The sequence below is a fragment of the Pseudomonas sp. S32 genome (genome assembly GCF_016648095.1).
Taxonomy (GTDB): domain Bacteria; phylum Pseudomonadota; class Gammaproteobacteria; order Pseudomonadales; family Pseudomonadaceae; genus Aquipseudomonas; species Aquipseudomonas parafulva.
In genome coordinates, this window is record NZ_JACVVF010000014.1 from 1 (window position 1) to 56,187 (window position 56,187).

55 protein-coding genes, 1 pseudogene and 1 riboswitch are annotated in these 56,187 nt (G+C 63.9%); of the genes and pseudogenes, 37 read left to right on the forward strand and 19 right to left on the reverse strand.

All coding sequences use genetic code 11. From position 1 onward, the window contains the following. Positions 1-274 precede the first annotated feature (274 nt). Positions 275-667, forward strand: a complete 393-nt coding sequence (locus tag IAE38_RS10000) for a DUF1090 domain-containing protein (protein WP_028631902.1) — start codon at positions 275-277, stop codon at positions 665-667. A gap of 56 nt (positions 668-723) precedes the next feature. Here IAE38_RS10000 and IAE38_RS10005 read toward each other — a convergent pair whose 3' ends face one another. Next, positions 724-1,173 carry a c-type cytochrome gene (locus IAE38_RS10005; RefSeq protein ID WP_201212048.1) on the reverse strand — a complete coding sequence of 150 codons (450 nt, stop codon included), beginning with the start codon at positions 1,171-1,173 and terminating at the stop codon, positions 724-726. 118 nt (positions 1,174-1,291) lie between these two features. Here IAE38_RS10005 and mltA point away from each other — a divergent pair, with 118 nt between their 5' ends. Beyond that, positions 1,292-2,443 carry a murein transglycosylase A gene (mltA, locus tag IAE38_RS10010; protein WP_201217427.1) on the forward strand — a complete coding sequence of 384 codons (1,152 nt, stop codon included), beginning with the start codon at positions 1,292-1,294 and terminating at the stop codon, positions 2,441-2,443. An 18-nt stretch (positions 2,444-2,461) separates the two neighbouring features. On the opposite strand, the gene IAE38_RS10015 is transcribed toward mltA, so the two are convergent. Then, entirely contained in the window at positions 2,462-2,848 is a 387-nt protein-coding gene (locus IAE38_RS10015) for an MAPEG family protein (protein WP_028631905.1), read from the reverse strand. A 281-nt stretch (positions 2,849-3,129) separates the two neighbouring features. On the opposite strand from IAE38_RS10015, the gene IAE38_RS10020 reads away from it, so the two are divergent. Further along, complete coding sequence (locus IAE38_RS10020) at positions 3,130-4,365, forward strand: cation:proton antiporter (RefSeq protein ID WP_060480728.1); 1,236 nt, start codon at positions 3,130-3,132, stop codon at positions 4,363-4,365. Positions 4,366-4,446: 81 nt separating this feature from the next. Here the strand turns inward: IAE38_RS10020 and IAE38_RS10025 are convergent, their stop codons facing one another. Next, the gene (locus IAE38_RS10025) at positions 4,447-4,848 is read right to left on the reverse strand and encodes an acyl-CoA thioesterase (RefSeq protein WP_028631907.1); all 402 of its coding nucleotides are present in this window, start codon (positions 4,846-4,848) and stop codon (positions 4,447-4,449) included. A gap of 178 nt (positions 4,849-5,026) precedes the next feature. After that, positions 5,027-5,123, forward strand: a riboswitch (S-adenosyl-L-homocysteine riboswitch). 21 nt (positions 5,124-5,144) lie between these two features. Between IAE38_RS10025 and ahcY the strand changes: the two genes are divergently transcribed. Next, positions 5,145-6,554, forward strand: a complete 1,410-nt coding sequence (ahcY, locus tag IAE38_RS10030; protein ID WP_201217428.1) for an adenosylhomocysteinase — start codon at positions 5,145-5,147, stop codon at positions 6,552-6,554. Here ahcY and IAE38_RS10035 read toward each other — a convergent pair. Further along, entirely contained in the window at positions 6,529-6,771 is a 243-nt protein-coding gene (locus IAE38_RS10035) for a hypothetical protein (RefSeq protein ID WP_201217429.1), read from the reverse strand. The two genes, ahcY and IAE38_RS10035, sit on opposite strands and share 26 nt — an antisense overlap. Between IAE38_RS10035 and metF the strand changes: the two genes are divergently transcribed. The 4 genes from metF to IAE38_RS10055 all read left to right on the forward strand — a co-directional run bounded on the left by metF (position 6,765) and on the right by IAE38_RS10055 (position 11,718). Then, positions 6,765-7,610, forward strand: coding sequence for a methylenetetrahydrofolate reductase [NAD(P)H] (gene metF / locus IAE38_RS10040; RefSeq protein WP_201217430.1), 846 nt, complete (start codon positions 6,765-6,767; stop codon positions 7,608-7,610). The genes IAE38_RS10035 and metF overlap by 7 nt on opposite strands. 92 nt (positions 7,611-7,702) lie before the next feature. Then, on the forward strand, positions 7,703-8,773 hold the full coding sequence (locus tag IAE38_RS10045) for a hypothetical protein (protein ID WP_201217431.1): 1,071 nt from the start codon (positions 7,703-7,705) through the stop codon (positions 8,771-8,773). Positions 8,774-8,836: 63 nt separating this feature from the next. Next, entirely contained in the window at positions 8,837-9,625 is a 789-nt protein-coding gene (locus IAE38_RS10050) for a substrate-binding periplasmic protein (RefSeq protein WP_201217432.1), read from the forward strand. Positions 9,626-9,843: 218 nt separating this feature from the next. Continuing rightward, positions 9,844-11,718 carry a DEAD/DEAH box helicase gene (locus IAE38_RS10055; protein ID WP_201164229.1) on the forward strand — a complete coding sequence of 625 codons (1,875 nt, stop codon included), beginning with the start codon at positions 9,844-9,846 and terminating at the stop codon, positions 11,716-11,718. A 48-nt stretch (positions 11,719-11,766) separates the two neighbouring features. On the opposite strand, the gene IAE38_RS10060 is transcribed toward IAE38_RS10055, so the two are convergent. The 3 genes from IAE38_RS10060 to IAE38_RS10070 form a co-directional block, all read right to left on the reverse strand. Next, a complete protein-coding gene (locus tag IAE38_RS10060; protein ID WP_201217434.1) occupies positions 11,767-12,345 on the reverse strand; it encodes a YceI family protein in 579 nt (192 codons plus the stop codon). 33 nt (positions 12,346-12,378) lie between these two features. Then, entirely contained in the window at positions 12,379-12,930 is a 552-nt protein-coding gene (locus tag IAE38_RS10065) for a cytochrome b (RefSeq protein ID WP_028631914.1), read from the reverse strand. A 208-nt stretch (positions 12,931-13,138) separates the two neighbouring features. Continuing rightward, the gene (locus IAE38_RS10070; protein ID WP_201217435.1) at positions 13,139-15,025 is read right to left on the reverse strand and encodes a flavin monoamine oxidase family protein; all 1,887 of its coding nucleotides are present in this window, start codon (positions 15,023-15,025) and stop codon (positions 13,139-13,141) included. Positions 15,026-15,233: 208 nt separating this feature from the next. Between IAE38_RS10070 and IAE38_RS10075 the strand changes: the two genes are divergently transcribed. Further along, entirely contained in the window at positions 15,234-16,640 is a 1,407-nt protein-coding gene (locus IAE38_RS10075; protein ID WP_028631916.1) for an adenosylmethionine--8-amino-7-oxononanoate transaminase, read from the forward strand. Positions 16,641-16,705: 65 nt separating this feature from the next. After that, complete coding sequence (locus IAE38_RS10080; protein WP_201164232.1) at positions 16,706-17,425, forward strand: 16S rRNA (uracil(1498)-N(3))-methyltransferase; 720 nt, start codon at positions 16,706-16,708, stop codon at positions 17,423-17,425. Here IAE38_RS10080 and trhA read toward each other — a convergent pair. From trhA to IAE38_RS10115, 7 genes are read right to left on the reverse strand one after another with little or no spacing between them, the layout of a single operon-like run. Further along, entirely contained in the window at positions 17,422-18,039 is a 618-nt protein-coding gene (gene trhA, locus IAE38_RS10085; protein ID WP_028631918.1) for a PAQR family membrane homeostasis protein TrhA, read from the reverse strand. The genes IAE38_RS10080 and trhA overlap by 4 nt on opposite strands. A gap of 52 nt (positions 18,040-18,091) precedes the next feature. Further along, complete coding sequence (locus IAE38_RS10090; protein ID WP_201164234.1) at positions 18,092-18,586, reverse strand: chemotaxis protein CheW; 495 nt, start codon at positions 18,584-18,586, stop codon at positions 18,092-18,094. Then, positions 18,579-23,528, reverse strand: coding sequence for a hybrid sensor histidine kinase/response regulator (locus tag IAE38_RS10095; RefSeq protein WP_201217502.1), 4,950 nt, complete (start codon positions 23,526-23,528; stop codon positions 18,579-18,581). The genes IAE38_RS10090 and IAE38_RS10095 overlap by 8 nt, the downstream gene beginning before the upstream one ends. A 14-nt stretch (positions 23,529-23,542) precedes the next feature. Then, entirely contained in the window at positions 23,543-25,567 is a 2,025-nt protein-coding gene (locus tag IAE38_RS10100; protein ID WP_328804884.1) for a methyl-accepting chemotaxis protein, read from the reverse strand. A 47-nt stretch (positions 25,568-25,614) separates the two neighbouring features. Then, positions 25,615-26,169 carry a chemotaxis protein CheW gene (locus tag IAE38_RS10105; protein ID WP_028631922.1) on the reverse strand — a complete coding sequence of 185 codons (555 nt, stop codon included), beginning with the start codon at positions 26,167-26,169 and terminating at the stop codon, positions 25,615-25,617. Then, positions 26,166-26,531 (reverse strand): twitching motility response regulator PilH, encoded by a 366-nt coding sequence (gene pilH, locus IAE38_RS10110; RefSeq protein WP_028631923.1) that lies wholly within the window; start codon positions 26,529-26,531, stop codon positions 26,166-26,168. The genes IAE38_RS10105 and pilH overlap by 4 nt, the downstream gene beginning before the upstream one ends. Positions 26,532-26,578: 47 nt before the next feature. Further along, on the reverse strand, positions 26,579-26,995 hold the full coding sequence (locus IAE38_RS10115) for a response regulator (RefSeq protein ID WP_028631924.1): 417 nt from the start codon (positions 26,993-26,995) through the stop codon (positions 26,579-26,581). Between the two features lie 239 nt (positions 26,996-27,234). On the opposite strand from IAE38_RS10115, the gene gshB reads away from it, so the two are divergent. From gshB to IAE38_RS10190, 15 genes are all read left to right on the forward strand, one after another. After that, entirely contained in the window at positions 27,235-28,188 is a 954-nt protein-coding gene (gene gshB, locus IAE38_RS10120; protein ID WP_201164236.1) for a glutathione synthase, read from the forward strand. 110 nt (positions 28,189-28,298) lie between these two features. After that, a complete protein-coding gene (locus IAE38_RS10125) occupies positions 28,299-29,201 on the forward strand; it encodes an energy transducer TonB (RefSeq protein ID WP_201217437.1) in 903 nt (300 codons plus the stop codon). 101 nt (positions 29,202-29,302) lie between these two features. Beyond that, the gene (locus IAE38_RS10130; protein WP_201164238.1) at positions 29,303-29,893 is read left to right on the forward strand and encodes a hypothetical protein; all 591 of its coding nucleotides are present in this window, start codon (positions 29,303-29,305) and stop codon (positions 29,891-29,893) included. Positions 29,894-29,980: 87 nt separating this feature from the next. Beyond that, a complete protein-coding gene (locus tag IAE38_RS10135; RefSeq protein ID WP_028631928.1) occupies positions 29,981-30,550 on the forward strand; it encodes a YqgE/AlgH family protein in 570 nt (189 codons plus the stop codon). Beyond that, positions 30,550-30,987: a Holliday junction resolvase RuvX gene (gene ruvX / locus IAE38_RS10140; protein ID WP_028631929.1), complete on the forward strand. Its 438-nt coding sequence runs from the start codon at positions 30,550-30,552 to the stop codon at positions 30,985-30,987. Before IAE38_RS10135 ends, ruvX begins: the two co-directional genes overlap by 1 nt. Before the next feature lie 50 nt (positions 30,988-31,037). Beyond that, complete coding sequence (gene pyrR, locus IAE38_RS10145; protein ID WP_028631930.1) at positions 31,038-31,556, forward strand: bifunctional pyr operon transcriptional regulator/uracil phosphoribosyltransferase PyrR; 519 nt, start codon at positions 31,038-31,040, stop codon at positions 31,554-31,556. 12 nt (positions 31,557-31,568) lie between these two features. After that, a complete protein-coding gene (locus IAE38_RS10150; RefSeq protein WP_201217439.1) occupies positions 31,569-32,573 on the forward strand; it encodes an aspartate carbamoyltransferase catalytic subunit in 1,005 nt (334 codons plus the stop codon). Then, positions 32,570-33,841, forward strand: coding sequence for a dihydroorotase (locus IAE38_RS10155; RefSeq protein ID WP_201164239.1), 1,272 nt, complete (start codon positions 32,570-32,572; stop codon positions 33,839-33,841). The genes IAE38_RS10150 and IAE38_RS10155 overlap by 4 nt, the downstream gene beginning before the upstream one ends. Positions 33,842-34,016: 175 nt before the next feature. Then, positions 34,017-34,547 (forward strand): ATP-dependent protease subunit HslV, encoded by a 531-nt coding sequence (hslV, locus tag IAE38_RS10160; RefSeq protein ID WP_023533032.1) that lies wholly within the window; start codon positions 34,017-34,019, stop codon positions 34,545-34,547. Between the two features lie 76 nt (positions 34,548-34,623). Then, a complete protein-coding gene (gene hslU / locus IAE38_RS10165; protein ID WP_028631933.1) occupies positions 34,624-35,967 on the forward strand; it encodes an ATP-dependent protease ATPase subunit HslU in 1,344 nt (447 codons plus the stop codon). Between the two features lie 148 nt (positions 35,968-36,115). Then, complete coding sequence (locus IAE38_RS10170) at positions 36,116-36,493, forward strand: gamma-butyrobetaine hydroxylase-like domain-containing protein (protein ID WP_201217440.1); 378 nt, start codon at positions 36,116-36,118, stop codon at positions 36,491-36,493. A gap of 268 nt (positions 36,494-36,761) precedes the next feature. Then, complete coding sequence (phaC, locus tag IAE38_RS10175) at positions 36,762-38,441, forward strand: class II poly(R)-hydroxyalkanoic acid synthase (RefSeq protein ID WP_060480750.1); 1,680 nt, start codon at positions 36,762-36,764, stop codon at positions 38,439-38,441. Between the two features lie 61 nt (positions 38,442-38,502). Then, positions 38,503-39,354, forward strand: coding sequence for a poly(3-hydroxyalkanoate) depolymerase (gene phaZ / locus IAE38_RS10180; RefSeq protein ID WP_201217442.1), 852 nt, complete (start codon positions 38,503-38,505; stop codon positions 39,352-39,354). Between the two features lie 44 nt (positions 39,355-39,398). Continuing rightward, the gene (gene phaC, locus IAE38_RS10185; protein WP_201217444.1) at positions 39,399-41,081 is read left to right on the forward strand and encodes a class II poly(R)-hydroxyalkanoic acid synthase; all 1,683 of its coding nucleotides are present in this window, start codon (positions 39,399-39,401) and stop codon (positions 41,079-41,081) included. 13 nt (positions 41,082-41,094) lie between these two features. Further along, a complete protein-coding gene (locus tag IAE38_RS10190; RefSeq protein WP_201217446.1) occupies positions 41,095-41,724 on the forward strand; it encodes a TetR/AcrR family transcriptional regulator in 630 nt (209 codons plus the stop codon). 124 nt (positions 41,725-41,848) lie between these two features. Here IAE38_RS10190 and IAE38_RS10195 read toward each other — a convergent pair whose 3' ends face one another. Beyond that, entirely contained in the window at positions 41,849-42,511 is a 663-nt protein-coding gene (locus IAE38_RS10195; RefSeq protein WP_028631939.1) for a phasin family protein, read from the reverse strand. Between the two features lie 168 nt (positions 42,512-42,679). Continuing rightward, positions 42,680-42,955 carry a polyhydroxyalkanoic acid system family protein gene (locus IAE38_RS10200; RefSeq protein ID WP_028631940.1) on the reverse strand — a complete coding sequence of 92 codons (276 nt, stop codon included), beginning with the start codon at positions 42,953-42,955 and terminating at the stop codon, positions 42,680-42,682. A gap of 124 nt (positions 42,956-43,079) precedes the next feature. On the opposite strand from IAE38_RS10200, the gene ubiE reads away from it, so the two are divergent. From ubiE to IAE38_RS10255, 12 genes and pseudogenes are all read left to right on the forward strand, one after another. Further along, positions 43,080-43,850 carry a bifunctional demethylmenaquinone methyltransferase/2-methoxy-6-polyprenyl-1,4-benzoquinol methylase UbiE gene (gene ubiE, locus IAE38_RS10205; RefSeq protein ID WP_028631941.1) on the forward strand — a complete coding sequence of 257 codons (771 nt, stop codon included), beginning with the start codon at positions 43,080-43,082 and terminating at the stop codon, positions 43,848-43,850. After that, positions 43,850-44,473, forward strand: coding sequence for a ubiquinone biosynthesis accessory factor UbiJ (locus tag IAE38_RS10210; protein ID WP_201217447.1), 624 nt, complete (start codon positions 43,850-43,852; stop codon positions 44,471-44,473). Before ubiE ends, IAE38_RS10210 begins: the two co-directional genes overlap by 1 nt. Continuing rightward, entirely contained in the window at positions 44,470-46,089 is a 1,620-nt protein-coding gene (gene ubiB, locus IAE38_RS10215) for a ubiquinone biosynthesis regulatory protein kinase UbiB (RefSeq protein ID WP_201217449.1), read from the forward strand. Before IAE38_RS10210 ends, ubiB begins: the two co-directional genes overlap by 4 nt. A gap of 71 nt (positions 46,090-46,160) precedes the next feature. Next, positions 46,161-46,553, forward strand: a complete 393-nt coding sequence (hisI, locus tag IAE38_RS10220) for a phosphoribosyl-AMP cyclohydrolase (protein ID WP_201164247.1) — start codon at positions 46,161-46,163, stop codon at positions 46,551-46,553. Position 46,554: 1 nt separating this feature from the next. Continuing rightward, positions 46,555-46,890 carry a phosphoribosyl-ATP diphosphatase gene (locus IAE38_RS10225; RefSeq protein ID WP_028631945.1) on the forward strand — a complete coding sequence of 112 codons (336 nt, stop codon included), beginning with the start codon at positions 46,555-46,557 and terminating at the stop codon, positions 46,888-46,890. A gap of 49 nt (positions 46,891-46,939) precedes the next feature. Beyond that, entirely contained in the window at positions 46,940-47,221 is a 282-nt protein-coding gene (locus IAE38_RS10230) for a twin-arginine translocase TatA/TatE family subunit (RefSeq protein WP_028631946.1), read from the forward strand. A gap of 3 nt (positions 47,222-47,224) precedes the next feature. Next, positions 47,225-47,602: a Sec-independent protein translocase protein TatB gene (tatB, locus tag IAE38_RS10235; RefSeq protein ID WP_028631947.1), complete on the forward strand. Its 378-nt coding sequence runs from the start codon at positions 47,225-47,227 to the stop codon at positions 47,600-47,602. Beyond that, positions 47,599-48,387, forward strand: coding sequence for a twin-arginine translocase subunit TatC (tatC, locus tag IAE38_RS10240; RefSeq protein ID WP_028631948.1), 789 nt, complete (start codon positions 47,599-47,601; stop codon positions 48,385-48,387). Before tatB ends, tatC begins: the two co-directional genes overlap by 4 nt. Further along, positions 48,384-49,091, forward strand: coding sequence for a 16S rRNA (uracil(1498)-N(3))-methyltransferase (locus tag IAE38_RS10245; protein ID WP_201217451.1), 708 nt, complete (start codon positions 48,384-48,386; stop codon positions 49,089-49,091). The genes tatC and IAE38_RS10245 overlap by 4 nt, the downstream gene beginning before the upstream one ends. Before the next feature lie 217 nt (positions 49,092-49,308). Continuing rightward, a pseudogene (locus IAE38_RS24285) lies at positions 49,309-50,253 on the forward strand (methyl-accepting chemotaxis protein); the annotation flags it as partial. A 141-nt stretch (positions 50,254-50,394) separates the two neighbouring features. Then, positions 50,395-51,108 (forward strand): methyl-accepting chemotaxis protein, encoded by a 714-nt coding sequence (locus IAE38_RS24290; protein ID WP_442967446.1) that lies wholly within the window; start codon positions 50,395-50,397, stop codon positions 51,106-51,108. A 153-nt stretch (positions 51,109-51,261) separates the two neighbouring features. Then, the gene (locus tag IAE38_RS10255) at positions 51,262-53,205 is read left to right on the forward strand and encodes a methyl-accepting chemotaxis protein (protein WP_201217454.1); all 1,944 of its coding nucleotides are present in this window, start codon (positions 51,262-51,264) and stop codon (positions 53,203-53,205) included. A gap of 133 nt (positions 53,206-53,338) precedes the next feature. On the opposite strand, the gene IAE38_RS10260 is transcribed toward IAE38_RS10255, so the two are convergent. From IAE38_RS10260 to IAE38_RS10270, 3 genes are all read right to left on the reverse strand, one after another. Then, complete coding sequence (locus IAE38_RS10260; RefSeq protein WP_201164252.1) at positions 53,339-54,073, reverse strand: amino acid ABC transporter ATP-binding protein; 735 nt, start codon at positions 54,071-54,073, stop codon at positions 53,339-53,341. Continuing rightward, positions 54,066-55,028: an amino acid ABC transporter permease gene (locus IAE38_RS10265; RefSeq protein ID WP_201164253.1), complete on the reverse strand. Its 963-nt coding sequence runs from the start codon at positions 55,026-55,028 to the stop codon at positions 54,066-54,068. Before IAE38_RS10265 ends, IAE38_RS10260 begins: the two co-directional genes overlap by 8 nt. A gap of 99 nt (positions 55,029-55,127) precedes the next feature. Then, positions 55,128-55,928: a transporter substrate-binding domain-containing protein gene (locus tag IAE38_RS10270; protein WP_201164254.1), complete on the reverse strand. Its 801-nt coding sequence runs from the start codon at positions 55,926-55,928 to the stop codon at positions 55,128-55,130. Positions 55,929-56,187: the final 259 nt, after the last annotated feature.

The window sequence follows — 56,187 nt, forward strand, 5'->3', positions numbered from 1 at the left end:
AAACGTAGGAGCGAGCGCAGCTCGCGATGCGCCGCGCGGGCGGCGCTCGATTTCACAAGCGCTGCATCCTTCAAGACGAACACTCTGCGCCCCAACCGAATTCTTCGTTAAAACCCCCCGCCCCATCACCAAGCAATGAATTCTTACCAATTTCCCTGTCGGAAAAACCCGATAGTTGCAGTGAAATTTCCGGTTAGGGTTTCTTAATCCGCAAAACCAAGGCAGGATTTCCGTCTTACTTTTTCGCTACTACGCCCCGTCCTGGAGGCTTTTCATGAAACGCGCTTCAACTTTCATCCTGCTCGCCACCCTTGGCCTGGCCGCCAGCAACCTGCAGGCAGCCCAGCCCGATGCAGGCCTGACCGGTTGCGCCGCCAAGCGCAGCGCCATCGAGAACCAGTTGAAGATCGCCCGCGACCAAGGCAACAGCGGCCAGGTTGCCGGCCTGGAAGAAGCCCTGCGCGGCGTTGCCAACTGCACCGACGCCAGCCTGCGAAAAGAGCGTGAGCAAAAGGTGCTCGATGCGCGCCACGAAGTGGCCCAGCGGGAAAAAGACCTGAAAAAGGCCGAGAAAAAGGGCGACGCAGAAAAGATCAACAAGCGTAAAGACAAGTTGGCCGAGTCGCGCAAAGAACTGCAGGAAGCGGTAGACGACCTGGACCGCTGACAGCGGGCGACGCCAGCATGCGCCGCCCGCCCAGGCCCCTGAGCAGGCGCGGGCAATCAGTGGTTACGAAACTCGGTATGACAGGCCTTGCACGCCGCCTCCACCTTGTCCATCGGGGCTTTGAGCGGCGCTGCTTCCAGGGGCTGGGCGCGGGTAACGGCCACCAGTTCGCCAGTGGCGTGTTCCAACTGCCTGGCCAGGTCATGGAAACGTGCCTGGCGCTCCCACACCTCGGCCCGGGCGCTGCTGTCAGCGGCATCGTCGCGCACCTGCGGGAAGTGCTGCCACGGCTTGTGGGCCAGTTCATCCAGCTGCACCGCGCCGGCAGCGAACTTCTCGCTGTTGAACGGCAAGCGCCCCCGCAGCATGCCGCCCAGGTCTTCGCTGGTCTTCATCATGTCCTTGAAAATGACCTTGCGCTGGCCCAGCGGCGAGTTCGGGTCAACCCGATCGCAACCGCCCATGGCCAGGGTTACCAGCACTACTACCGTCAATCGCTTGTACATCACGCTCACTTCGGCCTCGGCAAATGGGCGTGCAGTATCGCGTTGCCAGGCACAAACACCAATAGCCACATGAAAAACAGGGCGAATATTCATGTTCGCCCACTCTAGGAATGCACCCATGACACATGCCCTGCGCCACCTGGCCTGGACGCTCCCGGTACTGGCCCTGCTGGCCGGTTGCAATGGCGGCGACAACGCAAAACCCGAACCCCACGCCATCGCCACCTACGCCCCGGCCACTTGGCAAGACCTGCCTGCCGTCAGCGATGAAGACTTGCTGGCGGGCTTTTATGCCTGGCGCAGCGGCTGTGAAAAACTCAGGCGTGACCCGGTGTGGGCAGCCACCTGCGAAGCCGCCGGCAGCGACAGCGCAAGCGCTGCCCAGGTGCGGACATTCCTTGAACAGAACCTGCAGGTGTATGGCCTGCGCTCAGCCGAAAACAGCGCCAACGGCCTGATCACCGGCTACTACGAGCCTGTCTACCCCGGTAGCCTGAGCGCGTCGGCCACCAACCATGTGGCTGTGTATGGGCCGCCGGACGACATGATCGTGGTGGACCTGGCCAGCATCTACCCCGAGCTCAAGGGCAAGCGCCTGCGCGGGCGCCTGGACGGCCGGGTACTCAAGCCCTATGACACCGCCGAGGTGATCAACCGGGACGGCGTGAAAGCACCGGTACTGGCCTGGCTCACCGACCCGATGGACCTGCAGTTCCTGCAGATACAGGGTTCCGGCAGGGTGCAACTGGAGGATGGCCGCCAACTGCGCCTGGGCTATGCCGACCAGAACGGCCACCCCTACCGCCCCATCGGCCGCTGGCTGGTGGAACAGGGCCAGTTGAAAAAGGAAGACGTGAGCATGGGCGCCATCCATGCCTGGGCCCAGGCCAACCCGCAGCGTGTGCCTGAACTGCTGGCCAGCAACCCCAGCTACGTGTTTTTCAGCACCCGCCCGGACAGCAATGAAGGCCCGCGCGGCTCGCTGAACGTGCCGTTGACTGCAGGGTACAGCGTGGCCATCGACCGCAAGGTGATCCCCCTGGGCAGCCTGCTGTGGCTATCCACCACACGCCCTGACGGCACCCCCGTGGTACGGCCGGTGGGCGCCCAGGATACCGGCGGGGCCATTACCGGCGAAGTCCGCGCAGACCTGTTCTGGGGTACCGGGCCAGCGGCAGGCGAGCTGGCCGGCAACATGAAGCAGCAAGGGCAGATCTGGATGCTGTGGCCCAAAGGCATGCCGTTGCCAGAAGTACCCAAGGTGCCGTGACACCCAGCGCGCCTGGCGTCAGGCAGAGACCACGAAAAACGCCACGATGATCGCCAGGCCCGCGAACCACACCAGCGAACGCAATATTGCCCAGTCGGCCAGGTAGCAGATGATGTAGAGCAAGCGGCTGGTGATATACATCACCCCCAGCACGTCCTGGGTGACCTGCTCGGCATTGCCGACGATGTCAGCCACCAGCACGGCGGCGGCGAACGCCGGAAATGCCTCGTAGCCGTTCTGCTGCGCGGCGTGCGCTCGGCGCGGCAGGCCGGACAGGGTGTCGAGGAAGGCACGCGGGTCATGGTTGTGCTTAGCGCCGAAACGGCCACTGGCAAGTTTGGCGATCAGCGCGCAGAGCGGCGGCAGGATCATCGCGATCAGGATGCACCACAGGGCAACGGTCATGGACAGGGTTCCTCGTTCAGTTGTCGGTTCAGAGCTTCATCACCAGCTTGCGGGCCATTACCCGCCCGCAAGCTAGGAGTACCGGCCCGCTGAAAGGTTCTTCGAGGCAGCCCGTGCCCTCACGCTTGCACAGCTGATGACCATAGAGCAATGGGGCCACGCCCTGGAACGTTTTGAACTAATCCGGTCAAACCCTGTGTCCCGAACCCCTCGCCAGGTCATCAAAGAGCTGCCCGAGCCATTCGGGTAAAGACTTGGAAGCCACTTTTACAGGAATTGGGATGCTCGAATTAGTTGCCGCGTTTATCTGCCTGACCACCCTGCTTACGTACGTCAATTACCGTTTCATCGGCCTGCCCCCCGCCATCGGCGTGATGGTGACGGCGCTGCTGTTCTCACTGCTGCTGCAGGGCCTGAGCCTCATCGGCTTCCCTGGCCTGGAAGCCCGCGTGGAAGGGCTGATGAACCAGATCGACTTCAATGACCTGCTGATGCACTGGATGCTGGCGTTTCTGCTGTTTGCCGGCGCCCTGCACGTCAACCTGTCCGACCTGCGCAACTACCGCTGGCCCATCGGCCTGCTGGCCACCGTCGGCGTGCTGATCGCCACCGTGGTGATCGGCTACCTCTCACACTGGGTGTTCGCCCTGTTCGGCTGGCAGGTACCGCTGATCTACTGCCTGCTGTTCGGTGCACTGATATCCCCCACAGACCCCATCGCCGTGCTGGGTGCGCTGCGTACCGCCAATGCACCCAAGCCGCTCAAGACCACCATCGTTGGCGAGTCGCTGTTCAACGACGGCACGGCCGTGGTGGTGTTCACCGTGCTGCTGGGCATCATTCAGCTGGGTGAAACGCCGAGCATGAGCGACACGGCGATCCTGTTCGCCCGCGAGGCCATCGGTGGCGTGCTGTTCGGCGGCCTGATCGGCTACGCCACCTACCGCATGATCAAGAGCGTCGAGCAGTACCAGGTGGAGGTGATGCTGACCCTGGCGCTGGTGATTGGCGGCTCGGCCATGTGCTACGAACTGCACGTGTCGGCACCGATCGCCATGGTGGTCGCGGGCCTGATCATCGGCAACCTGGGGCGCAACCTGGCGATGAACGACATGACCCGCCGCTACATGGACGGTTTCTGGGAACTGATCGACGACATGCTCAATGCGCTGCTGTTCGCCCTGATCGGCCTGGAGCTGCTGCTGTTGCCGTTCAACTGGATGCACCTGGCGGCGGGCAGCGTGCTGGCACTGGCGGTGCTGCTGTCGCGGTTGCTCACCGTGGCACCGGCGATCGTCCTGCTGCGCCGCTGGCGCCCGGTACCCAAGGGCACGGTGCGGGTGCTGACCTGGGGCGGCCTGCGCGGCGGGGTATCCGTGGCTCTGGCGCTGTCGCTGCCGCTGGGCGAGGAACGCGACCTGCTGCTGTCGATTACCTACATCGTGGTACTGTCGTCGATTCTGGTGCAGGGGTTGAGCATCGGGCGCGTGGTACGCAAAGTCAGCGCGCAGCCCTGACCTGACCTGACCTGACCTGACCTGACCTGACCTGACCTGACCTGACCTGAAGAGCATCGCCGGCTTGCCGGCGATGGCCAGCTATTCCACCGCAGAGTCGGGGAACTGGTCCTGCACGTACTTGATCTCGGTACGCCCGTGCGCCGCCGGCAGGCCATCTTCGCCCAGGTTCACGAACACCATGCGCTCGACCGTGAGGATGCTCTTGCGGGTGATCTTGTTGCGCACTTCGCAGCGCAGGGTGATGGAGGTACGGCCAAACTCGGTGGCGGTGATGCCCAGCTCGATGATGTCACCCTTGCGCGAGGCGCTGACGAAGTTGATCTCCGACATGTACTTGGTCACCACCCGCTGGTTACCCAGCTGGACGATGGCGTAGATCGCGGCCTCTTCGTCGATCCAGCGCAGCAGGCTGCCGCCGAACAGGGTGCCATTGGGGTTGAGGTCTTCGGGTTTAACCCACTTGCGGGTGTGAAAGTTCATCTGTACTCCTGAACACACTGGCTTACGTGCAGCCATCATGGCAGAGCGGCCGGCGCCGCTCCATTGAACATCGACTATCGTCTCGATTAATCGACAGAAAACCTTGGGGATGGTGCCGCTCGCGGCTATAATCGTCGCCGTTTCACATGGCTGCCCACAGCGGGGCCATGCCCGCCACCTGTCCGAGGGGCGCTGCAGCAGGCTAGGCCTGTCAGGCTCGGATGGGGCGTTGTCCGCTCCTGCGGACGCTCAACGCACAACGGCGCCCATTCGCACACTACGAATGGAGGCTCTTGATGAGCGCTGCAAACATGCCTGCTGGTTTCACCGACTACAAAGTCGCCGACATCTCCCTGGCCGCCTGGGGCCGTCGCGAAACCATCATCGCCGAATCGGAAATGCCTGCACTGATGGGCCTGCGCCGCAAATACCAGGCCGAACAGCCGCTCAAGGGCGCGAAGATCCTGGGCTGCATCCACATGACCATCCAGACCGCCGTGCTGATCGAAACCCTGGTCGCCCTGGGTGCCGAAGTGCGCTGGTCGTCCTGCAACATCTTCTCCACCCAGGACCAGGCCGCCGCGTCCATCGCCGCCGCCGGCATCCCTGTGTTCGCCTGGAAAGGCGAAACCGAGCAGGAATACGAGTGGTGCCTGGAGCAGACCATCCTCAAGGATGGCCAGCCATGGGACGCCAACATGGTGCTCGATGACGGTGGCGACCTCACCGAACTGCTGCACAAGAAGTACCCGCAAGTGCTCGAGCGCGTCCACGGCGTGACCGAAGAGACCACCACTGGCGTACACCGCCTGCTGGACATGCTGGCCAAAGGCGAGCTGAAAGTGCCGGCCATCAACGTCAACGACTCGGTCACCAAGAGCAAGAACGACAACAAGTACGGCTGCCGTCACAGCCTGAACGATGCCATCAAGCGCGGCACCGACCACCTGCTGTCGGGCAAGCAGGCGCTGGTTATCGGCTACGGTGACGTGGGCAAGGGTTCGGCGCAGTCGCTGCGTCAGGAAGGCATGATCGTCAAGGTCACCGAAGTGGACCCGATCTGCGCCATGCAGGCCTGCATGGATGGCTTCGAGCTGGTTTCGCCGTTCATCGACGGTATCAACAACGGCACCGAAGCCAGCATCGACAAGGCCCTGCTGGGCAAGATCGACCTGATCGTCACCACCACCGGTAACGTCAACGTCTGCGATGCCAACATGCTCAAGGCCCTGAAAAAGCGTGCGGTGGTGTGCAACATCGGCCACTTCGACAACGAAATCGACACCGCTTTCATGCGCAAGAACTGGGCCTGGGAAGAGGTCAAGCCGCAGGTGCACAAGATCCACCGCACCGGCGCTGGCAACTTCGACCCGCAGAACGATGACTACCTGATCCTGCTGGCCGAAGGCCGCCTGGTGAACCTGGGCAACGCCACCGGTCACCCAAGCCGCATCATGGATGGCTCGTTCGCCAACCAGGTACTGGCACAGATCTTCCTATTCGAGCAGAAGTACGCCGACCTCTCGGCCGAGAAAAAGGCCGAGCGCCTGACCGTTGAAGTACTGCCGAAAAAGCTGGACGAAGAAGTGGCCCTGGAAATGGTCCGTGGCTTCGGCGGCGTGGTTACCCAGCTGACCAAGCAACAGGCCGACTACATCGGCGTCACCGTCGAAGGCCCGTTCAAGCCTGATGCTTACCGGTATTAAGCGGCAAGCTTGAAGCTTCAAGCGGCAAGTAAAGGCAGACCGTGCCGTTGCTGCTTGCTGCTTGCCGCTTGCCGCTTGCCGCTTGCCGCTTGCAGCGTAAAAGATTGACGAACGATGCCCAAGCCAGATCGGCCATAACCGATCTGGCTTTTACTTGCAGCTTGCAGCTTGCCGCTTTCGGCTTGGCGCTTGCCGCCTGAGGAACGAGTGATGTCACAGGAACGCCGTTACAGTTTCGAGTTCTTCCCGACCAAGACCGACGCCGGTCATGAAAAGCTGATGGGCGTTGCCCGCCAGCTGGCTACCTACAACCCGGACTTCTTCTCCTGCACTTACGGTGCCGGGGGCTCCACGCGCGACCGCACGCTCAATACCGTGCTGCAACTGGAAAACGAAGTGAAGGTGCCTGCCGCGCCGCACCTGTCGTGCGTGGGCGACACCAAGGCCGAGCTGCGCGCACTGCTGGCCGAATACAAGGCGGCGGGTATCAAGCGCATCGTTGCCCTGCGCGGTGACCTGCCCTCGGGCATGGGCATGGCCAGCGGCGAACTGCGCTACGCCAGCGACCTGGTCGAGTTCATCCGCCAGGAAACCGGCGACCACTTCCACCTGGAGGTAGCCGCCTACCCCGAGATGCACCCCCAGGCGCGCAACTTCGAGGCCGATGTGGCCAACTTCGTGCACAAGGTCAAGGCCGGTGCCGACAGCGCCATCACCCAGTACTTCTTCAACGCCGACAGCTACTTCTATTTCGTCGAGCGGGCGCAGCAGCAGGGTGTGGATATCCCGGTGGTGCCCGGCATCATGCCGATCACCAACTACAGCAAGCTGGCGCGCTTCTCCGACGCCTGCGGTGCCGAGATCCCGCGCTGGATCCGCAAGCAGCTCGAAGCCTATGCCGATGACACTGCCAGCATCCAGGCGTTTGGCGAAGAGGTGATCACCCGCATGTGCGAAGAGCTGCTGCAAGGCGGCGCACCGGGCCTGCACTTCTATACCCTGAACCAGGCCGAGCCAAGCATGGCGATCTGGAACAACCTGAAGCTGCCTCGCTGACACGTTTTGTCATAGCGGCTTAAGAAAAGATTAAGGCTTTGGCCATAGGCTGAAGCCTTCTTCTTTTTCGGGTTAAACAGGTCCTGCCTGCCATGCCGTATGCCCAGCCGCCACGCCCCCAACTCGTCTACCTGGCCTTCGGCCCCGCCACCTACCATCAGGAAGCCTGCTTCAGCATCGTCAGTGCCCTTGCCTGCCTGAACGCTGCCGCTGGCGAGCGCCTGGATATCCAGGTGTACACCGACAACCTGCAGCCCTACAGCGGGCTACCCATCACCACCCACTTCATCGACGACGCCACCCGCCAAGCCTGGAATGCACCGCATGGGTACCACTTTCGCAGCAAGCATGTGGTCTTGCGCCAGGTCTTGCAGCAGCACCCACTGGCAGTACTGATCGACACCGATACGTTTTTCCGCCAATCGCCCATGCAGTTGTTCAACCGCGTGGCTTCAGGCCGCCTGCTGTGCAATGCCATCGGCCCACGCTACGGCGCCGACAGGCAAAGCCTGCTGTACCGCAAGCTGCACGCCACCCTGGCCGAACGCGGGCTGGCTGACGACAGCATGCACCTGGTCAATTCGGGTGTCATCGGCCTGGCCCGGGGCGATGCCGGCATCCTCGACCATGCGCTCGCGCTGATGGACGAACTGCACCCCGTGGCACCAGAAGCCTACGCACTGGAAGAATTCTGCCTGGCGGTGGCCGCCTACCGCAGGCTGGCAGTGCGCGAATGCACCGATGTGATCCACCACTACTGGAGCCACAAGGCGCAGTTTCGCGCCAAGATCCAGGCCTGGCTGCGCAAGCATGGCCATGACCTGCTGAGCGATGCTGCGCTGGCGGATGTGGCGAAGGTGAATGATCAATTGCCCCGCCCGCCGGTATTGCACCGCCTGGGCTACAAGGCCCTCACCCTTACCCTGCCCAGCCGTGAGCGCCAGTTCGCACGCGAGCTGCTGTACGGCTGTTACCCCTACCCCAACGAATTCGACCGGGCGTGCGCACCGGCGTGGTGGGACAAGGCGCTGGAAAACCTCACTGGCCGGTGCGGCCACGTGGCGCCCGAGCATGTGCGCCAATGCCTGCGCCACCCGGGGCTGCGCCTGTCGCTGGGCGAGCGGCGCAAGGATGTCGAGGCCCACCTGATGAGGGCGCGCTAGAGCGCGCCGAGGGCTTGCCATCGGGTACTGGCCTTGGCCTGGCCGAGCGCGTAATCTCCGGCCATGCGCCATTACGCCTGCCTGTTCTGGACCCTGCTGCTTACCTGCCTCAGCCCTCTGGCGCTGGGCGAGCGGCTGCGTCTGGTAAGTGATGACTGGGCACCCTACGTGTATGAACAAGATGGCCAACCACGCGGCATCGACGTCGAAGTTACCACCCAGGTGTTCGCGCGCCTGGGGGTACAGGTTGAATGGCAGTTCATGCCCTGGAAACGCTGCCTGGCGATGGTCGAACAGGGCCAGGCCGATGGTGTCATGGATATTTTCCAGTCAGATGCGCGTCACCCCTACCTGCTGTTCCCGGCAGAACCCATGTCGGTGGTGGACTTCGTGCTGTTCCAGGCGACCAAACGCCGGCACTCGGTCGATAACCTGGACGACCTCCGCAACCTGCGTATCGGTACCTCACCTGGCTATGACTACGGTGCCGTGTTCAACCAGGCGTCGGCCTTTCAACGCGAGGCGGCACCCACCCATGAAGCCAACTTCGGCAAGCTGGTGCTGGGGCGAATCGACCTGGCGATCACCGACCGCAGGGTGGGCCAGTACCTGATCCAGCACATGGGCCTGCAACATCAGGTCGAACCGCTGCCCCTGGTGATCAGCCGCAAGGCGCAGTACCTGGGCCTGGTGCGCAAACCCGGCCGCGAGGCCCTGGCCCAGGCTTTTGCCGAGGAGTTGCGGCGTTTCAAGCAGGAGCCGGCCTATGCGGCCATCATCGCGCGTTACATAAACGACCCCAACAACATTCTTGACGCCGTTGAGCAGCAGGAAAGCAGCACAGCGCGCTAGCTCTGTTATACTCGGGCCTTCCCGCCCGGCTCACGCCCGGACGCTCGGCCTCGCAACAGGCATCCCGATCGGCATAGACGCACCCTGGCGTCAGCCTTCCGTTTCCCGGATGTGCAGTGAAAGCCCAGCTGGACCGGACGCGATCGCATCCTATAGATGCCCGTCGCGCCAGGCAGAACATCCCTACGGGCCCAGCCCACACGAGAACAGGATTGCCCATGTCCTTTGCTTCCCTCGGTCTCTCCGAGGCTCTTGTCCGCGCTATCGAAGCTGCGGGCTATACCCAGCCGACCCCCGTGCAACAGCGGGCCATTCCCGCCGTGTTGCAAGGCCGTGACCTGATGGTTGCTGCACAGACAGGTACGGGTAAAACCGGCGGTTTCGCCCTGCCGATCCTCGAGCGCCTGTTCCCTGCCGGCCACCCCGACAAGTCGCAGCGCCACGGCCCGCGTCAGCCCCGCGTACTGGTACTTACCCCAACCCGCGAGCTGGCAGCCCAAGTGCACGACAGCTTCAAGGTGTATGCCCGTGACCTGCCACTGGTCAGCGCCTGCATCTTCGGCGGTGTTGGCATGAACCCGCAGGTCCAGGCCATCGCCAAGGGTGTCGACGTACTGGTCGCCTGCCCAGGCCGCCTGCTCGACCTGGCAGGCCAAGGCAAGGTCGACCTGGCCCACGTTGAAATTCTGGTCCTCGATGAAGCCGACCGCATGCTCGACATGGGCTTCATCCATGACGTGAAGAAGGTGCTGGCACGCCTGCCGTCCAAGCGCCAGAACCTGCTGTTCTCAGCCACGTTCTCCAAAGACATCACCGACCTGGCCGACAAGCTCCTGCACAACCCGGAGCGTATCGAGGTCACCCCGCCCAACACCACCGTCGAGCGTATCGAGCAGCGCGTCTACCGCCTGCCCGCCAGCCACAAGCGGGCCCTGCTGGCGCACCTGATCACCCTCGGCGCGTGGGAGCAGGTTCTGGTGTTCACCCGCACCAAGCACGGCGCCAACCGCCTGGCCGAGTACCTGGAAAAGCACGGCCTCACCGCCGCGGCCATCCACGGCAACAAGAGCCAGAACGCCCGCACCAAGGCATTGGCTGACTTCAAGGCCAACACCGTGCGCGTACTGGTTGCCACCGATATTGCAGCGCGTGGCCTGGACATCGACCAACTGCCCCATGTGGTCAACTTCGAACTGCCCAACGTAGAAGAAGACTACGTACACCGTATTGGCCGTACTGGCCGTGCCGGCCGTTCGGGTGAAGCGATTTCCCTGGTTGCACCCGACGAAGAGAAGCTGCTCAAAAGCATCGAGCGGGTAACCCGGCAGAAAATCGCCGACGGCGACCTGATGGGCTTCGACGCCAGCCAGGTAGAAGCCGAAAAGCCGGAAGTGCGCGAGCGCCAGCAGCCCAACGGCCGCGGCGGGCGCAACCAGCAGGCCCGTGGTGAAGGCAGCAAGGACGCCAACGGCGGCCGCAAGGACAAGGGCAAGGACAAAGGCCGGACACGCCAGCAGGCTGCAGACAAGCCCGCCGAAAAACAGGCCAGTGGTGAGCGCCAGCAGCAGCCACGCAAACCGCGTGACAACAAGCCGCGCCAGCAGCAGGCCAGCAACGGCAGCACCCAGAAGGCGCCTGCCGACCGTGACCCGGAAGTGTTCCTGGATGACGATGTGGACAACTTCGGTAACCGTGCCGACTATGTCAGCCCTTACCAGAACGGCAAGGGCCAGGGCCGCAACCGTCGCCCTGGCGGTCAGGGCCAGGGGCAAGGCAATGGCCAGCAGCGCAGCAACGGAGGCGGCGGCGGCCAGGCCCGCAATGGCGGCCAGCCACGTTCCGGTGCCGGTGAAAAGCGCCCGCCCCGTGCCAACAATGGTGGCGGTGCCCGCCGTGATGGTGGCGCAGGCCGTGGCCGCCCAGCCCGCGAAGACGCCGAGCCGGCCGTACGCAGCCCTCGTCAGCCGCAGAGCCAGCCGGTGATCATCCGCAAGGAATCCAAGCTCGACCGTTTCCCGACGCCTGAGCAACTGGAAGACCTGCCCGCCCGCCCACGCGGTGAGCGGCCTGCGCTGTTGACGCGCAAGGGCTGACAACAAAAAAGGGGCCGCTTAGCGGCCCCTTTCTCATTCACACAGCAATTACTTCTGCTTCACGCCTTCAACACTGATATCCAGATCCAGGGTCTGCGAAGTCGGGCCTGGGCCTTTGATACCGAAGTCGTTCAGGTTAAGGGTAGTGGTGGCATTGAAGCCTGCGCGCTCGCCGCCCCATGGGTCCTTGCCCTCACCATTGAAGGTGGCCTTGAAGGTGACCGGCTTGGTCACGCCATGCAGGGTCAGGTCGCCGGTCACGTCAGCGGTTTTGTCACCCGTGGACTTGACGCTGGTGGAGACGAACTTCGCATCCGGGTATTTCTTCACATCCAGGAAATCGGCGCTGGCGATGTGCTTGTCACGCTCAGCGTGGTTCGACCACAGGCTGGCGGTTTTCAGATCGACGCTGATCTTGCTGGCTTCAGGCTTGGCGCTGTCCCAGCTGAAGTTGCCGTCGAAGTCCTTGAACGTGCCGTGAATGAAGCTGTAGCCCAGGTGGCTGATCTTCCAGTCAACGAATGCGTGCTGGCCTTCCTTGTCGATCTTGTACTCGGCAGCCATGACCTGGCCGGCGGAGAGCAGAGCGGTACCGAGCGCCAGAGCGGCAAAAGTCTTTTTCAACATCGTCACTTCCTTCCTTTGCAATTGAGTTGAGGATCAAGCTTTGCGGCCCAGCATGCGGGTGAGGGTCGCGTCACGGTCAATGAAATGGTGCTTGAGTGCAGCAAGGCCATGCAACCCCGCGAAGATCACCACGCCCCACGCCAGCCACAGGTGTACCACCCCAGCCACGTCGGCCTGGTCCGGCAGGTTGCTGACCAGTGCAGGCACTTCGAACAAGCCGAACACCGGAATGCCAACGCCATCGGCGGTGGAGATCAGGTAACCGGCAGTCATCAGCGCAAACAACCCCAGGTACAAGCCCAGGTGCCCAAGCTTTGCAGCCACCCGGGTAAGCGGGCCGTGGCTGGCAGGTGCCGGTGGCGGCGGGCTGACGAAGCGCCACAGTACCCGCAGCAGCATGACGGCCAACAACACCAGGCCGATGCTCTTGTGCAGGTCAGGGCCTGCCTTGCGCCACGGGCTGTAGTAGTCGAGGCCGACCATCCAGAGGCCCAGACCGAACAACCCGAAAACGGTGAGCGCCACGCCCCAATGCATGACCATACTGACAACGCCGTAGCGTGAAGGTGAATTGCGCAGTTGCATGATGACCTACTTCCCCGTGAAAGCTGTGCACAGACTAGCGCGAAACGTATCGAATAAAAGCGGAAAAAATTGCTATGGATTATCGAGAAATCCGATAGCAATTGTTACGAGCCGTTATTAAGGAAACGTTAACGGAAGGCGTTGAATGACGGCTGCCAGCGCCGGCTCATCGCCGCTCACGGGCGATGGCACCGGCGCTGACTGCAGGTCAGCCCGCTTTGGCCTGGGTATCAGTCACTGCTTTCTTCGCAGGTGCTGCCTTGGCGGGGGCTTTTTTGGCGTCAGCAGGCTTGTGGGCCGGCTTGTGTGCAGGGGTGTGCTTGGCGGGCGCCGGCTTGCTTGCGGCAGGCTTGGCCGCAGCAGGCTTGGCAGGCGCGGGCTTGGCCACCGGTGCGGGGGCCGCCGGCTGCGCGGGGGCAGGTGCTGGCGCAGGCGCAGGGGCTGGAGCCGGCGCTGGCGCTACCTCATCCGCCTTGGCAGCTGGCTCGGGCGCTTTGTCGCCACCGCCGAACAGCCGCGAGAAGAACCCTGGCTTGCCCTGCTCGGCCTTGTCAGCAGGTTTTGCGTCTGCCTTGGCCGGCGCCTTGTCCGCTGCATCGGCCTTGTCGGAGGAGCCACCGAACAGGTTGGAGAAGAACCCACCCTTGCCCTGCTTGGCTGCAGCAGCCCCGGCAGCCGCCGTCGCGGCCACTGGCGCAGCCTTGACCGGGTCGAACGACTTGCCGGCCAACAGGTCCTGCACCTGGCTGGCGGCCCGCTGGCCGCTGCGCAGGGCACCTTCCAGGGTGCCTGGGTACAGCGCATCGGTATGCTCACCGGCAAACGCCACGCGCTGCACCGGGCGCTCCCACAGCCGCCAATACTTGCTGATCTGGCCTGGGCCATAGGCCAGGTACGCGCCGCCGGTACCCACATCTGCGCTGTAGCGCTTCACTTCGTACCCGGTAAAGGCGCCACGAGCCTGCGGATAGAAGGCATGCAGGCGGATCAGCACCTGGTCGGCCATCTGCTTGTCGCCGAAGGCCTGCAACAGGCGGGCATTGTCACCCGACAGGTTGATCACCACGTTGGCACCGCCTTTCAGGGCCGGCTCGATCCACAGCATGCCCAGGCCAGTGTTGCTGTAGATTTCGCCCGACATGCGCGCGCGGCTTTCCCACACCGGCTTCTTGAATTTGAGCATCAGCTGGTCGCGCCAGCCGTAGTTGGTGCCCTTGATCGCCGCCAGGTGCTGGTTGTCCAGGCCGGGGGTCATCTGGATCTTGGCCAAGGCACGCAGCGGCACGGCCATCACCAGGTAGTCGGCACGGTAGCCCACGCTGCCCACCTTCACGGTCACGCCGTCCTTGTCCTGCACGATGGCGGTGACTGGCGAGCTGGTCTTGATGGTTTTCAGTTGCTTGACGAAAGCCTGGGCCAGTACCGGGCTGCCGCCTGGCAGGCGTGCCGCGCGCAGGTCGCGGTCGCTCACATCACGGTACACGCGGTTCTGCTGGGCGAAGTACAGCAGCGACAGGCGCGACGGCTCGTCGTAACGGGTACGGATTTGCTGGTTGACCAACTGGCGCGCGGTGGCGGGCAACTGCAGCTTGTCCAGCCAGGAAGACACGGTGATCTGGTCCAGGGCGAACAGCGTGCTGGTCGCCTGTGGCTTCAGCGGGTCGTCGATGGAGCGCGCCAGGTCATCGACGGTTTTTTCGTAGCGCTTGAGCGCCTCGGCGGTGGCCGGCTGCTTCACGGCAAGGTCGGCGGCACTGAAATATTCGCCATCGATCAGGTAGCCAGGGGTACGGACAAACTCGGGCGCTGGCAACGTGTCGAGCTTGAAGCGGTCCAGGTACTGGTTCAGTACCGGCTGCGCCTTGGTATTGCCGATCCATTCGCTGGTGGCCAGGCCCGAGCGCCCGCCCATGCCAGGTTTGGCTTCCAGCACGGTCACCTGCCAGCCTTTGTTCTGCAACTCGTAAGCGGCCGTGAGGCCCGCCATACCGCCGCCCACCACAATTGCCGTGGGCGTCTTGTCACTCGCCAGCGCGGCGCCGCTGGACACACCAATCAATACCAGCGCGCACAGGCGCACCCAAGCAGCAGCCATATCGGCAAACTCCGAGTCAGGGGTTACAAAAAACGGGGAGAGGCGGAATGCCCCGAGAGAGGCGCTAGAATACGTCAGCGCCGCAAGGCCTGCCAGCGTGGTGATATCAAGTGCTTCAGGTAAATCACTTTTTCTGCCGGGTTGTCCTGCACCGCGCCTTTGCTTAGGCTTACCCGCCGAACCACGCCGCAAACCAGGAGAAGTGCCCATGGGCCTCAACGATCAGTGGATGCAACGCGACCTCAAGGTGTTGTGGCACCCCTGCACGCAGATGAAAGACCACGAGCACCTGCCCCTGATACCGATCAAACGCGGCGAAGGCGTATGGCTGGAAGACTTCGAGGGCAAGCGCTACCTGGATGCGGTAAGCAGTTGGTGGGTGAACGTGTTCGGCCACGCCAACCCGCGTATCAACCAGCGCATCAAGGACCAGGTGGACCAGCTGGAGCATGTGATTCTGGCGGGCTTCAGCCATCAGCCGGTGATCGAGCTGTCGGAGCGCCTGGTGGCCATGACCCCGGCCGGGCTCGACCGGGTGTTCTACGGTGACAACGGTTCGTCGTGCATCGAAGTGGCGCTGAAGATGAGCTTCCATTACTGGCAGAACGTCGGCAAACCGGACAAAAAGCGCTTCGTCACCCTCACCAACAGCTACCACGGCGAGACCATTGCCGCCATGTCGGTAGGTGATGTGCCGCTGTTCACCGAAACCTACAAGGCCTTGTTGCTCGATACTCTCAAAGTGCCGAGCCCCGATTGCTACCTGCGCCCCGAGGGCGTCAGCTGGGAAGAACACTCCCGCACTCTGTTCGCCGTCATGGAACAGACCCTGGCCGAGCACCACGCCACCATCAGCGCGGTGATCATCGAGCCGCTGATCCAGGGCGCGGGCGGCATGCGCATGTATCACCCGGTGTACCTCAAACTGCTGCGCGAAGCCTGCGACCGCTACGACGTGCACCTGATCCATGACGAGATCGCCGTCGGCTTTGGCCGCACCGGCAGCATGTTCGCGTGTGAACAGGCCGGCATCCGCCCCGACTTCCTGTGCCTGTCCAAGGCCCTGACCGGCGGTTACCTGCCGCTGGCTGCCTGCCTGACCACCGACAAGGTGTACCAGGCGTTCTACGACGACTACTCGACCCTGCGCGCGTTCCTGCACTCGCACAGCTACACCGGCAACCCGCTGGCCTGTGCAGCGGCCCTGGCCACCCTGGATATCTTCGAACAGGACAACGTGATCGAAGCCAACAAGCCCCTGGCCAAGCGCATGGCCACGGCCACGGCGCACCTCGCCGACCACAAGCATGTGGCGGAGATACGCCAGACCGGCATGGCGCTGGCCATCGAGATGGTCCAGGACAAGGCCGGCAAGGTCGCCTACCCGTGGCAGCAGCGCCGTGGCCTGAAGGTGTTCGAGCATGCACTGACCCGCGGCGCCCTGCTGCGCCCGTTGGGCAGCGTGGTGTACTTCCTGCCACCGTACGTGATCACGCCAGAGCAGATCGACTTCCTGGCGGAAGTGGCCAGCGAAGGCATCGACATTGCCACCCGCGACAGCGTCAGCGTTGCCGTACCGAGCAACTTCCACCCCGACTTCCGCGACCCCGGCTGACAGCGCTCGGGGGCGATGCCCTCGTTCGCCACCCGCCCTGTGCCCCTTTCATCAGAGCCTGACCCATGAGATTGTCCCGCTTCTTCATCGACGCCCCCCTGAGCATAGGCGAGCACGACCTGCCCGAAGCCCAGGCCCACTACATTGGCCGCGTACTGCGCATGGCCCCCGGCGATGCCGTGCAATTGTTCGATGGCAGCGGCCAGGAGTACCGCGGGCAGCTGCTGGAAGTGGGCAAGAAGACCGTGCGTGTCACCCTGGACCAGGCCGTTGCAGGCCAGGCCGACTCCCCCTTGCAGGTTCACCTGGGCCAGGGCCTGTCACGGGGCGAACGCATGGACTGGGCGATCCAGAAGGCCACCGAACTGGGTGTCAGCCAGATCACACCGATTGTCAGCGAACGCTGCGAAGTGCGCCTGAAGGACGAACGCGCCGACAAGCGCCTGGCCCACTGGCGCCAGGTGGCGATCAGCGCCTGCGAGCAATGCGGGCGCTCCACGCTACCTGTCATTCACCCCCCTCAGACGCTTTCAGAGTGGCTGGCCAACACCGCAGCCGACCTCAAGCTGGTGTTGCACCCGGTGGCCGAGCCACTCGCAAGCCATGCCAGGCCCGCTACCCTGGCCTTCCTGATCGGCCCAGAGGGCGGCCTGAACGACCATGAAGTCGAGCAGGCAAAGGCGGCCGGTTTCCAGGCCGCACGCCTTGGGCCGCGTGTGCTGCGCACCGAAACCGCGCCGGTGGTGGCACTGGCCGTGGCGCAGCAACTGTGGGGCGACTTCTAACGCACGTAGAACGAAACCGCCACGAAGTGCATGAGGCTGCCGGCGATCACGAACAGGTGCCAGATGCCGTGCCAGTGACGGAAGCGCCGGTCGAAGGCGAAGAAGATGATACCCACGGTATAGAACACCCCGCCTGCGGCCAGCCAGGCAAACCCGGCGCTGCCCAGCGTATGCAGCAGCGGGTTGACAGCCACTAGCACGATCCAGCCCATCACCGCGTAAATGATGATGGACAGTACCCGCGCTTCGGAGCGTGGCTTGATCTCCTGCAGCATGCCCAGCACGGCCAGCCCCCACACCACGCCAAACAGGCTCCAGCCCCAGGGGCCACGCAGGCTCACTAGGCAGAACGGTGTGTAACTGCCGGCAATCAGCAGGTAGATGGACAGGTGATCGAGCTTGCGCATGATCACCTTCGCCCGCCCACGGGTGCTGTGGTAAAGGGTGGAGATGCTGTACAGCAGCAGCAGCGTGCCGCCGTAGATCGAGAAGCTGACGATCTTCCATGGGTCGCCTTGCAGCCCCGCGCTGACGATCAGCCAGATGGCACCGATACAGGCCAGAACCGCACCCACCAGGTGGGTCCAGGCATTGAAACGTTCACCGTAATACATGTGCTAGAAGACCTTTCATCAAGCGGCAAGTTTCATGCGCCAAGCGGGTCGCTCAGTCATCCAGGCTACTGGACTGGCCTAGCTTGCCGCTGCGCTGGGCATCACGCACCAGGCGCTCCAGCCCTACCAGGTCGGGTACCCGGGCAACCTGGTCGCCCACCTGCACGGCTGCAAGTTCCAGCGGGCTCAACGGTACATCCACGTAGTTGAGCTGGCTGTCGAGCTTGCACGAACGCGGAATGTCCTGCAGCAGCAATGCCAGGTAGCGCAGGCCGGTGTCGCCCAAAGCATTGAGCACCACCACGCGCGCACGGTCGCCACATGGGGTCTCGGTGCCGCATGCGGCCTCGAAGCCAATCAGCGGCAGCCGCTGCTGACGCCAGTCCACCCAGCCCAGGTGCCAGGGCGGGTCGCCACGCTGGCACACCAGGTTGCGCTGCCCGCTCAGTTCCGCCACCGCCACGTTGGGCAGCACCAGGGTACGGTCACCCAGGGTCAGCAGCAGGCCAGTCAGGCTGCTGCGCTGCCCGGCGATCAGTTCAAGCATGGGGCTGGCTCCAGTGGGCAATGCTTTGCAGCAGCAGCGACTCCTGATACGGCTTGCCCAGGTACTCGTTGACGCCGATGGCCATGGCACGGTCGCGGTGCTTTTGGCCGGTGCGTGAGGTGATCATGATGATGGGCAATTGTTGCATGCGTTCGTCACGGCGAATGCGGGTGGCCACCTCGAAACCGTCCATGCGCGGCATTTCGATGTCCAGCAGCAGCACGTCGGGGCGATGCTCTTCAAGCAGGGCCATGGCGTCCACCCCATCCTTGGCGGTGATCACACTCATGCCATGGCGCTCGAGCAGGCGGCTGGTGACCTTGCGCACGGTCACCGAGTCGTCCACCACCATCACCAGCAAGGCCTTGCGCGGTGCCGGGCCCAGCAACTGCAACTGCGGTACGCCACCCGGCAACCGCGCCAGGCGCCGCTGCTGGCCGCGCAACTGGCCAAGCAGGTCCAGAATCAGCACCACCCTGCCATCGCCCAGCAATGTCGCCCCGGAAAGGCCGGCGACCGCAGCAAACTGCGGCCCCAGGCTCTTGACCACGATCTCGCGGCTGGGCGACAGGCTGTCGACCTGGATCGCGAACGACTGCTCCTGGGAATGCACCAGCAGCACCGGCAACGGCACGCTCTGCCCCAGCAGGGCCGGGCGTGCACCGCCCTGCAGCAGTTCACCCAGGTAACGCAGCTGGTACTCGTGGCCGGCGTACACATACTGTGGCGGTTCTTGCTCGTAGCACGCGGCCAGCTCGGCGGGCGGTACGCGCACGATGCCCTCGATGGTATTGAGCGGGATGGCGTACTGCTCATCGCCCAAATGCACCATCAGCGCACGGTTGATCGACACGGTGAACGGCAGGCGGATCAAAAACCGCGCGCCCTTGCCCGGCGCCGACTCGATACTCATCGAGCCACCCAGTTGCTTGACCTCCTCGTGCACCACATCCATGCCCAGCCCGCGCCCGGAAATCTGCGTGATTTTCTCGGCAGTGGAAAAACCGGGCCGCAGGATGAACTGCAGGATCTCGTGGTCGCTCAACTGTGCCTGCGGGTCGAGCAGGCCACGTTTGATCGCCTTGAGTCGTACGGCTTCCAAGGGTACGCCGGCGCCGTCATCGGTCATCTCGATGACAATGTCGGCGCCTTCGTGCAGCAGGTTCAGGTGAATGGTGCCCTGCTCAGGCTTGCCGGCTGCCAGGCGGGCTGCCCGGCTTTCCAGGCCGTGGTCCACGGCATTGCGCAGCATGTGCTCCAGCGGCGCCACCATGCGTTCGAGCACGCTGCGGTCCAGTTCACCCTCGGCATTGCCCACCACCAGTTCCACATGCTTGCCCAGCTCGCTCGCCACCTGCCGCACCACCCGCTGCAAGCGCGGCACCAGGCGCTCGAACGGCACCATCAGGGTGGCGGTGAGGCCCTCCTGCAACTGGCTGTTCACGCGCGCCTGCTGCTGCAACAGCCCGTAGGCTTCCTGGGCACGCTGGGCCATGGTTTCCTTGAGGTCGAGCAAGTCGGAGGCGGATTCGAACAAGGCCCGGGACAGCTGCTGCAACTGCGAATGGCGGTCCATTTCCAGCGGGTCGAAGTCGTCATAGATGTCGCTTTCAAGCTGCTGACGGCTGGAAATACGCCCCTGGGTTTCGATATCCAGCCGCAACAGCTGGTCGCGCATACGCTCCAGGGTGGTTTCCATTTCATTGAGGGTGAACTGGGCATCGTTCACTTGCTGCTCGATACGCCCACGAATGACGGAGTGCTCACCGGCCAGGTTGCCCAGGTCGTCCAGCAGCTCGGCATCGACCTTGACCATGTCGCCCGGCGCGCGCTCCGGGGCAAGCGCGGGCACCTCGCTGCTCAACGCTTCAACAGGCCCCTGGCGCGCTGCGTTATCGGCCAGGGCGGCACCGCTGAAATTGCGGATGTAATCGATCAGTGCCGTGGCGGCATGCAGCGGCTGGCCAAGGCGCACGGCATCGAGCATCTGCGCCAGGCGATCATGGCAATTTTGCAACAGGGCGAACAATGCCCCGCCAGGTGGCAGGCGCCCTGCGGCCAGCAGCTCGTACAGAAACTCCAGTTCATGGGCCAGGTCACCGATGGGGCCGATCTCGACCATGCGCGCAACGCCCTTGAGGGTGTGCAAGTCGCGCATCAGGTTGTCCACCTCGGCGCTGTTGCGCGGGTCCGCCTGCCAGCGGGCCAGTGCGGCGGCGGCACTCTCGACGATATCCGAGCTTTCTTCGAGAAATACCTCGAGCAACTCTTCGCCGGGGTTATCCGGGCCCTGAGGCGGCAACGGCGATGGCTCAGCCAGTGCCGGCGCAGGCACCTGCCCAAGGCCGAGGGCATCGCTCAGGTCCATGTCCGGGTGCAACGGGGTGACCGTGTCCAGGCCGACCAGGCCGGTGGCATCCGGCGCCAGGCCTTCGCCCAGCAGGTCACGCAGGCTTTGCACCAGCTCCAGGCGGGCGACCACGTCCTGGCCGGCCGCCAGTTCGTCCAGCATGTCGAGCAACGCTTCGTGGGCCTGGTGCGCCTGGGCGAAGAAGCGCGGGTCGGCCGGCAGGCTGCCCTCCTCCACGGCGCCGTACAGGTCGAGCAGCGCCTCGCACACCTCGTCCACCTGCCACAGGTCGGCCTGGTGCGCGGCATGGCCAAGCTGGGTCATTTCGTCCAGCAGGGTTTCGAGCCCGTCTCGCTGGCCGGGCTGTTGCTGCCAGCCAGACAACAGCGCTTCGGCATCCATCAGGCTGTCCATGGCCTGGCTAAGAAACGCGGCCACCGCTTGCGGGTCACGGGCACGTCGCCGCGTGGTCGGCAAGCTGGCGTGGGCGCCAGCCAGGCGTTCGTCCACCGCTACGCCCACCTGCTCGATCAGCGCGGTAGCGCCCGGCAAGGGTGCCAGGGGGCTGCTGCCCAGTTGCGCCAGGGCCTGCAGAAACAGGCAGTGGGCCGCGTGCAGCCATTCAACCTCGGCGGCCTGCAGGGGCAATTGGTGGCCTTTGTATTCACGTACAAGCCGGTCGAAAGCCGTGGCCAGCTCGGCCACGGGCATCACCCCGGCCATGGCAGCGCTGCCCTTGAGCGTATGCAAGGCCCGCTGCAAGGCATCGCTGACCGGCACCTCGGGGCCCACTGCGCTGTGAAGAAAACCTTCAATGCTGGCCAGGTGGCCCTGGGCTTCGCTGCGGAAGACCTCCAGCAACTGCGGGTCCAGCCCATCGACCTTGGCCGCCCCGGCAGCCTTGCCTTCAGCCAGGGCGTGCAGGCGCCCGGCCAACTGCTCGATCTCGGTCAGTTGCGGCAACTGGCCTGCAGCAAAGTCGGCCAGCAGGTCCGGCAGGTGAACGAACGCCTGCTGCATCGCCAGCTGGCTGTCCGGCCCCAGCACGCCACGGCCTTCCAGTACGCGGTTGAGCAGGTGCTCGGCCCCCCAGGCCAGCTCTGCAACTGCCTCGGCATGCACCATGCGGCCGCTGCCCTTGAGCGTGTGCAACGCCCGGCGCATGTCCAGCAAGGCTTGCCGCTGCTGGTTGTCGGCGCGCCAGCGCAGCCAGTGCCGCTCTATTTCCGGCAGCAGTTCACCGGCTTCTTCAAGAAACACCTCGCGCAGCTCATCGTCCACGCCATCGCCGTCAACACGGCCAACAGGGGCATCCTGGGCTTGCTTGCAGTGCACACCCAGCGCGGCCAGGCTGGCGCGGGCCATGTCGATGAAGGGCTGGCCGTCGGCCAGGGGGTCGGCCACGCGCCATTGCAGGTAGCCCTCGGCAGCGCTCAGGGCATCGGCCAGCTGCGCCAGCTCGTCGGCAGGGGGCTCGGCCTCCAGGTGCTGCAACCAGCCTTGCACGTAGCTGGCGCTGCCTTCGAACAGTTCGGCGGCGGCCGGCAACATCAGCATCGCCAAGGCGCCCCGCACCTGCTGCAACAACCCCGGCAGGGCCTGCAGGCGCTGCCGCGGCCAACCCGATTCCAGGCAATCACCGATCAGGTCCTTGGCCTGCTGCAGCACGTTCAGCGACTCTTCAAACACCACCTGACGGATCTCGGCCAGGTCTGAACCTGGCAGGCCGCCGTGGCCGCTTTCTTCCAGGGGCCCGACCATGCCGTTCAGGCTGGCCTCGACATACAGCAACGCGCCGGCCACATCCATCAACACACTGTCGTCCGCCGCTTGCCCGCCCTGGGCCAGGCCCTGCAACGCCAGCACCTGGTCGATGATCACCCGCCGAGGCTGCTGAAAGCCCAGCACGGCCAGGGTATCGGCAACGTGGCGCAGCGGCGCCAGCAACCCGTCGAGCTGTTCGCTGTGCTCACGGTCGCTGCGCACGAACTGGTCCAGGCGCTCCTTGATGCGCATCAGGTCGTCACACAGCGCGCTTACCACCGAACGCAGCGCATCGCGCCCCGGCCCGGCCTGCACCTGGTCGCGCCAGTTAGCCAACGACAGGTCGAGGTTGGCGAGGTCGTCGGGCCCGGCGAACCGCTGCGCGGCGCCGCCGATCAGGCTGCCTTGGGCCACAGGCTCGGCGCCCCGGCAGGCGCGCAGCTGGTTGAGCAGCGGTATCATCACCAACGGCAGGTCGTGGCGCGCACCCCGTAGCCGCTCCAGGTACGACGGCAGTTGCTCCAGGCCGCGGAACAACACACCCAGGCAGTCCCCGCGTGGGCTGACCTGGCCGTCGGCAAGCGCCCTGGCGAGCAGCTCCAGCTCTTCGGCCAGGCGGGTGGCACCGGGCAGTTCAAGCATGTGCAGGCAGCCATGCACCTGGTGCAGGTTGTCCACCACAAAGGCCATCATGGACAGGTCGCCGGGTTCGCCGGCAAAGCGTTCCAGCGCCTGGCGTGCCTGCCCCAGGCAGTCAAGCAGGGCAGGCTTGGCCCAAGCCAGCGCTACCGTATCGTGGCGGGCCGGGCTTGCAGCAGCACCAGACATGGGCATGGGCATCCTCACTGGGGCTCGGCAGGCGGCGGCAGCGTGAAGCCCGACACCGACCGGCGCATTTCGCTGGCCATGCGCGCCAGGTGGCGGATGCTGTCGGCGGTCGCACCGGAGCCTGCGGAGGTTTGCGCGGTAATCTGCTGGATCACCGCCATGGTATGGGATATCTGCCCGGCCGAAGACGTCTGCAACTGGGCTGCGTCGGAGATGCTGTGGATAAGGTCGGCGAGGTTCTGCGACACGCCTTCGATCTCGGCCAGCGCCACCCCGGCGTCCTGGGCCAGGCGGGCACCGCGCACCACCTCGGCAGTGGTCTGCTCCATGGAGATGACAGCTTCGTTGGTGTCGGCCTGGATGGTGCGCACCAGGGCCTCGATCTGCCGGGTGGCCGAAGAGGAGCGTTCGGCCAGGCGCTGCACCTCGTCGGCGACCACGGCAAACCCGCGCCCGGCCTCGCCGGCGAGGGAAGCCTGAATGGCCGCGTTGAGGGCCAGGATGTTGGTCTGGTCGGCAATGTCGTCGATCAGGCTGACGATGTCGCCAATTTCCTGGGAGGACTCACCCAGGCGCTTGATGCGCTTGGCCGTGTCCTGGATCTGCTCACGGATGTTGTTCATGCCGTCGATGGTGTTGTGCACCACCTCGTTGCCCTTGTTGGCGATGGCCACCGAGCGCTCGGCGACCTTGGCCGACTCGTAGGCATGGGCCGACACCCGGTCGATGGATTCGACCATGTCGCCTACCGCCTCGGACGCTTCGCTGATCTGCTCGGCCTGCTGCTCGGAGGCCTTGGCCAGCTGCCGTGCGGTGTTCTGGGTATCCTGCACCGCCGCTGCCACCTGTACCGCGCTGTGGTTGATGGTAGCGACCAGGTCGCGCAGCTGGTCCACGGAGTAGTTGATCGAGTCGGCAATGGCGCCGGTGAAGTCCTCGGTTACCGAGACGGTCACGGTGAGATCGCCGTCGGCCAGTTCCTCGATTTCGTCCAGCAGGCGCATGATCGCCTGCTGGTTGCGTTCGTTCTTTTCAGCCGTCTCGCGCAGCTGCCGGTTGGTGGTGCGCACCATCACCAGGCCGATGAGGATGATCGACGCCAGCGCCAGCAGGCCCAGGGCATAACCGCCAACGGTATCCAGGGTACGGCCGCTGGCCAGGTTCTCGAACCCGTTGGCCAGGTGCGAAGCTTCGTCCAGCAGGGTTTGCGACAGGCTGAAGATATTGCCGGCAGCCTCACGCACCTTGAACAGCTCAGGCGAGGTTTCAAGAATTTCGTCCACCGAGCCTGCCACGAACTGGAACAGTTCGGCGATATCGGCCAGGCGGGCACGGGCATCGGCATCCTCGACCCGGGTCACATCGATGCTGGCATCGCCTTTGAGCATGCCCTCGAGCACCTGACCGAAGCGGCCGGCATCGCGGCCGAACGCGTCCGCCGCCTGGGCTGCAGCGTCGTCACCGGCAAGCACCGTGTTCACCGAACCCAATATACGCTCGGCCAGCAGCAACTGGCGCTGGGCAACGGCAACCTGGCTGGCAGGCGCGCCGCTTTTCAGCAGGATTTCGACCACCTTCTCGTACTCCACCTGCAACTGGGGCACCGTTTCGGCAAGCGTTGCCGCCACCTGGTGCAACGACAGCACGGTCTGCTCGCTGGCCAGGATGGTGTCGGTGCTCTTGCGCAGGTTTTCCCAGTCGTCACGCACCGCCTCCATTTCGTCGCGCACCTTGGGTGGCGCCGGCGGGAGCCCGGTAGCCTTGTCGCCGTGGCGCAGGTAGCCCCAGCGCCGCTCGAAGTCGTTGCGCGCGTCGGACAGCAAGCGGAACGCCAGCGCCTTGCCGGTCGCCGCTTCGGTCGCATTCTTGGCAATGCGCTGGGACAGCACCCGCAGCTCGCCTGCATGGCCGATGTACTGTTTGTCGTAGTTGGACTGGGTGTTGAGGTAGGCGAAATTGGCGAACAGCAGGATGATCGACAGGATCAGGATCAGGAACAGCACGGTGATCTGCGCGATGCTGCGCGTGCGGGGCGTCACGGTGGTGGCGGTGACCGGGGTAGCTGGGTTGTTCACGTTCGCACGTCCTATAACGCCACATCGAGAAAGCCCGGCGCCTGGGCCAGGGCGAAGGGGCTGAAGATTGCCCAGTCACGTGCGCGGTGAAAATGCCCTTGCACGAAGGGGGCGGCCGTTTCGGCCAGGGGGAACGGCGGCGCCAGTTGCAGGCTGTCCAGGGCAAAGTGCTGCAGGCCGAGTACCTCGTCCACCAGCAGGCCGACGAACAGGTCTTCATGGTCCAGCACCAGCACGCGCCGCTGCTTGCCCGCCGTAGCGTGGCCCAACCCCAGAAAGCGGCCCAGGTCCATCACCGGCAACAGCCGGCCGCGCAGGTTGGCCACGCCGCACACCCACGGCTGCACCCCCGGCACGCGGCTGCTGCGGGGCTCGCGCAGCACTTCGGCCACTTCACCCATGGGCGCCACGAACCACTGCCCAGCGATGCGAAAACCGATGCCGCTCCATTGCTGCAGGCGGGTGCCTTGGGCGGGCTGGTCGGCGACCAGCAGGCGGCAGCGCCGGTCGATGTCCAGCAACAGCTCGAAGGCGGTCAGCGACGCGCCCTGCGGGCGGGTGGTCAAGCGCCCAGCACTTCTTGAAGCTTGGCGATCAGCGCATCCTCTTCCACCGGTTTTATCAGGAAGTCGCGGGCGCCCTGCCGGGTTGCCCAGATGCGGTCGGTTTCCTGGTCCTTGGTGGTCACCACGATCACCGGAATGTCGCGGGTTACCGGGTCCTTGCTGAGCTGGCGGGTCGCCTGGAAGCCGTTCATGCCGGGCATGACGATGTCCATCAGCACCGCGTCGGGCTTGTCCTGCCTGGCCAAGGCCACGCCGTCGGCACCATTGTTGGCCTTGAGCACTTGGTGGCCGTGTTTTTCAAGCCACTCGGTCAAGCGGTACATCTCTGTCGGCGAGTCGTCGACAATCAGAACTCGGGCCATGCTGGCTCCCCATCAGAAAAATAAGACCGTGCCATGGCTGGGCGCGGTCAGGGTGCGTGTTGTGGGTCTGTGGCAGGTTGCTCCACGGCGAACCCGGGCACGTGGGCACGGATTGCCTCGAGCAGTTCGTCCTTGCTGAACGGCTTGGTCAGGAACTGATCGGACCCGACCACCCGGCCGCGGGCCTTGTCGAACAGGCCGTCGCGGGACGACAGCAAGATGACCGGGACGTCCTTGAAGGTACTGTTGTGCTTGATCACGGCGCAGGTCTGGTAGCCGTCCAGCCGTGGCATCAGCACGTCGACGAAGATGATGTCCGGCCGGTGATCGACGATCTTGGCCATGGCGTCGAAACCATCGCTGGCGGTAATCACCTCGCAGCCCACCTCGCCGAGCAACATCTGCGCGGTGCGGCGGATCGTGCGCGAATCGTCGATCACCATCACCTTCAGGGGTTGTTCCATAAACGCCTACCCGTGGGAATTAGCTGCAAGTTGCACGCGTGCGCCACGACAATGGCGGCCCGGAGCAGGGATGCTCGTCGCTTGAGGCTTGTAGCTCAAGGCTTGCAGCTGCATTTTTAGCACAGTACGCAGCCCCGTTCCATCTGCCATGCCCCTTGACCGGCGGCGTCGGCAGCGCCACCCTGAGCCACTTTTCTTTCGATCCATCGCGGCAGCGTGCCGCCAAGAGGAACCACCCCATGAGCGTTCGCCTCGGCATTGTCATGGACCCCATCGCGTCCATCTCCTACAAAAAGGACAGTTCGCTGGCCATGCTGCTGGCTGCCCAGGCGCGCGGCTGGAGCTTGTTCTACATGGAACAGCCCGACCTTTACCTGGGTGCCGGCCAGGCCCGCGCGCAGATGCGCCCGCTGAAGGTATTCGCCGACCCGTCCCGCTGGTTCGAGCTGGGCGATGAGCAGGACAGCGCCCTGGCCGACCTGGACGTGATCCTGATGCGCAAGGACCCGCCCTTCGACATGGAGTTCGTCTACAGCACCTACCTGCTGGAGCAGGCCGAGCGTGAAGGCGTGCTGGTGGTCAACCGCCCGCAGAGCCTGCGCGACTGCAACGAGAAACTGTTCGCCACCCAGTTCCCGCAGTGCATGGCGCCAACCCTGGTAAGCCGGCGCGCCGACATTCTGCGTCAGTTCGCCGCCACCCATGGCGACGTGATCCTCAAACCGCTCGATGGCATGGGCGGCGCTTCGGTGTTCCGCCACCGCCAGGGCGACCCGAACCTGTCGGTGATCCTCGAAACCCTGACCCAGCACGGTGCCCAGCAGATCATGGCGCAGGCCTACCTGCCGCAGATCGTCGATGGCGACAAGCGCATCCTGATGATCGATGGCGAGCCGGTGCCTTATTGCCTGGCACGCATCCCGGCCAGTGGTGAAACCCGGGGGAACCTGGCTGCCGGCGGGCGTGGCGAGGCGCGCCCGCTGACCGAGCGCGACCGCTGGATCGCGGCCCAGGTGGGCCCGGTGCTGCGTGAAAAGGGCCTGCTGTTCGTCGGCCTGGACGTGATTGGCGACTCGCTCACCGAAATCAACGTCACCAGCCCTACCTGCATTCGCGAAATCGACGCGGCCTACAACACCGACATCGGCGGCCAGCTGATGGACGCCATTGATCGCCAGCTCAAGGCCCGCTGACCGCGGGCACGAAGTACAAGCGCCGAGTGCGGTATGATGCGCAGCCGCTCGCCGGGAGCCACTCACCTGCACAGGCGTGGCTCAAGCTTGACGCTGACCGTGGATAACCGATGACGCTGCCCGCTGACATCCCTGCCGACCTGCTGCCGCCGCGCGTACGCCCGGTGGACCGCCTGGGCTTTACCCTGTTCCTGGCTGCGCTCGTGCACCTGGCGTTGATCCTTGGCGTGGGTTTCAGCGTGGTCAAGCCCGCCCAGGTCAGCCACACCATGGATATCACCCTGGCCACCTTCAAAAGCGAAAAGCCGCCGCAAAAGGCGGATTTCCAGGCCCAGGACAACCAGCAGGGCAGCGGTACGCTGGACAAGAAAGCAGTGCCCAAGACCACCGAACTTGCGCCCTTCCAGGACAGCAAGATCAACAAGATCACCCCGCCCCCGCCCGCCAGGCCGGAAGTGGCGCCACCGCCCAAGCCGCAAAAAGCTGCAGTGGCCACCAAGGCCGCCAAGCCGCAGAAGGTCGAGCCCAAGCCCAAGGAAAGCAAACCCCAGCCCAAGGCAGCGCCGGCTCCGGCGTTCGACAGTTCGCAGTTGTCCAGCCAGATCGCCAGCCTGGAGGCGGAGCTGGCCAACGAACAGCAGCTGTATGCCAAACGCCCGCGCATTCACCGGCTCAATGCTGCCTCCACCATGCGCGACAAGGGCGCCTGGTACAAGGAGGAGTGGCGCAAGAAAGTGGAACGGGTGGGCAACCTCAACTACCCCGACGAAGCGCGTCGGCAGCAGATCTACGGCAACCTGCGCATGATGGTTTCGATCAACCGCGACGGCTCGCTGTACGAGGTGCTGGTGCTTGAATCGTCCGGGCAGCCCGTGCTCGACCAGGCCGCGCAGCGCATCGTGCGCCTGGCGGCACCGTTTGCGCCGTTTACCGGGGACCTGGCTGAATACGACCGGCTTGAGATTATCCGCACCTGGCGCTTTGCTAGAGGGGACCGGCTTTCCAGTAATTGATGCCTGAGCCAGGCGCAGATTATCTAGCAGTTTTGCCAGTTGTGGCTGCAGCCAAAGCGACGTGCAATTGCGGTACATCCAACCGCGAGGAATTACACGCCATGAACAGCCCATTGCCCCTAAATAAACTCCAAGAGCAATTCAAAGAAAACGTGCAGCGCTTTTGGGCAGATTTAACAAAAGCCGAAGGCCACTCCCCCAGCGCCGACATCCTCACGGAGACTGTAAAAACGCAGGTTCGCTTGAAGCGAGGCGATAAGATAATCCAGTACACGTCTGCCAAAGGCGCATTTCATGCATTGGCATCCGATAAAACGGCACTGCTGACCTGTGTCTACGATGACCAATTGCCTGTCAACAAGGAAGGTGATTTGCCAGCATTGCAAATACTTTTCCGTAACCTTCGATCAGGGCGTGCTGACGTCACCACTTCGCCCAATGCCGACATCATGGTCGCGCTCGGCTGGGGACAGTGGTTTCGAGAGAAGTACGGCTTCGCATTCGTGTACTTCGATCAAGCGCAGCAAGGCACCGCCGACGTAAAGTTTGAACCCAGCGAAGACAACATCGGTGACAGCCGTAAATCAATCATCAAAGTTTCCGCGACTTTCGACTTGGTGGGTCACCCCTCTAAGGAAAAGGTGTCAATTGACGTGAACGCGGAGGGCAAATTGATTTTTATTAACGAATGATTACAGGCATGCGCAGGTCGAAACCAGGTGCTGCCTCTTCACGGCAGCACCTTGCCAGCCTCGCTGCCTGGCGCCACACTACCCCCCATGAAGACCCTCACGCCGAGCTACCTCAAGCACCAGTTCCTGATCGCCATGCCGCACATGGCCGACCCGAACTTCGCCCAGACCCTCACGTACATCGTCGAGCACAACGCCCATGGCGCCATGGGGCTTGTGGTGAACCGGCCGCAGGAGCTGAACCTGGCCGACATCCTCGAGCAGTTGCGCCCGGATGAAGTGCCCGCAGCCAGCACCCTGCAGGTGCCCATTTACCAAGGCGGGCCGGTGCAGACCGACCGTGGGTTCGTGCTGCACACCAGCGAGTGCACCTACCAGGCCACTGTCGAGCTGGAGGGCGTTTCGCTGTCCACCTCCCAGGATGTGCTGTTTGCCATCGCCGAGGGCGTGGGCCCGCAAAAAAGCCTGATCACCCTGGGTTATGCCGGCTGGGAAGCCGGCCAACTGGAGGCCGAGCTGGCCGACAACGCCTGGCTCAACTGCCCGTTCGACCCGGAAATCATCTTTGGCCTGGCCAGCGACCTGCGCCTTGAAGCGGCCGCTGCCAGCCTGGGCATCAACCTGCACCTGCTCACCAGCCAGGCGGGGCACGCCTGATGGCCGAGCAGCCTGCCGAACCCCGCCTGCTGCTGGGTTTCGACTACGGCAGCAAGCAGATTGGCGTTGCAGTGGGCCAGGTCGTTACCGGCCAGGCCCGCGAACTGTGCACCCTGAAAGCGCAGAACGGTGTGCCGGACTGGGCGCAGGTAGAACGCCTGATCGCCGAGTGGAAACCTGATGCCATCGTCGTCGGCCTGCCCCTGAACATGGACGGCACCCCCAGCGAAATGAGCGCTCGCGCCGAGAAATTCGCCCGCCGCCTCAATGGCCGTTTCAACCTGCCCGTGCATACCCACGACGAGCGCCTGACCACCTTCGAAGCCAAAGGTGAACGCATGGCCCGGGGCGGCCAGCGCGGCAGCTACCGCGACAACCCGGTCGATGCCATTGCCGCTGCGCTGCTGCTGCAGGGCTGGCTGGAGGCCAATACCTGATCACTTCTGCTGCCGGCCACCCACCGGCGCACCCTTGCGAGGAGCCTGTTATGAGCCTACCCGATCCCGCCGCGCTGATTCGGCAGATGGCGGTCGACCTGCGTGCCCATCTGGCACGCCGCGGCATCACCGAGCCGCGCTATATCGGTATCCGTACGGGCGGCGTCTGGGTTGCCCAAGCCCTGCAGGAAGCCATGGGCGACGCCAGCCCCATGGGTGCCCTGGACGTTTCGTTCTACCGCGATGATTTCAGCCAGAACGGCCTGCACCCGCAGGTACGCCCCTCCGAGCTGCCGTTCGAGGTCGAGGGCCAGCACCTGGTGCTGGTGGATGACGTGCTGATGAGCGGCCGTACCATTCGCGCCGCCCTGAACGAACTGTTCGACTACGGCCGCCCGGCCAGCGTTACCCTGGTCTGCCTGCTGGACCTGGATGCCGGCGAGTTGCCCATTCGCCCGAATGTGCTGGGTGCCACCCTGTCACTGGCGGCCCATGAACGGGTAAAATTGTCCGGACCCGCACCGCTCGCCCTCGAGCGCCAGGACCTTGCCCCCGCTTCCGCCCTTTAAGAGTCCCCCGCGATGACGCCAATCGACGCCAAGCGCCCGCTGCAGCTCAATGATCAGGGCCAGCTGCGCCACTTTCTCTCGCTCGACGGTTTGCCCCGCGAACTGCTCACCGAAATCCTCGACACCGCCGACTCCTTCCTCGAAGTGGGCGCCCGGGCGGTGAAAAAAGTCCCGCTGCTGCGCGGCAAGACCGTGTGCAACGTGTTCTTCGAAAACTCCACCCGTACCCGCACCACCTTCGAACTGGCGGCCCAGCGCCTGTCGGCCGACGTGATCAGCCTGAATGTGTCGACCTCCTCGACCAGCAAGGGCGAAACCCTGTTCGACACCTTGCGCAACCTGGAGGCCATGGCCGCCGACATGTTCGTGGTGCGCCATTCCGACTCTGGCGCTGCGCACTTCATCGCCGAACACGTGTGCCCGGAAGTTGCCGTGATCAACGGTGGCGACGGTCGCCATGCGCACCCGACCCAGGGCATGCTCGACATGCTCACCATCCGTCGGCACAAGGGCAGCTTCGAGAACCTGTCGGTGGCCATCGTCGGCGACATCCTGCACTCGCGCGTGGCCCGCTCCGACATGCTGGCGCTCAAGGCGCTGGGTTGCCCGGACATCCGCGTGATCGGCCCGAAAACCCTGATCCCCATCGGTATCGAGCAGTACGGCGTCAAGGTTTATAACGACCTCGCCGAAGGCCTGAAGGATGTGGACGTGGTGATCATGCTGCGCCTGCAGCGTGAGCGCATGGCCGGTGGCCTGCTGCCCAGCGAAGGCGAGTTCTACCGCCTGTTCGGCCTGACCACCGCACGCCTGGCCGGCGCCAAACCCGACGCCATCGTCATGCACCCCGGGCCGATCAACCGTGGCGTGGAGATCGAGTCGGCAGTGGCCGACGGCAAGCATTCGGTGATTCTGAACCAGGTTACCTACGGCATCGCCGTGCGCATGGCCGTGCTGTCCATGGCAATGAGCGGGCAAAACGCCCAACGTCAATACGACCAGGAGAACGCCCAGTGACCCTCAGCATTCTCGGCGCACGGGTCATCGACCCTGTCAGTGGCCTGGACCAGGTCACCGACCTGCACCTGGACGGTGGCCGCATCGCCGCCATTGGCGCAGCACCGGCCGGCTTCACCGCCAGCCGCACGATCCAGGCCGATGGCCTGGTCGCCGCACCGGGCCTTGTCGACCTGGGCGTGTCTCTGCGCGAGCCGGGCTACAGCCGCAAGGGCACCATCGCCAGTGAAACCCGGGCCGCCGTGGCTGGCGGCGTCACCAGCCTGTGCTGCCCGCCGCAAACCAAGCCGGTACTAGACACCTCGGCCGTGACCGAGCTGATCCTGGACCGTGCCCGGGAAGCGGCCAACAGCAAGGTGTACCCTATCGGTGCCCTGACCAAGGGCCTAGAAGGCGAGCAACTGGCCGAACTGGTCGCGCTGCGCGACACCGGCTGCGTGGCGTTCGGCAACGGCCTGAAGGAAATCCCCAACAACCGCACCCTGGCGCGGGCGCTGGAGTATGCCGCCACGTTCGACCTGACCGTGGTGTTCCACTCCCAGGACCGCGACCTGGCCCAGGGCGGGCTGGCCCACGAAGGCGCCATGGCCAGTTTCCTTGGCTTGCCGGGTATCCCGGAAACCGCCGAAACCGTGGCCCTGGCGCGCAACCTGTTGCTGGTGGAGCAGACCGGTGTGCGTGCCCACTTCACCCAGATCACCAGCGCCCGTGGCGCACGCCTGATCGCCCAGGCTCAAGGCCTGGGGCTGCCGGTGACCGCCGATGTGGCGCTTTACCAGCTGATCCTTACCGACGAATCGCTGCGCGAGTTTTCCAGCCTCTACCACGTGCAGCCACCGCTGCGCACCGCTGCCGACCGCGATGGCCTGCGCGAGGCGGTAAAGGCCGGGGTGATCCAGGCGATTTCCAGCCATCACCAGCCCCATGAGCGTGATGCCAAGCTGGCGCCGTTCGGTGCCACAGAGCCCGGCATCAGCAGCGTAGAGCTGTTGCTGCCGCTGGCCATGACCCTGGTACAGGACGGCCTGCTCGACCTGCCGACCCTGCTGGCACGCCTGAGCAGCGGCCCGGCGGCGGCCATGCGCCTGCCGGCCGGGCAGTTGCAGGTTGGGGCTGCAGCCGACCTGGTGCTGTTCGACCCGCAAGCCTCCACCTTGGCAGGTGAGCAGTGGTACTCCCGTGGCCAGAACTGCCCGTTCATCGGCCACTGCCTGCCAGGCGCGGTGCGTTACACGCTGGTCGACGGCCATATCTGCCACGAAGCCTGAACAGCAGCCGCAAGCTGCAAGCCATAAGTGGCAAGCTGCAAGCTGCAAGAAAAAGCCGGCACGGCGCCGAACCGCTTTTTCTTGCCGCTTGCCGCTTAAAGCTTGAAGCTCAGCCAACCCACCCCCATATGAGTCTGCATCAGGCACTTTCGCCCCGCTGCGTGGAGACTCTCCCTTGACCACCATCGTTTCTGTTCGCCGTAATGGCAAAGTCGTCATGGGCGGCGACGGCCAGGTATCGCTCGGCAATACCGTGATGAAAGGCAACGCCAAGAAGGTGCGCCGCCTGTACCACGGCCAGGTCATCGCAGGCTTCGCCGGTGCCACCGCCGATGCCTTCACCCTGTTCGAGCGCTTCGAAGGCCAGCTGGAAAAACACCAGGGCCACCTGATACGCGCCGCCGTCGAGCTGGCCAAGGAATGGCGTACCGACCGCTCGTTGAGCCGCCTGGAAGCCATGCTGGCTGTGGCCAACAAGGACGCCTCGCTGATCATCACCGGCAATGGTGATGTGGTCGAGCCCGAAGATGGCCTGATCGCCATGGGTTCCGGCGGTGCCTACGCCCAGGCTGCAGCCCGCGCCCTGCTGAACAAGACCGACCTCTCGGCGCGTGAAATCGCCGAAACCGCCTTGAATATCGCCGGTGACATCTGCGTGTTCACCAACCACAACCTGACCATCGAGGAGCAGGACCTGGCCGAGTGATCAGCTGTTCTGGCGCCCTGCCCCGGTGGCAGGGCTTTTCCACGCTGATCCCATTCGCCCGAGGACCGTACCCATCATGTCCATGACCCCCCGCGAAATCGTCCACGAACTCAACCGCCACATCATCGGCCAGGACGACGCCAAGCGCGCCGTGGCCATTGCCCTGCGCAACCGCTGGCGGCGCATGCAACTGCCTGCCGAACTGCGCGCCGAGGTAACGCCCAAGAACATCCTGATGATTGGCCCAACCGGTGTCGGCAAAACCGAAATCGCCCGCCGCCTGGCCAAGCTGGCCAATGCGCCGTTCATCAAGGTCGAAGCCACCAAGTTCACCGAAGTGGGCTACGTTGGCCGCGACGTGGAGTCCATCATCCGTGACCTGGCCGATGCCGCGCTGAAAATGCTGCGCGAGCAGGAGATCATTCGCGTACGCCACCGTGCCGAAGACGCCGCCGAAGACCGCATTCTCGATGTCTTGCTGCCGCAGGCGCGCCCTGGCAGCTTCAGCGAGGAAGCCGCACAGACCAGCAACGATTCCAACACCCGCCAGCTGTTCCGCAAGCGCCTGCGCGAAGGCCAGCTGGACGACAAGGAAATCGAGATCGAAGTGGCTGACGCCGTCGGTGTCGAAATTGCTGCACCACCCGGCATGGAAGAAATGACCAATCAGCTGCAGAGCCTGTTCGCCAACATGGGCAAAGGCAAGCGCAAGACCCGCAAGCTGAAGGTGAAAGAAGCGCTGAAAATGGTCCGCGACGAAGAAGCGGGCCGCCTGGTCAACGAAGAAGAGCTCAAGGCCAAGGCCCTGGAAGCTGTCGAACAACACGGCATCGTGTTCATCGACGAAATCGACAAAGTGGCCAAGCGTGGCAACGTAGGCGGTGCTGATGTATCCCGCGAGGGCGTGCAGCGCGACCTGCTACCGCTGATCGAAGGCTGCACGGTCAATACCAAGCTGGGCATGGTCAAGACTGACCATATCCTGTTCATCGCCTCGGGCGCGTTCCACCTGAGCAAGCCGAGCGACCTGGTGCCGGAGCTGCAAGGCCGCCTGCCGATCCGTGTGGAACTCAAGGCGCTGACCCCGGAAGACTTCGAACGCATCCTGCGCGAACCACACGCCTCGCTGACCGAGCAGTACCAGGCGCTGCTCAAGACCGAGGGGCTGAACATCGAGTTCGTCGCCGACGGCATCAAGCGCCTGGCCGAGATCGCCTACCAGGTCAATGAAAAGACCGAAAACATCGGTGCCCGCCGCCTGCATACCCTGCTCGAACGCCTGCTGGAGGAAGTTTCGTTCAGCGCCGGCGACCTGGCAAGCACCCATGACGAAGCGCCGATCCTGATCGATGCCGCCTACGTGAACGGCCACCTCGGCGAACTGGCCCAAAACGAAGACCTCTCCCGCTACATCCTCTGAAGCGGCAAGCGGTAAGCTGCAAGCGACAAGCTGAGATGCGTCGCTTGCAGCGGCTGTTTTCTTCAGGTCGATAACGGATGGCTTGAATATCACCGCTCGAAGCTTGTAGCTTGAAGCTTGCCACTTGAAGCTCAAAAAGAGAGATGTTATGGCTCGCATGCCTACCGCCATCAACCTGCATAAAGCCTCGAAAACCCTCAGCCTTACCTACGGGCCTGACGAGGTTTATCACCTGCCTGCCGAATTTTTGCGCGTGCACTCGCCTTCGGCCGAGGTGCAGGGGCATGGCAACCCTATCCTGCAATTCGGCAAGATCAATGTCGGCCTCAGTGGCCTGGAGCCTGCCGGGCAGTATGCCCTGAAGCTCACGTTCGACGACGGCCACGACAGCGGCCTGTTCACCTGGGAATACCTGGAGCAACTGTGCCTGCGCCAGCAAACGCTGTGGGCCGAGTACCTCGACGAACTGCACAGGGCCGGCAAGTCCCGCGACCCCGCCGAGTCCGTCGTCAAGATCATGCTCTAGGCTGCACCTCCCAGCCTTTTCTGCGCACCCTCCCTACTCATCTGCTTGACTGTAATGCAGGCCGCCCGGTGCAGGGCTGTCTTGCGCATTACATAAAACTGGGGTAACCAATGTAGGTGGCCATTTACCTGCACACCCCCTGCCGGCAAGCAGAATGCTTGCAGCACCGCTGATCCTTATCACTGGTTACCCGAGCAGGCGTACCGGGCTTAGGGCTGTGCTTGCCCTACAGCAGCGGTACTCGTCTCAGGACAACGGAGCGTCGTAGATGAGTAGCAAGAACAATGATGATCTGCAGCGGCAGGCCTCGGAAAATACCCTTGGCCTGAACCCGGTGATCGGCATCCGGCGCAAAGACCTGCTGAGCTCGGCGCGCACTGTGCTGCGCCAGGCCATACGCCAACCGCTGCACAGTGCCAAGCACGTGGCCCACTTCGGCCTGGAACTGAAAAACGTACTGCTGGGCAAGTCGAGCCTGGCCCCGGAGCAGGACGACCGCCGCTTCAACGACCCGGCATGGAGCCAGAACCCGCTATACCGCCGCTACCTGCAAACCTACCTGGCCTGGCGCAGCGAGCTGCAAGACTGGATCGCCAGCAGCGACCTGTCGCCTCAAGACATCAGCCGAGGGCAGTTCGTCATCAACCTGATGACCGAAGCCATGGCCCCCACCAACACCCTGTCCAACCCGGCTGCGCTCAAGCGCTTCTTCGAAACCGGCGGCAAGAGCCTGCTCGATGGGCTGTCGAACCTTGCCCGCGACGTTGTGCATAACGGCGGCATGCCCAGCCAGGTGAACATGAAGGCCTTCGAGGTGGGCAAGAACCTGGGCACCAGCGAGGGCGCCGTGGTGTACCGCAACGATGTGCTCGAGCTGATCCAGTACAGCCCCATCACCGAACAGGTGCATGCGCGGCCCTTGCTGGTGGTGCCCCCGCAAATCAACAAGTTCTATGTGTTCGACCTGAGCCCGGAAAAGAGCCTGGCGCGGTTTTGCCTGCGCTCGCAACAGCAGACCTTCATCATCAGCTGGCGTAACCCGACCAAAGCCCAGCGCGAGTGGGGCTTGTCCACCTACATCGATGCGCTCAAGGAAGCCGTCGATGCAGTGCTGGCCATCACCGGCAGCAAAGACCTGAACATGCTCGGTGCCTGCTCCGGTGGCATTACCTGCACAGCCCTGCTGGGCCACTACGCCGCTCTGGGCGAGCACAAGGTCAACGCCCTGACGCTGCTGGTGAGCGTGCTCGACACCACCGTCGATACCCAGGTGGCGTTGTTCGTCGACGAGCAGACCCTGGAGGCCGCCAAGCGTCACTCCTACCAGGCCGGCGTGCTGGAAGGCAGCGACATGGCCAAGGTGTTCGCCTGGATGCGCCCCAACGACCTGATCTGGAATTACTGGGTCAACAACTACCTGCTGGGCAACGAGCCTCCGGTCTTCGACATCCTGTTCTGGAACAACGACACCACGCGCCTGCCGGCAGGCTTTCATGGTGACCTGATCGAGATGTTCAAGAACAACCCGCTGACCCGCCCCGGTGGCCTGGAAGTCTGTGGCACGGCCATCGACCTCAAGCAGGTGCAGTGCGACATCTTCAGCGTCGCTGGCACCGCCGACCACATCACCCCCTGGCAGTCGTGCTATCGCTCGGCGCACCTGTTCGGCGGCAAGGTAGCGTTCGTGCTGTCCAACAGCGGGCATATCCAGAGCATTCTCAACCCGCCGGGCAACCCCAAGGCGCGCTTCATGACCGGGGACGACCGCCCCGGCGACCCGGTGGCCTGGCAAGAGAACGCCATCAAGCATGCCGACTCCTGGTGGCTGTACTGGCAGGGCTGGCTGGCCGAACGGGCCGGCGAGCTGAAAAAGGCCCCCACCCGCCTGGGCAACCGCACCTACCCAGCCGGCGAGGCCGCACCCGGCACCTACGTTCACGAACGTTGAGCCATTGCCCGTGGCGCGCTGCATGGCGCCACGGTCTCTCCTTCACCCAAGAGCCACGCGCATGCCGCAACCCTATATTTTCAGAACGGTCGAGCTGGACAACCAGTCCATCCGTACCGCCGTTCGCCCGGGCAAACCCCACCTCACACCCCTGCTGATCTTCAACGGGATTGGCACCAACCTGGAACTGGTCTTCCCGTTCATCGAAGCGCTGGACCCGGACCTGGAAGTGATCGCCTTCGACGTTCCCGGTGTCGGCGGCTCATCGACACCGCGCCATCCCTACCGCTTCCCGGGGTTGGCCAAGCTTACCGCGCGCATGCTCGACTACCTCGATTACGGCCAGGTCAACGTCATCGGCGTGTCCTGGGGCGGCGCGCTGGCCCAGCAGTTCGCCCACGACTACCCCGAGCGCTGCAAGAAGCTGGTGCTTGCCGCCACCGCAGCCGGCGCGTTCATGGTGCCAGGCAAGCCCAAGGTGCTGTGGATGATGGCCAGCCCCCGCCGCTACATCCAGCCGTCTCACGTGCTGCGCATCGCCCCGCTGATCTACGGCGGCGGGTTCCGCCGTGACCCGGACCTGGCCCTGCATCACGCCGCCAAGGTGCGTTCCGGCGGCAAGACCGGCTATTACTGGCAGCTGTTCGCCGGGCTTGGCTGGACCAGCATCCACTGGCTGCACAAGATCCGCCAGCCCACCCTGGTGCTGGCCGGCGACGACGACCCGCTGATCCCCCTGATCAATATGCGCCTGCTGGCCTGGCGTATTCCCAATGCCCAGCTACACATTATCGACGACGGCCACCTGTTCCTGATTACCCGGGCCGAGGCAGTGGCCCCGCTCATCATGAAGTTCCTGGAGCAGGAGCGTCAGCGCGCCGTGATGCACCCGCGCCCCGCCTCGGGCGGTTGATCGCCACACGCTAGCCGCAAATGGACTGCACAAGGAGTGTTGCCATGACAGACAAACCGGCCGCAGGCACCCGGGCGCCACACACCGTCGAACTGCAGATGGAAAATGCCATGGTCGGCCTGCGCGGCCGGGACCTGGTATCGACCCTGCGCAGCGTTGGCCGCCATGGGCTGCGCCACCCATTGCACACCGCCGGCCACCTGCTGGCGCTGGGTGGCCAGTTGGGCCGGGTGCTGCTGGGGGACACACCCCACCAGCCCAACCCGCGCGATGGCCGTTTCAGCGACCCCACCTGGCGCGAAAACCCGCTTTACCGCCGCGGCCTGCAAGCGTGGCTGGCGTGGCAGGGGCAAACCCGGGCGTGGATCGACGAAAGCCACCTGGACGAGGACGACCGGGCCCGGGTGCACTTTCTGTTCAACCTGCTTAACGACGCCCTGGCACCGAGCAATTCGCTGCTCAACCCCCAGGCCGTGAAAACCCTGTTCGATACCGGCGGCCAGAGCCTGGTGCGTGGCGCCGCTCAACTGCTCGAGGACCTGCGCCACAATGGCGGGCTGCCGCGCCAGGTGGACGAGCGCGCCTTCGAAGTGGGCGGCAACCTGGCGACCACCCCTGGCAGCGTGGTGTTTCGCAACGACGTGCTGGAGCTGATCCAGTACCGGCCCATGGGCGAAAAGCAGCACGCGCGCCCGCTGCTGGTGGTGCCGCCCCAGATCAACAAGTACTACATCTTCGACCTCAGCCCGGCCAACAGCTTCGTCCAGTACATGCTCAAACACGGTTTGCAGGTGTACATGGTCAGTTGGCGCAACCCCGACGCCCGTCACCGCGAATGGGGGCTGTCCAGTTACGTGGCGGCGCTTGAAGCAGCGCTCAACGCCTGCCGCAGCATCAGTGGCAGCCGTGACCCCAACCTGGTTGGCGCCTGTGCAGGCGGCCTGACCATGGCCGCGCTTCAGGGCCACCTGCAAGCCAGGCAACAATTGCGCCGGGTGCGCAGTGCCACCTACCTGGTCAGCCTGCTGGACAGCGCGTTCGACAGCCCCGCCAGCCTGTTCGCCGACGAGCAGACCATCGAGGCTGCCAAACGCCGCTCCTACCAGCGAGGGGTGCTCGACGGTGCTGAAGTCGCGAGGATATTCGCCTGGATGCGGCCCAACGACCTGATCTGGAACTACTGGGTCAACAACTACCTGCTGGGCAAGACGCCCCCGGCCTTCGACATCCTCTACTGGAACGCCGACAACACCCGCCTGCCGGCCGCGCTGCATGGCGACCTGCTGGACTTCTTCAAGCTGAACCCGCTGACCCGGCCCGGGGGGCTTGAGGTGTGTGGTTCGTCCATCGACCTGCAACAGATCAACATCGACAGTTTCACAGTGGCCGGCAGCAACGATCACATCACCCCGTGGGACGCGGTGTATCGCTCGGCAACCCTGCTGGGCGGCAAGCGCCGCTTCATACTCGCCAACAGTGGGCATATCCAGAGCATCATCAACCCCCCAGGCAACCCCAAGGCGTATTACCTGGACAACCCGCAGCTGCCGGGCGACCCACGTGCCTGGTTCCATGATGCCCAGCGCAGCGAGGGCAGCTGGTGGCCGCTATGGATGACGTGGATGAAGGCGCGCTCAGGCCCGCTCAGGCCGCCCAAAGGCCTACCGGGCAACGCCACCTACCCGACGCTGGGCCCTGCACCCGGTACTTACGTGTTGACCCGATGAGCGTACCGACCGCATGAAAACCCGCGACCGTATCCTTGCCTGCGCCCTGGCGCTGTTCAACGGCAAAGGCGAGCCTAACGTTTCCACGCTGGAAATCGCCAACGAGCTGGGTATCAGCCCGGGTAACCTCTATTACCACTTTCACGGCAAGGAGCCTTTGGTACTGGGGCTGTTCGAACACTTCGAGGAAGCGTTGATGCCCTTGCTGGACCCGCCTGTGAACCTGCGCCTGGAGGCCGAGGACTACTGGTTGTTCCTGCACCTGATCGTGGAGCGCATGGCCGAGTACCGCTTCCTGTTCCAGGACATGTCCAACCTGGTGGGGCGCCTGCCCAGGCTGGCCCGTGGCATGCGCCGCCTGATCCACGCGCTGAAGCATACATTGGCGGCGCTGCTGGCGAGCCTCAAGGACCAGGGGCTGGTAGAGAGCGATACCCAGGCGTTGGGGCAGTTGGTGGAACAGATCAGCCTGGCCCTGTTGTTCTCGCTGGATTACCAGCGGGTGCTGGGCCGCGAGGGGGATGTGGGGGTTGTGGTGTATCAGGTGATGCTGCTGGTGGCCCCGCACCTGCAGCCTGCTGCCCGTGCTGCGGCTGAACAACTGGCGCAGGGTTATCTCAGGGGTTACAGGTGCCCGCCTTGAGGATGGTTCGCCTGTGAGACAGAGCGCCGCCAGCGCGGCGCTCGATCTACGCCCCCACACAACCCAAGGCATACGCCTGGTGACCATCACGCGGCCCCGGTCACTCCATACAAACTGACTTGCGTCAGGCCTGTGGGCCATCGCCAGCGGCAGCGGACGCCGTGGTGGTAGATGCCGCCGGGGCAGCCGCTGGCTTGGCCGGGGCTTTTCGGGTTGCAGGCTTTTTCGCAGCGGTGGTTTTTGCAGCAGCCGGCTTGGCGGCTGCAGGTTTGGCCGCCGCCGTCCTGGTCGCAGGCTTGGCCGCTGTGGCCTTGGCCAGTGGCTTGGCGGCAGTGCCGGAAGCCGGTTTGGCGGCAGCGGCACGGGTAGAAGCTGGCTTGGCCGAAGCGCCGGTGAGCTTCTCGATCTGCTTGGTAAGGGCCTCTACCTGGCCTTGGAGGGCCTTGATCTCATTGCGGCTTGGCACACCCAGGCGCGAGATTGCACTGTTCAGGCGCTTGTCGAAGGCCTCTTCCAGTTCGCTCCATTTGCCCAGGGCCCGGTCCTTCACCCCTGCCACACGCGAAGAAGCAGACGACTTGGCGGAGTCGGCCACGTCATCGGCAGCTTTCTTGGCCTTCTTTTCGGCCTTCTCACCATCCTTGACCAGCGAGTCGAACAGCTTGGGGCCGTCCTGATCGATTTTGGAATAGATGCCCAGCCCCGCCAGCCAGATCTTGCGGGAGTACTTCTCAACCCCCCCGACCCAGGAGCTACCGTCTTTTTCAGCGTTCTTCTTGCCAGCCATCCTGCTCTCCTTGTGGTTTACGCGCGCCTCAACGGAAGGTGTAGACGCAATACCCAGGCGCTTCAAGGCGCCACGTACCCGTGCGTCGTAACCGTGGGCCAAACCATCAAGGTAGGAGGTGAATTTAGAAACGTCACCCTAAGGTGAACGGCACATGCGCACGCTGACTCACACCAGTGCCTTGTCCAGGGCGCGTTCGATCTCGCCCTTGATGGTGCCGCTCATCATCGACAGCATCATGCCCAGCTTCAGGTCGACACGAATGCTGTCTTCACCAATGTGCACACTACCGTTGGCGCCACTGCGGGCCACATCGACCCGGTCGCCGTTCCAGGTGGCCTTCAAGTCGTACTCGCGGCTGAGCTTGTCGACCAGCGCCTGCGCCTTGGCACGGGCGGCCTCACGGCCGAGGGTGTGTTTGCGTTCGACGCTGATCTGGGTCATGCAGGTGTTCCTGGAGATGTAGACATAATTGGCATTATGCCCGCCCCTGCCCAACGGCACACCCCGCCAAGACAAATCCGCGCGTTCGCCCTAGAATGGCGGTAATTTTTTTCGGTGAAGCGATATGAACGACCAGCGCAAAGGCGACCACGCCGAACCCACCACCCATTTTGGCTATCAGGACGTGCCTGAAAGCCAGAAGGCGAAAAAAGTCGCCGAAGTGTTCCATTCGGTAGCCGCCAAGTACGACCTGATGAACGACGTGCTGTCCGGCGGCATGCACCGCCTCTGGAAGCGCTTCACCATCGAACTGTCGGGCGTACGCACCGGCAACCGCGTGCTGGACATCGCCGGCGGCACGGGGGACCTGGCGGCCAAGTTCTCGCGCCTGGTCGGCCCGACTGGCCAGGTTGTATTGGCTGACATCAACGAATCGATGCTCAAGGTGGGTCGCGACCGCCTGCTCGACCGTGGCGTGGCAGGCAACATCGAGTTCGTCCAGGCAGATGCCGAAAAGCTGCCCTTCCCCGACAACCACTTCGACTGCGTGACCATCGCCTTCGGCCTGCGCAACGTCACCCACAAGGAAGACGCCATCCGCTCGATGCTGCGGGTGCTCAAGCCTGGCGGGCGGCTGCTGGTGCTGGAATTCTCCAAACCGACCAACAAATTCATGTCCAAGGCCTACGACGCCTACTCGTTCGCCTTCATGCCGCTGGCCGGCAAGCTGATCACCAACGATTCGGAAAGCTACCGCTACCTGGCCGAGTCCATCCGCATGCACCCGGACCAGGAAACCCTCAAGGCAATGATGGTTGCAGCCGGCTTTGACCGCGTTACCTACCACAACATGACCAGCGGTATCGTTGCCGTGCACCGGGGGATCAAACCCTGATGCTGCTGGCCGGGCTGCTCGCCAGCGTGGAGCACGGGCTCAACCGCATCCTGCGCATGGACAGCACGGCCATGCCGCGTCTGGCTGCACTGGAGGGCAAGGTCATCGAGATCGACTGCCGCCAACCGGCCTTGCAGGTGTTCATCCTGCCGGACGAGCAGGGGCTGATGCTCGCCAGCAGTTGGGAAGGCAGTGTTGACTGCACCCTGCGCGCCCCCGCCGCCAGCCTAGCCCAACTGGCCCTGGCCCGGGACAAAACCGCCGTGCTGCATAGCCCTCAGGTGGAGCTGCACGGTGATACCGCTGCACTGCTCGACCTGTTCGGCATCCTCCAGGATCTGGAACTGGACTGGGAACACGAGCTGCAGAACTGGCTGGGCCCCGTGCCCACCGCGCTGCTTGCAGGCCATGTTCGCCTGCGTGCTCGCTGGACACGCCAGAGCCTGGCCCGCTTGAGCCAGAGCCTGTCCGAATACCTGGCAGAAGAGTCACGTACACTGGTGGGCAAGCGCGAGGCCGAAGCGGCCTTCAGCGAAATAGACACCCTGAAGCTCGACACCGAACGCCTCGAGGCGCGCCTCAAACGCCTCTCCCGATCCCTTGATACCAGCGATAACGCATGAAGTTGCTCGCCGTCCGCCGTCTTTTCCGTATTCAGCGTGTCGTCATCCGGTACCGGCTGGACGACCTGCTGTTCGACTACCCGCTGCCTTGGTGGCTGATGAGCCTGCGCCTGCTGATGCCCTGGCGCTGGCTGCCCCGCCGCGCCAGCGAGCTCAGCCGCGGCGCACGCCTGCGCCTGGCATTGCAGGACCTGGGGCCTATTTTCATCAAGTTCGGCCAGCTGCTATCTACCCGCCGCGACCTGCTGCCCACCGACATCGCCGACGAGCTGATGCTGTTGCAGGACCGGGTACCGCCCTTCGACCCGCAGAAGGCCGTGGCACTGATCGAGGCACAACTGGGCGCCACGGTTGCCGAGGTGTTCAGCCGTTTCGACGTGGAGCCCCTGGCGTCTGCTTCGGTGGCCCAGGTGCATGCCGCACGCCTGAAAAGCGGTGAAGAAGTGGTCGTAAAGGTGGTGCGCCCCGGCCTTAAACCGATAATCGCCGCCGATATCGCCTGGCTGTTCCTGATCGCCAAGGGCGCCGAGCGCATCTCTGCCGATGCCCGCCGCCTGCACCCGGTGGACGTGGTGTGCGACTACGAAAAAACCATCTACGACGAGCTCGACCTGCTGCGTGAGGCGGCCAACTCCAGCCAGCTGCGGCGCAACTTCGAAGGCTCCGACCTGATGTACGTGCCCCAGGTGTACTGGGACTGGTGCCGCCCCAAGGTGCTGGTGATGGAGCGCATCTACGGCGTGCCGGTCACCGACATGGCCACCCTGGCCGACCAGGGCACCGACATGAAGATGCTGGCCGAACGGGGTGTGGAGGTGTTCTTCACCCAGGTGTTCCGGGACAGTTTCTTCCACGCCGACATGCACCCGGGCAACATCTTCGTCAGCACCGTCAAGCCGTGGAGCCCGAAGTACATCGCCATCGACTGCGGCATCGTCGGCAGCCTGACCGACGAGGACCAGGACTACCTGGCGCGTAACCTGATCGCCTTCTTCAAGCGCGACTACCGCCGTGTCGCCCAGTTGCACATCGACTCCGGCTGGGTGCCTGCCAACACCAAGGTCAACGAATTCGAAGCAGCAATCCGTACGGTGTGCGAGCCCATCTTCGAAAAGCCGTTGAAGGACATTTCGTTCGGCCAGGTATTGATGCGCCTGTTCCAGACCGCGCGCCGCTTCAACATGGAAGTGCAGCCGCAACTGGTGCTGCTGCAAAAGACCTTGCTCAACATCGAGGGCCTGGGTCGCCAGCTTTACCCCGAGCTGGACCTGTGGAGCACTGCCAAGCCCTACCTGGAACGCTGGATGCGCGACCGCATGAGCCCCAAGGCCGTGCTCGGCAACCTGCATAGCCAGGTCGAACAGCTGCCGCACCTGGCCAACATGACCCGCGACCTGCTGGAACGGCTCTCGCAACCGCACCTGCACGACCCACAATTGCCTGAGCGGCGCCGCCAGGGTGACCACTGGGCGCTGCGGCTGTTGGGTGCTGGCCTGTTGGGCGGCGGGGCGGTGCTGGCTGCCACTGCGGCCCAGGCCGGCAGCCTGGCGGCCCCTGCGGCGTGGCCGGCCTGGCTGATGCTGGCCGCAGGCCTTTACCTGGTCGTGCGCCAATAGCCAGCCGCGCCTGCGGCTGGCACACTAGCGCAAGGGCCCGGGACAGAAACGGGCCGGCTTTGGAGTCAACGATGAAAGACTGGCTGGACGAGATCAAGTGGAACAGCGATGGCCTGGTACCGGCCATCGCCCAGGACCACAAGACCGGACGCGTACTGATGATGGCCTGGATGAACCGCGAAGCGCTGGCCCTGACGGCCGCCGAGGAACGGGCTATCTACTGGTCGCGTTCGCGTGGCAAGCTGTGGCGCAAGGGTGAGGCGTCCGGCCACGTGCAGAAGCTGCATGAAATGCGCCTGGACTGCGATGCCGACGTGATCATCCTGATGGTCGAGCAACTGGGCCATATTGCCTGCCATACCGGTCGCGAGAGCTGCTTCTACCGCGTGTATGAAGGCGGCCAGTGGAAAACCGTCGACCCGGTCCTGAAAGACCCCGATGCCATCTACAGCGCAGGACACTGACATGAGCGACACCCTCAACCGCCTGGCCGAAGTGCTGGAAGAACGCAAGCAAGCGGCTCCAGACAGCTCCTACGTGGCCAGCCTGTACCACAAGGGTTTGAACAAGATCCTTGAAAAGCTCGGTGAAGAGTCGGTGGAAACCATCATCGCCGCCAAGGACGCCGCCATCAGCAAAGACTGCAGCGATGTCATCTACGAAACAGCCGACCTGTGGTTTCACAGCCTGGTGATGCTCAGTGCCCTGGGCCAGCACCCCCAGGCTGTGCTGGATGAACTGGAGCGGCGCTTCGGCTTGTCCGGGCACGACGAGAAGGCCGCGCGCCAGCCGTCTGCCTGACGGAAACACGGCCCGTACAGGGCCAATACACATTGTTCAGGAGTACGAAATGGGTATCTTTGACTGGAAACACTGGATCGTCCTGCTGGTCGTCGTGGTGCTGGTCTTCGGCACCAAGAAGCTGAAGAACTTCGGCAGCGACCTGGGCGAGTCGATCAAGGGCTTCCGCAAGGCCATGAGCGAAGAAGAGAACAAGCCGGCCGAGCCTACGCCACCGCCAGCCCAGCCTGTTCCCCCGGTGCAGCCGGTGCAGAACACCGCCCAGGCCAACCAGGGCCATACCATCGATGGTCAGGCACAGCCGGTCCACGAGCCGCAGCGGAAAGACTGACCTATGTTCGGCATCAGTTTCAGCGAGCTGCTGCTCGTCGGCCTGGTCGCGCTGCTGGTGCTCGGCCCCGAGCGCCTGCCCGGGGCGGCGCGCACGGCCGGCCTGTGGATAGGCCGCCTAAAGCGCAGTTTCAACAGCATCAAGATGGAAGTTGAGCGCGAAATCGGCGCCGACGATATCCGTCGCCAGCTGCATAACGAGCACATTCTGCAGATGGAAGAGGAAGCCAAGCGCATCCTCAACCCGAACGCGACACCCACGCAGCCCACGGTCACCACCGCCACGGTGCAGCCACCTGCGGGCCTGGAACCCAAGCCCAGCGAGCCGCCGGCCGCCCCGGCCACACCCTCCGAACCGCCACAACCGCCGCGAGTACCATGAGCGAGAACCCGGAACACGATCAGCCCATGCCGCTGGTTTCGCACCTTACCGAACTGCGCACCCGCTTGCTGCGTTGCGTGGCGGTCATTTTCCTGATTTTTGCCGGGTTGTTCTCCTTCGCCCAGCAGATCTACACCCTGGTGTCGGCGCCGCTGCGTGACCACTTACCGGCCAACGCCACGATGATCGCCACCGACGTGGCTTCGCCGTTCCTCACCCCGTTCAAGCTGACCATGATCGTGTCGCTGTTCCTGGCGATCCCGTTCATCCTGCAGCAGATCTGGGGCTTTATCGCGCCGGGCCTGTACCGTCACGAAAAGCGCATCGCCATCCCGCTGCTGATTTCCAGCATCCTGCTGTTCTATGCCGGCATGGCCTTTGCGTATTTTCTGGTGTTTCCGCTGATATTCGGCTTCTTCGCCAGTGCGACCCCAGAAGGCGTGTCGATGATGACCGACATCGCCAGCTACCTGGACTTCGTGATGACGCTGTTCTTCGCCTTCGGCGTGGCCTTCGAAATCCCCGTGGCCGTGGTGCTGCTGGTGTGGATCGGCGTCGTGGATGTGAAGTACCTGAAAAAGATCCGCCCCTACGTGATCATCGGCTGCTTCGTGGTGGGCATGGTGCTGACACCGCCCGACATCTTCTCCCAAACGCTGCTGGCAGTGCCCATGTGGCTGTTGTTCGAAATCGGCGTGCTGTGCGGCAGCCTGATTCGCAAGCGAAGCGCAGGTGAGCCAGACGCAGGCGACCACCAAGACCAGCCGCCTGCGACCCAACCGTGAACCTGTTGCTGCTTGAGGAGGCCGGCTTCGTGTCGGCCGACCGTGTGGTACTCGCCGACCGGCGCTTTACCCACATGCAGCACATCCACCGCGTGGTGGAGGGTGATTCGCTGCGCGTGGGCCGCATCAACGGCATGATGGGCAAGGCCACGGTGGTGCGGCTGGCGCCGCACGAGGCTGAGCTTGAGGTCAGCTTCGACCAGCCGCCGCCGGCCAAACTGCCGCTGACCCTGGTGCTGGCCGTGCCGCGCCCGAAAATGCTGCGCAGGCTGTTCCAGACAGTTGCCACCCTGGGCGTGCCCAGGCTCATTCTGGTGAACAGCTACAAGGTCGAGAAGAGCTTCTGGCAAACGCCGTTCCTGCACCCTGACGCCATTCGCGAGAACCTGATACTGGGGCTGGAACAGGCACGTGACACCGTTCTGCCTGAGGTCATCATCGAAAAGCGCTTCAAGCCGTTCGTGGAAGATCGCCTGCCCGCCATCGCAGCCGGCACCCTCGGGCTGGTCGGCCACCCCGGCCCCTACCCCGCCTGCCCACGGGCAGTGGAACAAGCAGTGACCCTGGCCATCGGCCCGGAGGGCGGCTGGATACCCTACGAGGTCGACCTGCTTGCCAACGCCGGCCTGGCGCCGGTGCAACTGGGGGATCGCATACTGCGGGTGGAAACGGCGGTCACCGCGCTCTTGTCGCGAATTTTCTGACAAGTTAGTCAGCATTTTCCACCATCAAGTTTCCCTCTCCCGGGCCGATGGCCTTGGCAACAACAATGAATCGTGCTGCCAAGCCGCCAGGGAGTTACCTATGAATCGATGGTTAACCCAGCTACTGGGAAACGTGAGCGTCATCCGCAAACTGGGGCTAGGTTTCGGCCTGGTCCTGCTGTTGACGCTGAGCACTACCCTGACTGGCTGGCACGGCATGGACAGCATCATTGGCCGCGGTGACAAGCTGGGCAACATCTCGCTGATCCAGCAATACACACAAGAACTGCGCATCGCCCGGCAGCAGTACGAGCGCCAGCGCGACGAGGCCTCCATAGGCGAGCTGGACAAGGCCCTGGCCAACCTCGACCGGCAGGTGCAGTTGATGCTGGGGCAGATCGAGCAGCCCGCCGACCACCAGCGCCTGGAGCAGCAGCGCGATGCGGTTGCCGGTTATCAGCAGGCCTTCGTCGCGTTGAAACAGGCCGGCCAGCGCCGCGAAGCCAGCCGCCAGGTACTGGGCGATAGTGCCGACAAGGCTGTGGAGCTGATCGGCCGCGTGCAACAGCGGTTGCTCGAAGCCGGTGACATTACCCCGTACAACCAGGTGGTCACGGTCAGCAGCCTGCTGCAGCAGGCGCGCTTCCAGGTGCGCGGTTACACCTACAGCGGCAATGCCGAGTACCAACAAACCGCGCTCAAGGCCATCGACCAGGCGGTGACAGAGCTGCGCGCACTGCCGGCCAGGCTGCCGGCCGAATACGCCGCTGGCCTGGACGACGCTGCGACCGCCATGGGCGGCTACCGCGATGCGGTGCTGCAGTTCCGCCAGGCCCAGGCGGCCAGTGCCCAGGCGTTGCAGGGCATGGTCGAACAAGGCGCCGTGCTGATGCAGACCAGCCAGGCCATGACCACCTCGCAGACAGCCGTGCGTGACGCAGCCGCCGCCCAGGCCAAAGTGCTGCTGGCCGTGGCCACCGTGCTGGCGCTGGCCCTGGGTTTGCTGGCTGCCTGGGCTATCACCAGGCAGATCATCGTGCCCCTGCGCGAGGTGCTGCGCAGTACCGAACGCGTAGCCAGCGGCGACCTCACCCTGGACGAGCAGCGCCCTCGCGGTGACGAACTGGGCCAGTTGCAAGCCAGCGTGCAGCGCATGACCCGCGGCCTGCGCGAGCTGATTGGCGGCATTGGCGACGGTGTTACCCAGATCGCCAGTGCGGCAGAGGAGCTGTCTGCAGTGACCGAGCAGACCAGTGCCGGCGTCAGCAACCAGAAGGTCGAGACCGACCAGGTCGCCACCGCCATGAACCAGATGACCGCCACCGTGCACGAAGTGGCGCGCAATGCCGAGCAGGCCTCGGAGGCCGCCCTGATGGCCGACCAGCAGGCCCGTGAAGGGGACCGGGTGGTGAACGAGGCGGTGGCGCAGATCGAGCGCCTGGCCCGTGAAGTGGTGAACTCCAGCGAGGCCATGAGCCAGCTCAAGGGCGAGAGCGACAAGATCGGCAGCGTGCTGGATGTGATCAAGTCGGTGGCCCAGCAGACCAACCTGTTGGCACTCAATGCGGCCATCGAGGCAGCCCGGGCCGGTGAAGCCGGGCGCGGGTTCGCCGTGGTGGCCGACGAAGTACGCAGCCTGGCGCAACGTACCCAGCAGTCGACCGAAGAGATCGAAGAGTTGATCGCCGGCCTGCAAAGCGGCACCCAGCGCGTGGCCAGCGTGATGGACAACAGCCGCCAGTTGACTGACAACAGTGTGGAGTTGACCCGCCGCGCCGGCACTTCGCTGGATACCATCACCCGCACCGTGTCGTCGATCCAGGCCATGAACCAGCAGATTGCCACAGCCGCCGAAGAACAGACCGCCGTTGCCGAGGAAATCAACCGCAGCGTGATCAATGTGCGCGATATCTCCGACCAGACCTCGTCGGCCAGTGAGCAGACGGCCAGTTCCAGCGTGGAGCTGGCGCGGTTGGGCACGCACCTGCAGGGTTTGGTAGGCCGGTTCAGGCTATGATCCGGCAACGAGCATAGGTAATTCTTCGTACAGCACAGGGTGAAGTTTCCTACCTGATTATCAGGTCAAGTCCTACACCTGCTCCGCCGATTGGCAAGGGTGTGATGCGCGCAAAGCGCCTGCATCCCCTTTCCAACCGAACGGAGACTCACCATGCTCGGCTACCTGAACCGCAAGCTCGGCAATATCAGCGTCGCAGCCAAGCTGGCCCTCGGCTTTGCCGTGGTCCTGCTGCTGACGCTGATCACCACCATCAGCGGATGGCGCGCCCTCGATGGCGCGATTGTCCGCTCACAGCAGCTCAGCGAAATAGGCCGCATCAACGACCTGACCAAGGACCTGCGCGCTGAACGCATCACTTACCGTGTGCTGAACGACGACACCAGCAAGGCACGCATCGCCAGCATTCTGGAGCAGCTGGACACCATGCTGACTACCCTGCAACAACGCAGCAGCGTGGAAGAATCGCGGCAGATCCTCACGGATAAACTCGCCCTGCTGCAGCAACTGCGCGGCGATTTTGCCGAGCTGCAACGTACAACGGCCAGCCGCAGCACACTGCGTGAAGCCATGCAGGCGCAACAGGAGCGGCTCAATGCTGCCATCGACGAGTTGGAAACCCAGGCCCTGCTGAAGATGCCAGCGGACGGCCAGCAAGGCGGCGTATTGGGCATGATGGACACCCTCAGCCGCCATGTGGAAAGCGCCAACCAGCAGAGCCTGATGCCCGCCTACACCTTTTCGCCCATGGAGGATTTCGCCAAGGTGGGCGACAAGGCGCTGGACGCCGCTGACAGCAGCCTTGGCCAGTTGATCAAGGCCGTGGCACCACTGGGCCTGCCCCGCACCGTGACGGAGCTGCCAGGCAGCGAGCTGGCCAGGTATCGGGCTGCCCTCGAGCAATACAGGCGTGCAGCTGTACGCGCCGAGCAACTGCAGAACAGCATGGAGAAAAAAGGCGACGAAATGCGCGCGGTCAGCCTGGAGCTGGGCAAGCGTAAGGTGGAGCAGCGGGACCGTGAGGCGCTGGCTGCGCGCTCACTGCTTACCAGCGTCGCCCTGCTGGCACTGGTAGTGGGGGTGATTGCCGGGTGGCTGATTACCCTGCAGATCACCCAGCCGCTGCGCCAGACCCTGGTGGTGGCGGCGCGCATCGCCAAAGGCGACCTGAGCCAGGTAGAAACCGTGCAGCGGCGTGACGAGATGGGCCAGTTGCAGACCAGCATGCGCGAAATGACCCTGAGCCTGCGCGAGCTGATTGGCGGCATCGACAAGGGTGTGGGGCAACTGTCCCAGGCTGCTACGCAACTGGCCGCCAGCAGCGAGGACACCAAGCTGCGGATCAGCCAGCAACGCGAAGAAACCGACCAGGTGGCCACCGCCATGAATCAGATGAGCGCCACGGTACAAGAGGTGGCGCAGAACGCTGAACAGGCCTCGATGGCCGCGACCAACGCTGACCAGCAGGCCCAGGAGGGCGACCAGGTGGTGGCTGAAGCCATCGGTCGTATCGAACAGCTAGCAGGGCAAATGGACCATTGCCTGGCAGCCATGCAGCACCTGGCCGGCGAAAGCCAGCGTATCGGCAGCATTCTGGACGTGATCAAGTCGGTGTCCGAACAGACCAACCTGCTGGCCCTCAATGCCGCCATCGAAGCGGCAAGGGCCGGTGAAGCCGGGCGCGGCTTCGCCGTGGTGGCCGATGAAGTACGCGGCCTGGCCCAGCGTACGTCTACCGCGACTGAAGAGATTGGCCAACTGATAGACAGCCTGCACAACGGTACCGATGAAGTGACCCGGTTGCTCGACAACAGCAAGAGCCTCACCGAACAGAGCGTGGAACTGAGCCGCAGGGCAGGGCATGCGTTAAGCCAGATCACCGATACGGTGTCGAGCATCCAGGGCATGAACCAGCAGATCGCCACGGCCAGCGAGCAACAGAGCGTGGTGGCCGAGCAGATCAACCGGAGCGTGCTGAATGTGCGCGATGCGTCCGATCAGACCAGCGTCGCCAGCGAGCAGACGGCCGAATCCAGCGGCGAGCTGGAACAGCTCGGCCAGCAACTACGCGGAATGGTAGGGCGTTTCAACATCTGAGGGGGTGAGGCAGCCCAGGTATGGGAGCAACTGTCTTACACAAAAACTCGAGGTCGTCGCAATTCTTGTGGGAGCGGGTTTACCCGCGAATGCTCTGCCTCCGCGTTCGCGGATAAACACGCCCCCACCGGCCTCACAGTACCTGGCGCAGAAACGCCTGGGCGCGCGGGTCTTTCGGGGCCGCAAAGAACGCTGCCGGCGCCGAGTCTTCCAGCAGCTTGCCATGGTCGAAGAACAGCACCCGGTCCGCCACTTCGCGGGCAAAGCCCATTTCGTGGGTGACGCAAACCATGGTCATGCCTTCCAGGGCCAGGGTTTTCATCACATCCAGCACCTCGCCGACCATTTCCGGGTCCAGCGCCGAGGTCGGCTCGTCGAACAGCATCACCTTGGGGTCCATGGCCAGGGCCCTGGCAATGGCCACCCGCTGCTGCTGCCCGCCCGACAGCCGCGAGGGATACTCGTTGGCTTTCTCGGCAATACCCACCTTTTGCAGCAGCGCACGGGCCTTGGCTTCGCGTTCGGCCTTGCTGCGCTTGCGCACCACCTTCTGTGCCAGGCAGAGGTTTTCCAGCACGGTCATGTGCGGGAACAGGTTGAAGTGCTGAAACACCATGCCGACTTCACGGCGGTAGGCGTTGATATCGGTTTTCGGGTCAGCCAGCGGCAGCCCATCGATGGCTACATGGCCCTGGTCGAAATGCTCCAGGCCATTGAGGCAGCGCAGGAAGGTGGACTTGCCAGACCCCGACGGGCCCAGCACCACCACTACCTCGCCCTTGGCCACTTGCGTGGAAACGTTATCCACAGCGCGCACCACGTGGCCACGGGTGTCGAATACCTTCAGCAGGTCACGAACTTCAATCACTTTGCGCAAGCCTCCGCTCAAGCCGGCTGGCGATATGCGACAGCGGCAGGTTGATCAGCAGGTACAGGCCTGCCACGCAGAACCAGATCTCGAAGGTGGAGAACGACGTAGTAATGGCTTCGCGACCACTCTTGGTCAGCTCGGTGATGGCGATCACCGATACCAGCGAGGTGTCCTTGACCAGGCTGATGAACTGCCCGGCCAACGGGGGCAGTACACGCTTGAACGCCTGCGGCAGGATGACGTGCCGCATCGACTGCGCGCCGTTCAGGCCCAGCGAGCGGGCTGCTTCGTTCTGGCCCTTGGCGATCGACTGCACACCCGCGCGGACAATTTCTGCCACGTAGGCGCCGGTGAACAGCGCCAGCGCGGCGACACCGGCGAACTCGCGGGACAGGTTGAGCACCGTGCCGATGAAGAAGTAGAAGATGAAGATCTGCACCAGCAGCGGCGTGCCGCGTACCAGCTCTACGTAGACAGTCGACAGGTCGTGCAGGGTGGGGTTTGTGGACAACCGGCACAACCCGGCGAGCAGGCCGATTACCAGGCCTAGCGCCCCAGACACCACCGAAATCCACAAGGTGGTCCACAAGCCCCAGGCCAGCGGGCCGGCAGCCCAATGGCGGGTGACACCAATCTGGTCGCCTTCGGCGACATCGTCGCCCCGGCTCAATTGCAGGCTGTCCCTGGCCACGTCCAGCACCTGCTGGTCGCCGTTTTCATCCTTGAGGGTAACGCGGGCGTTGTCGCCGGCCACGACGATATCCTGCACGGTGCCATAACCGGCCGCGCGCTGTACGTCTTCGGCCTGGTAGGCGAAGTACTGCGGCACGCGGTTCCAGCGCCACTCGTAGGAAATCATCGAGGTGGCCATGTACAGGCTGAACGCCAGGCCCACCAGCACCAGCGCGGTCAGGCTATGCCAGGGCCACCGGGCTTTGTTGTGTTTGATCACGGGGTTACTCCAGAAAACGGCAAGCCGCAAGCCACAGGTTGCAGGCAGAAACGGTCGGCTTCTGCCTGTAACCTGCAGCTTGCGGCCTGGGGATGCCTCTTATTCCATGTCCTTCAGCCAGCCCTTGTTCTTGAACCACTTGTCGTGGATACGATCGTAGGTCCCGTCATGCTTGATCTGGTGCAGGAAGTTGTTGATGAAGTTGATGCTGTCGTAGTCGCCCTTCTTCAGGCCAAAGGCCAGCGGCTCGTAGGTGAAGGGTTCTTCGAGGAACAGCAGCTTGCCAGCACCGGCCTTCTCCACAGCCACCACGTTGTACGGTGCGTCGTAGACGAAGGCATCCGCCTTGCCGTTGACCACGTCCATGACCGCTTCCTGCTCGTTGTCATAGCCATGGTACTTGGCTTTGCCGATCAGCTTCTTGGCGACCATTTCGCCGGTGGTACCCAGCTTGGAGGTGAGGCGATACTTCTCGTTGTTCAGGTCTTTGTACGACTTGATCTCGCCGGCCAGCTCCTTGCGAATCAGCAGGGTCTGGCCCACGACGATGAAGGGTTCGCTGAAGTTCAGGCGCAGGTTGCGCTCCTGGGTCAGGGTCATGCCGCTGCCGATCATGTCGAACTTGTCGGTCAGAAGCGCTGGGATGATGCCGTCGTAGGCCGTGGAAACCGCCTCGAACTTCACGCCCATCGACTTGGCCATGGCCTTGAGGATGTCCACCTCGAAGCCGATGATCTCGCCGCGCTTGTTGGTCATCTGGAACGGCATGTAGGTTGGGTCCATGCCCACCCGCAAGGTACCGCGCTTGACCGCTTCGTCGATGGCGCCTGCCTGTACGGCCGTCACGGCGACCAGGGCGGTAACACCCACCAGCAGTCGCGAAAGGTATTTCTTGAACATCACCAAGTCCCCTGGAAATAAAAGTAGCGAATCTTTTTTATTGGCACGGCCGTACTGGCCGCTGCGTACTGTCGGAGAGGGATGCTAACGCATGGTGGGCTGGGGACCTAGAGCTGGCGGGGACTTTGTTGGCCAAAATCAGCCTGGGCCCTGAAAAGCTTCGCAGGTAAACCCGCGCCTACAGGATTGCGCCAGCATTTGGATTTTGTGGAAGACAGTTGCCCCCACAGGGTGTATGCACAACCCTGTGGGAGCGGGT

What these genes read in the sequence shown, in the direction of transcription:
- IAE38_RS10000 (WP_028631902.1), top strand. Translation starts at nt 275, where the DNA reads ATGAAACGCGCTTCAACTTTCATCCTGCTCGCCACCCTTGGCCTGGCC.
- IAE38_RS10005 (WP_201212048.1), bottom strand. Translation starts at nt 1,173, where the DNA reads ATGTACAAGCGATTGACGGTAGTAGTGCTGGTAACCCTGGCCATGGGC.
- mltA (WP_201217427.1), top strand. Translation starts at nt 1,292, where the DNA reads ATGACACATGCCCTGCGCCACCTGGCCTGGACGCTCCCGGTACTGGCC.
- IAE38_RS10015 (WP_028631905.1), bottom strand. Translation starts at nt 2,848, where the DNA reads ATGACCGTTGCCCTGTGGTGCATCCTGATCGCGATGATCCTGCCGCCG.
- IAE38_RS10020 (WP_060480728.1), top strand. Translation starts at nt 3,130, where the DNA reads ATGCTCGAATTAGTTGCCGCGTTTATCTGCCTGACCACCCTGCTTACG.
- IAE38_RS10025 (WP_028631907.1), bottom strand. Translation starts at nt 4,848, where the DNA reads ATGAACTTTCACACCCGCAAGTGGGTTAAACCCGAAGACCTCAACCCC.
- ahcY (WP_201217428.1), top strand. Translation starts at nt 5,145, where the DNA reads ATGAGCGCTGCAAACATGCCTGCTGGTTTCACCGACTACAAAGTCGCC.
- metF (WP_201217430.1), top strand. Translation starts at nt 6,765, where the DNA reads ATGTCACAGGAACGCCGTTACAGTTTCGAGTTCTTCCCGACCAAGACC.
- IAE38_RS10045 (WP_201217431.1), top strand. Translation starts at nt 7,703, where the DNA reads ATGCCGTATGCCCAGCCGCCACGCCCCCAACTCGTCTACCTGGCCTTC.
- IAE38_RS10050 (WP_201217432.1), top strand. Translation starts at nt 8,837, where the DNA reads ATGCGCCATTACGCCTGCCTGTTCTGGACCCTGCTGCTTACCTGCCTC.
- IAE38_RS10055 (WP_201164229.1), top strand. Translation starts at nt 9,844, where the DNA reads ATGTCCTTTGCTTCCCTCGGTCTCTCCGAGGCTCTTGTCCGCGCTATC.
- IAE38_RS10060 (WP_201217434.1), bottom strand. Translation starts at nt 12,345, where the DNA reads ATGTTGAAAAAGACTTTTGCCGCTCTGGCGCTCGGTACCGCTCTGCTC.
- IAE38_RS10065 (WP_028631914.1), bottom strand. Translation starts at nt 12,930, where the DNA reads ATGCAACTGCGCAATTCACCTTCACGCTACGGCGTTGTCAGTATGGTC.
- IAE38_RS10070 (WP_201217435.1), bottom strand. Translation starts at nt 15,025, where the DNA reads ATGGCTGCTGCTTGGGTGCGCCTGTGCGCGCTGGTATTGATTGGTGTG.
- IAE38_RS10075 (WP_028631916.1), top strand. Translation starts at nt 15,234, where the DNA reads ATGGGCCTCAACGATCAGTGGATGCAACGCGACCTCAAGGTGTTGTGG.
- IAE38_RS10080 (WP_201164232.1), top strand. Translation starts at nt 16,706, where the DNA reads ATGAGATTGTCCCGCTTCTTCATCGACGCCCCCCTGAGCATAGGCGAG.
- trhA (WP_028631918.1), bottom strand. Translation starts at nt 18,039, where the DNA reads ATGTATTACGGTGAACGTTTCAATGCCTGGACCCACCTGGTGGGTGCG.
- IAE38_RS10090 (WP_201164234.1), bottom strand. Translation starts at nt 18,586, where the DNA reads ATGCTTGAACTGATCGCCGGGCAGCGCAGCAGCCTGACTGGCCTGCTG.
- IAE38_RS10095 (WP_201217502.1), bottom strand. Translation starts at nt 23,528, where the DNA reads ATGTCTGGTGCTGCTGCAAGCCCGGCCCGCCACGATACGGTAGCGCTG.
- pilH (WP_028631923.1), bottom strand. Translation starts at nt 26,531, where the DNA reads ATGGCCCGAGTTCTGATTGTCGACGACTCGCCGACAGAGATGTACCGC.
- IAE38_RS10115 (WP_028631924.1), bottom strand. Translation starts at nt 26,995, where the DNA reads ATGGAACAACCCCTGAAGGTGATGGTGATCGACGATTCGCGCACGATC.
- gshB (WP_201164236.1), top strand. Translation starts at nt 27,235, where the DNA reads ATGAGCGTTCGCCTCGGCATTGTCATGGACCCCATCGCGTCCATCTCC.
- IAE38_RS10125 (WP_201217437.1), top strand. Translation starts at nt 28,299, where the DNA reads ATGACGCTGCCCGCTGACATCCCTGCCGACCTGCTGCCGCCGCGCGTA.
- IAE38_RS10130 (WP_201164238.1), top strand. Translation starts at nt 29,303, where the DNA reads ATGAACAGCCCATTGCCCCTAAATAAACTCCAAGAGCAATTCAAAGAA.
- IAE38_RS10135 (WP_028631928.1), top strand. Translation starts at nt 29,981, where the DNA reads ATGAAGACCCTCACGCCGAGCTACCTCAAGCACCAGTTCCTGATCGCC.
- ruvX (WP_028631929.1), top strand. Translation starts at nt 30,550, where the DNA reads ATGGCCGAGCAGCCTGCCGAACCCCGCCTGCTGCTGGGTTTCGACTAC.
- pyrR (WP_028631930.1), top strand. Translation starts at nt 31,038, where the DNA reads ATGAGCCTACCCGATCCCGCCGCGCTGATTCGGCAGATGGCGGTCGAC.
- IAE38_RS10150 (WP_201217439.1), top strand. Translation starts at nt 31,569, where the DNA reads ATGACGCCAATCGACGCCAAGCGCCCGCTGCAGCTCAATGATCAGGGC.
- hslU (WP_028631933.1), top strand. Translation starts at nt 34,624, where the DNA reads ATGTCCATGACCCCCCGCGAAATCGTCCACGAACTCAACCGCCACATC.
- IAE38_RS10170 (WP_201217440.1), top strand. Translation starts at nt 36,116, where the DNA reads ATGGCTCGCATGCCTACCGCCATCAACCTGCATAAAGCCTCGAAAACC.
- phaC (WP_060480750.1), top strand. Translation starts at nt 36,762, where the DNA reads ATGAGTAGCAAGAACAATGATGATCTGCAGCGGCAGGCCTCGGAAAAT.
- phaZ (WP_201217442.1), top strand. Translation starts at nt 38,503, where the DNA reads ATGCCGCAACCCTATATTTTCAGAACGGTCGAGCTGGACAACCAGTCC.
- phaC (WP_201217444.1), top strand. Translation starts at nt 39,399, where the DNA reads ATGACAGACAAACCGGCCGCAGGCACCCGGGCGCCACACACCGTCGAA.
- IAE38_RS10190 (WP_201217446.1), top strand. Translation starts at nt 41,095, where the DNA reads ATGAAAACCCGCGACCGTATCCTTGCCTGCGCCCTGGCGCTGTTCAAC.
- IAE38_RS10195 (WP_028631939.1), bottom strand. Translation starts at nt 42,511, where the DNA reads ATGGCTGGCAAGAAGAACGCTGAAAAAGACGGTAGCTCCTGGGTCGGG.
- IAE38_RS10200 (WP_028631940.1), bottom strand. Translation starts at nt 42,955, where the DNA reads ATGACCCAGATCAGCGTCGAACGCAAACACACCCTCGGCCGTGAGGCC.
- ubiE (WP_028631941.1), top strand. Translation starts at nt 43,080, where the DNA reads ATGAACGACCAGCGCAAAGGCGACCACGCCGAACCCACCACCCATTTT.
- IAE38_RS10210 (WP_201217447.1), top strand. Translation starts at nt 43,850, where the DNA reads ATGCTGCTGGCCGGGCTGCTCGCCAGCGTGGAGCACGGGCTCAACCGC.
- ubiB (WP_201217449.1), top strand. Translation starts at nt 44,470, where the DNA reads ATGAAGTTGCTCGCCGTCCGCCGTCTTTTCCGTATTCAGCGTGTCGTC.
- hisI (WP_201164247.1), top strand. Translation starts at nt 46,161, where the DNA reads ATGAAAGACTGGCTGGACGAGATCAAGTGGAACAGCGATGGCCTGGTA.
- IAE38_RS10225 (WP_028631945.1), top strand. Translation starts at nt 46,555, where the DNA reads ATGAGCGACACCCTCAACCGCCTGGCCGAAGTGCTGGAAGAACGCAAG.
- IAE38_RS10230 (WP_028631946.1), top strand. Translation starts at nt 46,940, where the DNA reads ATGGGTATCTTTGACTGGAAACACTGGATCGTCCTGCTGGTCGTCGTG.
- tatB (WP_028631947.1), top strand. Translation starts at nt 47,225, where the DNA reads ATGTTCGGCATCAGTTTCAGCGAGCTGCTGCTCGTCGGCCTGGTCGCG.
- tatC (WP_028631948.1), top strand. Translation starts at nt 47,599, where the DNA reads ATGAGCGAGAACCCGGAACACGATCAGCCCATGCCGCTGGTTTCGCAC.
- IAE38_RS24290 (WP_442967446.1), top strand. Translation starts at nt 50,395, where the DNA reads ATGAACCAGATGACCGCCACCGTGCACGAAGTGGCGCGCAATGCCGAG.
- IAE38_RS10255 (WP_201217454.1), top strand. Translation starts at nt 51,262, where the DNA reads ATGCTCGGCTACCTGAACCGCAAGCTCGGCAATATCAGCGTCGCAGCC.
- IAE38_RS10270 (WP_201164254.1), bottom strand. Translation starts at nt 55,928, where the DNA reads ATGTTCAAGAAATACCTTTCGCGACTGCTGGTGGGTGTTACCGCCCTG.